This is a genomic window from Roseobacter sp. (assembly GCF_045106495.1).
In the GTDB taxonomy this organism is placed as follows: Bacteria; Pseudomonadota; Alphaproteobacteria; order Rhodobacterales; family Rhodobacteraceae; genus Roseobacter.
In genome coordinates this window covers 57,012-113,681 of sequence record NZ_JBGCEQ010000003.1, presented here as the reverse complement: position 1 = coordinate 113,681, position 56,670 = coordinate 57,012, and the positions used below count along the sequence as shown (strand labels likewise).

Genomic DNA, 56,670 nt, shown 5'->3' with positions numbered 1-56,670 from the left:
CCAGGACAACCGTATCCGTTCCGCCATCGGTCTCGACCCGAATGGCGTCTTTGAATTCAAGTGCGACTGCAGCGTCGATCCGTTCTTCCTGAACAGAAATGATGCGAAGCGCTTCTTCTGTTTTGGTTCTGATTTGCACTATTACTGCCTCTTGACTCGTTTGACGTCGTCGTAATGGGTAAGTCTTACGAAACCATTAGGCATCAAGGAGACCTTCGCGCATGCATCAGGTGATGATCGTAGGGGCGTCGCGCACGCCAATAGGAGGCTTTCAGGGTGATTTCAGTGCGTTGAGTGCTTCCGATCTCGGGGCAGCAGCCATCAAAGCAGCGGTTGCGACAATAAATCCAGCAGTGATCGAAGAAGTTCTGATGGGCTGCGTATTGCCCGCGGGTCAAGGGCAAGCCCCGGCTCGACAAGCCAGTTTCAAAGCCGGCTTGGGCGAGGCCGTTCCCGCCACCACGCTCAACAAAATGTGTGGATCGGGGATGAAAGCCATAATGATCGCAAACGATCAGATCGCACTGGGTCATACGGATTTGATGGTTGCTGGCGGCATGGAGAGCATGACCAATGCTCCCTACATGCTGCCAAAGATGCGGGATGGGGCGCGGTTAGGCCATGGACAGGTTGTCGACCACATGTTTCTCGATGGTTTGGAAGATGCCTATGACAAAGGGCGTTTGATGGGGACATTCGCGGAGGATTGCGCACAAGACTTCCAGTTCACGCGAGAGGTACAGGACGCCTATGCGCTGGCATCTTTATCCCGCGCATTGGAAGCAAAACAGTCGAACGCATTCGAGAACGAAATTACACCGGTGTCGGTTGTCGGCCGCAAGGCCACTCATCTTGTTGCAACCGATGAACAACCGGCCAATGCGCGGCCCGAAAAAATCCCCTTGTTGAAACCTGCGTTTCGCGCCGGCGGTACCGTGACGGCCGCGAATTCATCGTCAATTTCGGATGGGGCGGCTGCGCTTGTTTTGGCATCTCAAAAAGCCGTGACGGATCAAGATTTGGCCATTCGGGCGCGCGTTGTCGGCCATGCGAGCCATGCCCAGGCCCCCCATCTCTTCACCACTGCGCCTGTACCAGCTGCTCAAAAATTACTGGACCAGATCGGATGGACAAAAGACTGCGTGGACTTATGGGAGATCAATGAGGCCTTTGCCGTGGTGCCATTGGCGTTCATGCGCGAATTGGATCTGGATCCTGCCATTGTGAATGTGAACGGTGGAGCCTGCGCCTTGGGCCATCCAATTGGCGCGTCGGGCGCGCGCATCATTGTCACGCTGCTGAACGCGATGGAAAAACGAGACGTGAAACGCGGTGTTGCGGCGATTTGCATTGGAGGCGGCGAAGGCACTGCAATCGCGATTGAACGCCCATGAAGGTCGATTATGATGCGCTCGCGAAAGCGATCAAGTCTTTGACAAGCGGCGAAACCGATCAGGTAGCGCTCATGGCGACTGTCGCCTGCGAAGTGCATCACTCAGACGAGCGTTTCGACTGGACGGGATTCTACCGGGTCGTCGCGCCAGAGCTGTTAAAGATCGGCCCTTATCAGGGCGGACATGGATGCCTGACTATTCCCTTTTCACGCGGCGTCTGCGGAGCAGCTGCTCGAACGGGGCAGGTGCAGTTGGTGGCTGATGTCAGTGCTTTCGCAGGGCATATCGCCTGCGCTTCTTCGACTCAGTCGGAGCTTGTGCTACCTGTCCATGATGAAAAGGGCATCCTGATCGGAGTGTTTGACATCGACAGCGATAAGCCAAATGCGTTTTGCCAAGAAGATGCAGACGAGATCGGCAGAATTCTAAGATCAGTTTTTGGCCGCACTTGAAGTACTTGGATTGTATTGATTGTGCAGCGCTGAAAGGGGCGGCCTTTTCCACACAGATGACGGCATATGTGCTGAATCGATACGAAGCGGCTCGCCTTAGGCAAATAACGGCAGATGGCTCCAATCACATGAAATTTTGCTGGATTTTTTCACCGACTCACGGCAATATGAAAAAATCTGCAAAAATTTCATAAGCCATGCAACACTCCTTACCCATGACCCCCCATACACTTGGCGCTGATCTGCGTGCTCTGCGCAAGTCGCGCGGTCTAACCTTGATGGATTTGGCCGCCACTTTAGGGCGTTCCGTGGGTTGGCTCAGCCAGGTTGAACGAGACAAGTCCGAACCTTCAATTACAGATCTGCGCCATATTGCGGCGGCCTTGGATGTTTCGGTATCAATGCTCTTTCGGCATTCCGCGGCGCCCGCCGATGAAGCAGGCTATGTCGTACGAAAAACAGCACGTCGTTCTGTGGGGTCTTCTGTAGCGGGTCTGATCGAAGAATTGCTGTCACCTGATCTCACCGATGACTTTGAAATGGTACATTCCACTTTTGCACCCGGCAGTAAGATCACGGAGCCGGTAACACGACCCACTCAGGAAGTTGGATATCTTGTCCGGGGTGCGTTGGATCTGGTGATCGCGGGTAAAAGGCACACTATCAATCCCGGGGATAGCTTTCGCATTCGAGGAGAACCCTTCATTTGGTCAAACCCCTATGATTCGGCCGCTGTGGCCATCTGGGTCATTGCCCCTCCGGTGTATTGATGACTTTTGAATCCTGGACCATTTTTGCAGTTTTCTGGGTTGTGTTCGTCACGACGCCCGGTCCCAATGCCGTAAACTGCATTACCAATGGCATGACCATTGGTTTTCGGCGTGGGATGATCGGCGTGCTGGCCATTCTGACACAAGCCTCGCTTTTCTTGGTACTTTCCGCACTGGGAATAACCGCTTTGATTGCCGCATCACCAACAGGCTTTTTGATCGCCAAACTGATCGGTGCCGGGTTTTTGATCTACCTTGGCGTACGCGGTTGGCTGATGGCGAAGCATCCTGTAACGATTCAAGACAAACCCGCCAAGTCTGTCTACCTGCACGCGCTTGCCATCGCCACGATCAACCCCAAGAGCGTCGCGGGGTATCTCGCGGCCTTTTCGCAGTTTGTGCAACCGGATGTGCCGATCTGGAGCCAGATGGGGATGATCATGCCTACGGCTCTGGCGATCACGGCGATCAGTTACACCGGGTTCACTCTGTTAGGTGCAGGGCTCGGGCGGGCGGCGTTAAGCGCGGTGTTCAATGTCTGGGTGCGCCGGATCATGGCGGCCTGTTTCGTGATCTACGGCGTGCTTCTGGGTGCAAGCACAACACCGGGGAGGGCGTGACATGATCAAGGGCAGCTGTCTCTGCGGCGCAGTGACATATGAGGCGAAGGGTGAACCGGGCGCGCCCGCGGTTTGCCATTGCATTCAATGCCGCAAGCAATCGGGCCATGCCTGGGCGTCGTCTTACGTCGAAAACGGCACATTGAAGATTACCGGCGAGGTACGCTGGTTCCAATCTTCCGACAAGGCTAGGCGTGGCTTCTGCCCCAATTGCGGGTCAGCGCTCTTCTGGAAACATGATGACGACGCCTTCACCTGTTTTTCCACCGGTTCGATTGACGGACCGACGGGGCTGCGTCTGCGTAGCCACATCCATACCGCCACAAAGGGCGATTACTACACAATCTCGGCCGACGAGCCGCAAAGGGAGACTTGAACCATGGCAGATTTTCCAACCACGGCCCGCGTGGTCATCATTGGCGGCGGCGTCGTTGGCACCTCGACTTTATACCATCTGGCAAAGGCAGGCTGGACTGATTGCGTGCTGCTTGAGAAAAACGAGTTGACTGCCGGCTCCACTTGGCATGCGGCGGGAAATGTGCCGAATTTCGCGGGCTCTTGGGCGGTGATGAACATGCAGCGCTATTCGGCCAAAATGTACCGGACGCTGGCAGAGGACGTCGATTATCCGATGAACTATCACGTGACCGGCGCGCTGCGTCTGGCGCATTCCAAAGAACGGATGATGGAGTTTGAAAGAGTCGCTTCGATGGGTCGCTATCAAGGCCTTGAGATGAGTATTTGCACGCCGGAAGAACTGAAAGAATACAATCCTTTCATGGAAGTTCATGACCTTGAGGGGGGGCTTTGGGATCCATTGGACGGGGATATCGACCCCGCACAGTTGACGCAGGCGTTGGCCAAGGGTGCGCGGGAAGCAGGCGGTCGGATCGAGCGTTTCTGCCCGGTGACCAATGTGTCGCGGGACGGTGACGAATGGATCGTTCACACGGACAAGGGCGATATCCGCTGCGAATATGTTGCCAACTGTGCAGGCTACTATGCACAGCGCGTCGGTGAGATGTTCAAGCCTTTTGGCGGGCGCAGGGTGCCGATGGTTGTAATGAGCCATCAGTACTTTCTGACCGACGAGATCCCTGAGCTGGCGGAGTGGACCAAGGAAAAAGGCCGCAAGATGCCGATGATCCGCGACGTGGATATCTCATACTATCTTCGGCAGGATAAAAACGGGCTGAACCTCGGTCCTTACGAGCGTAACTGCAAAGCGCATTGGGTCACGCCTGAAGATCCGATGCCCGAGGACTTCTCGTTCCAGCTCTACCCGGATGATCTGGAACGGTTGGAGTTTTACATCGAGGATGCAATGGAACGTGTACCGGCTCTGGGCACGGCGGGTGTGGGTCGTAACATCAACGGACCCATTCCTTACGCGCCCGACGGTTTGCCGATGATCGGCCCGATGCCGGGGGTGAAGAATGCATTCGAGGGGCACAGCTTTACCTTTGGGATCGCGCAGGGCGGTGGCGCGGGCAAGTGCCTGTCCGAATGGATCATGCATGGGGAGACGGAATTGGATATGTGGGCTGTCGATCCGCGTCGCTATACCGATTACGCAGACCACGACTATTGCCTTGCCAAGGCGCTGGAAACCTATGGCCACGAATACGCAATGCATTTCCCGCATCACGAATGGCCCGCCGGGCGGGACAAGAAGCTGTCACCAAATCACGCGAGTCTGATCGCCGATGGGGCGCAGATGGGCGCCTATAGCGGTTGGGAACGCGCCAATTGGTTCGCGAAGGATGGCGATGACACCTCAGAGGAAGCGACCCACACCTGGGACCGCAACGGCCCCTGGGCGGTGCGGGTGAAAGAAGAGGTTGAAGCGGTGCGCGACAACGTGGGCGTGCTCGATCTTACCGGTTTCTCGCGCTATACTCTGTCGGGGTCAGGTGCTGCGGAATGGCTGCGCGGCCAAATCTCAGGCGCCTTGCCCAAAGCGGGCCGGATGAACCTGGGGTATTTCGCCGACAGCCGCGGCAGGATCGTGACCGAAGTGACCATAATTCGCTGGGCCGAGGATGATTTCTGGCTGATGACCGCAGCCGTGGCGCAATGGCATGACTTTGAGTTCTTGCAAAAAACGCTTCCTGCCGATGGATCGCTGACGCTGACAGACATCACCAAAAAGTGGAGCACCAGTTTGATCACGGGGCCAAAGTCGCGTGACATCCTGTCGGGCATTGCACCTGACGCGGACCTCTCCACAGGTTGGCTGACAATTCAGGAAGCGGTTGTTGCGGGCAAACCGGCGAAACTCTTCCGGATTTCGTTCGCTGGTGAGCTGGGTTGGGAAGTCCATACCTCTTTTGAGGACAGCCCGGCGGTCTATTCAGCCATCCGGGACGCGGGCGCCGCGCCGTTCGGCATGTTTGCTCTGAATTCCATGCGGATCGAAAAAGGCTACCGGTCTTGGAAAGGCGATCTATCGACAGACTACTCCTTGCTGGAGGGTGGCATGGAACGGTTTGTTCGCTTTGATAAACCGCAGGAATTTCCAGGCAAGGCGGCGTTGTTGAATGAAAAGCAACAAGGCTCCAAAAAGCAATTTGTCACTTTGACAGTGGAGGCGCCGGATCAGGACGCACCTTATATGTCGCCGCTATTTCATAATGGCGATGTGGTCGGCGAAACAACCTCTGGAGACTGGGGCTACCGGATCAACAAATCCGTTGCTCTAGGCATGTTGCGCAAAGATCTGACGTCACCTGGCACAGAAGTTGAGGTCGAGATCTATGGCAAGCGGTGCAAGGCGACCGTGCAGCCCGATCAACCGTTGTGGGATCCCGAAAACGAAAGAATCCGCGCGTGACACAGATCATCCTGTTGGATGGTGGAATGGGGCAGGAGCTGATTCACCGTGCAGGCGATCAGCCCACGCCGCTGTGGTCTACGCAGGTGATGATCGACCACCCGGGCATGGTTCAGAGCATTCACGCGGACTTCTTTGCTGCAGGGGCTACCGTCGCGACAACCAATACCTATGCGATTCACCACGATCGGTTGCAAGACGCCGGAATCGATGAGCAATTTGACATGTTACACGCGGCCGCCGTGACTGAGGCAAAAGCCGCAAGAGAAGTATTCGGCTACGGTAAGATTGCCGGGGCCATTGGTCCGCTGGGCGCGAGCTACCGCCCGGATTTGCATCCCGTTTCAGAGATTGCCGTGCCACTTTTTGCTGAAGTGGCGCAAGTACTTGCGAAAGATTGTGATCTTCTGATCATGGAAACCGTGGCTTCGGTGGCGCACGCGCGCGATGCCCTCAAGGGCGCGCGCGCCTCAGGCCTGCCAATTTGGCTGTCTCTGACCGTTTCTGACACCGATGGCGGGTATTTGCGGTCAGGTGAACCTTTGGAGGATGTTCTTCAGTTCGCCGAAGGGGCAGACGCGATTTTACTCAACTGCTCTGCACCCGAAGCGGTGACAAAGGGCCTGCCGATCATTGCACGGCTGCAGAAACCCTTCGGAGGCTATGCCAATGCTTTTGAGCTGATCACCGAAGACTTTCTGAAGGAAAGACCCACGGTGGACGCACTTAAAGCGCGCCGTGATATGGGGCCACGCGCCTACGCCGGCTACGTGATGGAATGGGTTGGCCTGGGTGCCAGCATCGTTGGCGGCTGCTGTGAGGTTGGCCCCGCACATATCTCTGAAATTGCACACCGGCTCGAAGCAGCCGGTCACACAATCGTTTAAAGGAATACTCCCATGCCTGTGTCTCCGTCTCATGCGCGCGTTGTCATTATTGGGGGCGGCGTTATTGGCTGCTCCGTCGCGTATCACCTGACCAAATTGGGTTGGAAAGATGTGGTTTTGCTGGAGCGTAAGCAGTTGACGTCGGGCACGACTTGGCATGCGGCGGGCCTGATCGCTCAGCTGCGGGCAACGGCGAATATGACAAAGCTGGCAAAATACAGCCAGGAACTTTACGGCAATCTCGAAGAAGAAACCGGTGTCGCGACGGGCTTCAAACGCTGTGGCTCGATAACGGTTTCGCTGACCGAAGAGCGCCGCGAAGAGATCCTGCGCCAGGCCGCGATGGCGCGGGCCTTTGGTGTAGAGGTTGAGGAAATTTCACCCTCCGAGGTCAAAGAGCGTTACGAGCATTTGAACATCAAAGGCGTAACTGGGGCGGTGTATTTGGACAAGGACGGGCAGGGCGACCCGGCCAATATCGCGCTTGCCCTCGCTAAAGGTGCACGTCAACGTGGCGCGCAGGTGCTCGAACGCACCCGTGTCACGCGGATAGCGCGCGAGGGGCGGCGCGTCACAGGAGTGGACTGGGAACAGGGCGGCGAGACCGGTCATATCACGGCCGATATGGTGGTGAACTGTAGCGGGATGTGGGCCCATGAAGTGGGCCGGATGGCTGGTGTCAACGTGCCGCTGCATGCCTGCGAGCACTTCTACATCGTCACCGAGGCGATTCAGGGCCTGAAACAGTTACCAGTGCTGCGGGTGCCTGATGAATGTGCGTACTACAAGGAAGATGCCGGCAAAATGCTTTTGGGGGCCTTTGAACCCAATGCCAAACCTTGGGGTATGGACGGCATATCACCGGACTTTGAATTTGATCAGCTGCCCGAGGATTTCGACCACTTCGAACCAATCCTGGAGGCAGCCGTTGAACGCCTGCCGATGTTGGCGGAGGCCGGCATTCATACGTTCTTCAACGGACCGGAATCTTTTACGCCCGATGATGCTTACCATCTGGGTCTGGCGCCGGAACTGGATAACTTTTGGGTCGCGGCCGGTTTCAACTCGATCGGTATTCAGTCTGCTGGCGGTGCCGGTATGGCCTTGGCGCAATGGATGGAAGATGGCGAGAAACCCTTTGATCTGGGTGATGTGGACATCAGCCGTATGCAACCCTTTCAAGGCAACAAGAAGTATTTGTTCGAACGCGCAACTGAATCCCTGGGCTTGCTCTACGCCGATCATTTCCCGTTTCGCCAGAAAGTTACAGCGCGTGGTATTCGACGCTCGCCGTTGCACCAACATTTCTTGGACAATGGCGCGGTTATGGGCGAATTCGCTGGCTGGGAGCGCGCAAACTGGATCGCCAAACCCACGCAAACCGCCGAATATGAATACTCGTGGAAGCGGCAAAACTTCTTTGACAATGTGGCCGAGGAAGTCACCGCAATCCGCAACAATGTTGGCATGTATGACATGTCATCTTTTGGCAAGATTAGGGTGGAAGGGCGCGATGCCGTAGCCTTTATGAACTATGTCGCTGGCGGGCAATACGACGTGCCGGTTGGAAAGATCGTTTATACCCAGTTTCTGAACCCGCGTGGCGGGATCGAAGCGGATGTGACCGTGACGCGGATCGCCGAAACCGTGTTTCTGGTGGTGACACCGGCGGCTACGCGCCTGGCGGATCAGACCTGGATGATGCGGCATATTGGCGACTTCAATGTGGTGATTACGGATGTGACGGCGGGCGAGGGTGTGCTGGCCGTCATGGGGCCAAGATCGCGCGAGTTGTTGAACTTGGTGTCGCCCAATGACTTTGGCAATGATGTGAACCCCTTCGGGACCGCCCAGGAGATTGAACTTGGGTTGGGTGTCGCGCGGGTGCACCGGGTTACCTACGTTGGCGAGCTTGGTTGGGAAATCTACATGAGTTCGGACATGGCGGGGCACGTGTTTGAGACGCTCATGGAGGCTGGGCAAGAGTTGGATTTGAAACTCTGTGGGATGCATATGATGGACTGCGCCCGCATGGAAAAAGGCTTCCGCCATTTTGGCCACGATATCACTTGCGAGGATCACGTGTTGGAGGCTGGGCTTGGATTTGCGGTCAAGACGGACAAACCCAACTTCATTGGGCGCGAAGCGGTCCTGCGCAAAAAGGAAGAAGGGCTCAAGAACCGCCTGTTGCAATTCAAGCTCACGGATGCCGAGCCGCTGCTATATCACAACGAACCAGTGATGCGGAATGGCGAGTTGGTCGGGTATCTTGCTTCGGGCGCTTATGGTCATACGTTCGGTGCATCTATGGGTCTCGGATATGTGCCTTGCGCGGGCGAAACGGCAGCGGAAGTGTTGGCCTCAGAGTACCACATTGATGTCGCTGGTACGTTGGTGAAGGCAGAGGCGTCGCTCAAGCCGATGTACGATCCAAAATCTGAGCGGGTGAAGGTTTAGGCAAGGAAGTCCTGAAACCTGCTCAACGAGCGATCGGTTAAGGTAGGTTTCAGGTCACTATCTCTTTCCGGATGCGTCAGGGTTGCACGCATGCCGTTCTTCTGCGAGCAGGTGGCATGACTTCAGATTACGCGCCTCCTCAGGAACCTCTTGTCGTTCTGCACGAAGATGCAGAAGTTCTGTTGGTTGATAAACCATCTGGGCTGCTTTCTGTGCCGGGCAAAGGACCACATCTGGCCGATTGCTTACTCACGCGGGTGCAAATCATTTTTCCGGATGCTCTGTTGGTGCACCGCTTGGATCGTGACACATCTGGCGTGATGATCTTCGCGCTCACCCCACACGCACAACGGCATTTGGGGCTGCAATTTGAAAAGCGCATGACCAAGAAAACCTATGTTGCGCGCGTCTGGGGCGTTCCGGTTGAGAAAACCGGAACCGTCGATCTGCCTCTGATCGTGGACTGGCCCAATCGCCCGCTGCAAATGGTATGTCACGAAACCGGCAAGCCTGCGCAGACAGATTGGCGGGTGCTCAAAGACGAGGACACAACAGCGCGCGTGAGATTGCAGCCGTTAACTGGGCGCAGTCATCAACTCCGCGTGCATATGTTGAGCCTTGGCCATCCTATTCTGGGAGACCCCTTTTACGCCACGGGTCCAGCACGCGAGTATGATCGTTTGATGCTGCACAGCCAGGAATTGCGGTTTAACCACCCGCAAGGTGGCCGTTCTACCAAAATTCGCGCGCCACTGCCGTTCTAAGTCGTCACCGAATTTGGTTGCGCGCAGATTGGCACTTGACATGATACCATTTGGTTTCATAAAAGAGGTACCGTTAGGTATCACTTTGGAGATCACATGGCTTTGGCACAATCCACTTTTCGCGCTTTGGCTGACCCGACCCGCCGCGACATATTGGTCATGCTGCGTGACCGCGATCTGACAATCGCAGAGGTTGCACAGAACTTCGACATGACCCGGGCCGCCGTCAAAAAACACCTCACCGTATTGTCGGACGGAGGTCTGATTTGCGTACGTGCGCAAGGACGGGAACGTATCAACACGCTTAATCCAAAAGGCATCAAGCCGGTGATCGATTGGCTCACATATTTCGATGCCTTCTGGGACGATCGCCTTTCAACTCTCAAGACAATCATTGAAAAGGACACGAAATGACCTCACCTATCTTGCGCAAAACGATTTATCTGAGAGCCTCCCGTTCTGAAGTCTGGGCTTTTTTGACTGAACCGGAAAAATTGGCCCAATGGTTCCACGCGCCAAAACAGATACTGGCAGAAGGTGCCAAACTGGAGATGTTTGGCACCACCAGTGGAGACCTGCTGATCTGGGGCGAAGTCAAAGTGGCACGTGAACCGGAATATCTGGAGCATACGTTCACGGTAAAACCCATGGGCGACGCGGTGAGTCTCGTGAAATGGACGCTTGCCGAGGTTCCGGGGGGAACGCAGTTGTCGTTGGAGCATTTGGGGCTGCCAGCCGCCGCCGAAGCCTTCGATCTGATACTGGCTTTGGACAACGGATGGGACAAGCATTTCATTCAAATGCGCGAAGCCCTACACGTATCTGTTCCGGCATGAATGGGGCCTTTGACGCGGCCGGTGCAGGGATTTTACCGGCTGCGTCAAGGCAGAGTTGGCCGTTTTCCAGAAAGCAGACCAAAAACGGCCCACGAAAGAGAGCGAACCAATTCTTGGCGCATCTAAAGCCTGCAACGCGTAGCGGTGCAGATCCGGTCCATTTTCTGAAAAGCCAGTGGCCTTTGCGCGCACATGGGCGTGAAATAGATTTCTGAGGCTATTTTGGCAAGCGGCTGTAAGTGCATCAGTAACCGCTCTGGATGCCATTCAAACCCTTGTTTGGTTCCTGGCCTTGATCTAATTGCTCCCGTCTTTAGCGAAAACGCTCCGTTCCCTCTTCAGAACACCATGCAATGCCGTGTCGTTGTGGGTGGTGGGACTGTTCTCCGGCGCCGTAAGTTGTGGGGTTCATGTTGGTGGGCCACTGATCAAAGGCAATCTTTTGCGTCAGTACCTGTACAAATCGTCTATTTGAGAACGAACACCCAATATTTCTATTCGTTGAATGGCGTGAAAGCGGCTGCGTATGGATCTGTGAAGATTGTTGGAAACGGCAGTCTCTAAGTCAGTCTCATCCATTCCCTATACCGTACTGTTGGTCGACACTTCGTCGCTGGTGTCTTTTCTGCGTAGCAGGCCATTCAGCAAGGCCACGCTGACAACACTGGCCTCGCGTCCGGTGAAGCAGCAGATCAGACAAGGAAGAAGTCGAACCTCCTGCAACAACTGCCCAAAAACCATCTCGGATTTGGGCCACCGCGCGCTATGCCGACACCAGAGCATTGATCAGCCGATCCGGAAGTTCCGCACGTGGTCGGGCATCTTTACACCATCAATCAAGCGCGCATCCGGGATAGGGGTGCCGACATGGGTTGTTACCGGTATGACTCCCGCCCAAATGGGCAAAGCATAGTCTTCTTCATCGTCACTCGGATCACCCGTCCGGACCTTTGCGCTGCCTTCTGCGATATCCATACCCAAAACCATTGTGGCCTTCAGGTCCTGTTCGTAATCCGGTCGCAACGTGTCGTAGCGTTCTGGGAAGAGCCCATCCAGAAAGGTCCTTAGCTTTTCAAGCTTTTCTGCCGGGTCTTCAACTTTGACGGCCGTTCCAAAGAGCATGGCAGAACGCGTATTCAAGGAATGATGCATGCCTGAGCGGGCCAAAACAAAACCGTCCAGAATTGCAACGGTGAGACATACTTTCGCGTCTTTGGAATTACGCAAGGCGCGGCTTGCTGACGAGCCATGCCAATACACTCGGTCGCCCTCGCGCCATTGAAAAGTGGGTGTGACATACGGCTGCCCATCGATGACATACCCTACACTGCACAAAGGTTGCGCATCCAGAATGCCATTGATTGTCGCGCGATCAAAATACCCCCTGCTATGCATGCGGCGCAGGCGGGATTTTTCAGTTACAACAAGGGGATCATTCATTGTTCAGATCTTTCGAGCGGTTTCTCTTGACGATGCTTAGAGAATTATTGGATATACAGAAATGTCCAATATCCAAAAAAAAGAACAGTCCAATTTGGACGTTGCCCTCTTTGCATTACTGCTGGACCATTCGCACTCGGCAAGCTTGCAGGCGCAGTTAACGGAGGCTCTGCGCAGCTTGTTGCTGTCAGGTTCCGATTACTCCGGAACGCGACTGCCGGCGAGTCGCGTACTGGCACAAGAACTTTCAGTGTCGCGCACTACGGTCGTCGGAGCGTATGATCAATTAATTAGCGAGGGATACTTTAAAACAATGGTTGGGAGCGGCACTTTTGTGGCCGAAAATTTGCCTCACCTCGTGCCGCCTGTTCAAAAGAGTGTGGCCCCTCCGGAGACGCCGCAAGCCTGGCTGCCGTTTCACTCAGGAGTGCCGGAGCAGACCTTGTTTCCACATCGCGTCTGGTCGAGGCATGTAGAGCGCGCGTGGGCTCGGCCATCTGATGGGCTGCTCGGGCGGGCGGACCCCTTTGGCTGGTACCCACTACGACAGGCTATCAGTGCGCATCTCAAAGCTTGGCGCAAGCTGGACTGCCAAGCGGAACAGATTGTGATCACGTCAGGCGCTTCGGAAGCTTTCGAGATTATATTCCGCGGCTTCCTCGGTCCCAAACAGACGGCAGTGGTGGAAGATCCTGGCTGGCCCTTGATGCGCGATGTGTTGGACGCGGTTGGCACAAAGGTTCACCTGGTCCGGATTGATCAGCATGGTTTGGATGCGGCGCGCATAAACCACCCTGGTTCCGCGGCCATTGTCACGCCCTCTCGACACTACCCGACCGGAATTTCGATGCCCTTGTCTCGGCGTATGGCGCTCCTTGCGTGGGCCGAACGGCATGATGCGTTGATTGTTGAAGACGACTATGACAGCGAGTTTCGATACCAAGGTCACCCCCTCCCTTCTCTCGCAGGATTGGATAGTCTGAAGCGGTCGATCTACCTGGGCAGCTTTTCAAAACTGCTCAGCCCGGCTTTGCGCATTGGTTATCTTGTGGTGCCCGACAGTCTTCTGCCATCGGCCCAAAGATATATGTCTCGTTTTGGGTCGCGCGCATCCTTGATCCCACAGCCCGCGCTTGCGAGTTTCATGGACAGCGGTGCTTTTGCTGTTCATCTTAGACGCATGCGTCGGACCTATGCAAAACGTCAATCCCACTTGATATCGGAGCTTGCAGGCTGCGCGGACCTTCTTGATTTATCACCGGATCCATCTGGCATGCACATCTGCGCGGCGCTACGGCTCAAACTCCAAAAAACCACAACCGACAAGGCGATAACCGATGCGGCGTTCAAGGAAGGCTTGCACCTTAAAGCACTATCATCGCATAGCGTCTTGCCTGATCCGCCGCAGGGCCTTGTTCTGGGCTATGCTGCTTTCAATGAAACCGAACTTTCACAGGGCGCGCAAAAGCTGTCTCGATTGCTCGGGCAGTTCTCCAACACGCTGAGATAGCCTTTCACGTGTTGGGAGCCGTCCAAAGACCAATGGTGCATAACCTTTGGGTCGATCGCTCAAGCGCGATCCTCCGGCCAACGGTCTGGTTTGGAAGGGACGGCAGCTCACTCTTGTTCAGTTGCCGCCCGAGCCATGTTTATTCCGCGGCCCAGCCGGATACGGCTTTGACTTCAAGGAACTCTTCGAGCCCAAATACCCCGCCTTCGCGTCCATTGCCTGACTGTTTGTATCCACCAAAGGGTGAGCCCTGAGCAAACCCCTGACCATTGGTCTCGACCATGCCCGACCGCAGACGGCGCGCCACACGGCGTCGTTTTTCATCGTCCTCTGTCTGGATGTAATTGGTCAAACCATAGGGCGTGTCATTGGCAATGGCGATGGCCTCTTCGTCGCTTTCAAACGGGATGATCGATAGCACCGGACCAAAGATTTCCTCTCGCGCAATGGTCATCTCATTCGTCACATCCGCAAATACCGTGGGTTTCACAAAATACCCCCGGTTCAGGCCGTCCGGCCGACCGAGCCCCCCTGCAACAAGCCTGGCCTCGCCCATACCAACTTCAATAAGCTTCTGGATCTTGTTGAATTGAGCTTCGGAAACCACAGGACCGATGTGCTTACCCTCTTCGGAGGCGGGTCCAACATGCGTATTCGTGGCAACATCCGCCGCCATTTCGACCGCTTCGTCATAGCGTGAACGATGCACAAGCATGCGTGTGGGGGCGTTGCAAGATTGCCCGGAATTTCGGAAACACCGAACCGCACCGGATTTGGCGGCCTTGGGATGAGCATCCTCAAAGATAATGTTGGCCCCTTTGCCGCCAAGCTCCAGACTGACGCGTTTCAACGTATCCGCTGCTGCTTTGGAAATGGCGATGCCCGCGCGTGTCGAACCCGTGAAGCTGACCATGTCAACCTCTGGATGGGCCGACAGCTGGCTGCCGACGCCTGCACCATCGCCGTTGACCAAATTGAAAACGCCTGCTGGAAAACCCGCCTCATGCACGAAATCCGCAAAAAGCAGCCCTGAGAGTGGCGCAATTTCCGAGGGTTTCAGGACCATTGTGCAGCCGGTGGCCATGGCAGGCACAGCCTTGAGAACAATCTGGTTCATCGGCCAGTTCCAAGGCGTGATGAGCGCACAGACGCCAATCGGTTCCAGAAGGGTTTTTTCGGTCGCCGTGAAATCACTCTCAAAGCTGAAATCTTCAAAGGCCTTGAGAAACCCTTCAAGGTGCCAACTGCCTGCGCCCACTTGCTGTGCCCGGCTCAGCGCCATGGGAGCACCCATTTCCATCGACATGGCCTGAGCCATTTCTTCGGAGCGGGCATTGTAAATCTCAAGAAGCCGGTGCAGCAGGGCTACACGTTCTTCCTTACTGGTCTGAGACCACCCATCGAATGCCGCGCGGGCTGCGCCGACGGCCGCGTCTGAATCCGCATGACCTCCAAGTGAGATCACCGCGCATTGTTCTTCTGTGGAGGGGTCAATGACGGCGAAATCATTTGGTACAGCGGGGGCGACCCACGCGCCGTTGATGTAGAAATCACGTTTTTCCAACATGGTGTCTCTCCTATTTTTTCGGCTCAGCCGGGGGCAGTGCCAGTGGTTTTGCGGCACCTTGTCATTGCGGGAACACCTCTGCAAGAGAGGGGATGAAAGATCTGTCCGAAGGCATTAGGTTAACAAAACGAGTCATTATCAGCATTGCACCGGAGGACACCATGGGCTTGCGCATCAACGACACCATTCCTGATTTAACGGTCGAAACAGACCACGGAACGATTCAACTACACGATTGGATTGGCGACAGTTGGGCTATCCTGTTTTCTCATCCAAAGGATTTCACACCAGTTTGCACAACCGAGTTTGGAGCTGTCGCACAGTTGGCCGATGAATGGGAACAGCGGGGCACAAAGGTCATTGGCGTTTCCGTTGACGGCGTTGAGGATCACAAAAAGTGGAAAGGGGACATTGAGAAGGTTGCCGGAGCTACCGCAGGTTTCCCGATCATTGCTGATGTAGGCCTGGAAGTGTCTAAAGCTTTCGATATGTTGCCCGCTGAAGCCTATCTCCCCGATGGGCGCACCCCAGCAGACAGCGCAACAGTCCGCTCGGTATTCATCATTGGGCCTGACAAACAGCTCAAATTGTCAATGACCTATCCGATGACAGTGGGTCGCAACTTTGCCGAAGTGCTGCGTGCATTGGATGGGTTGCAAATGTCGATTGGGCACGGAGTGGCTACGCCTGCGAATTGGGTGCCGGGCGATGACGTGATTATTCCTCCGACCGTGTCAAACGAAGACGCAACGGCGAAATTTGGCTCGTTTGAGACTATTCTGCCTTACCTGCGAAAAACCAAAGTACCAGGCTAAGAAACACATCGGGCGGTGCATGAGGCGCCGCCCGACGGTTTTAGACAGTTCGTACAGACTTGCGACGGGCGACCAGTCCAAAGAGGCCAAATCCGGCCAAAAGAAGCGGAGCGGAAGCGGGTAGCGGAACGGGAGTGATCGAATCTTCGAGCGCCGTAACAACCTGACTCGCGACAAGAGATTGAACAATCGCATTTGGATGGACGCTATCAGCAAAAAGCAATGTGTTGGGGTCGATCCCTAAATCCAGGCAGCTCCCGGGGTTTATTGGATTTGGATCCAAGGCGGCACTCATCCGGATGGTGCAGGGTGTCACCGGATCCGTGATGCCAAAGAGCGGTGACCCGTTCGCGATATCAACGGCAATCTGATCGAAGACACTGCTGGTATCAAAACGAATGATGTTGAGCCCTAAAGCGGGTAGTTCGTCCAGATTCTCCGACAGCTGGTTGTTGAAGATATTGGCAATCGCCGACTGCTCTGCGGATGTCCCGGTTAATAAAGCAGCCGGGGTTGTCCCGAGATCCGGTAGGTCAAAAACAAGGAAATCGTCAAAGGTTCGATCCAGCGTTGCGAGCTTCAAAATGCCATTGGTGACTGCATTGGCGGCCGTGACCGGGTCGACGCCAACTGCTAGGTCATTGGCTCCAAAGAAAACGGACAAGAGGGGGTTGTTGCCGGTCACAATTGGAGGACGAAATTGCACATCCGGTAGAAGTTTTGTCAAAAGCGGTGCCCCGCCAAGGGCAGAGGCTGCAAAGAGGTCAATCTGCTGGTTGAAAGTCTCCAAAGGGGTGTCAAAACCCGGGTTGAAGTCACCTGCTGTGGCACCGCCCAAAGCCAAATTGGCGGTGTCGCGCCCTGCGGCATTAAAGATGTCTGCGATCTGCTCCGAATACGCAGGGCCGTTGGAAAAGCGACCGTCAAGGCTCGGTGGAAAAAGCGCGCCGAATTTACCGTCATCGGTTAGGCTGTCGCCAAAGGCGATGTAGCTGGTAAACTGTTCGGTGATCGTGCTGGCGTTGGCACCGGATGCGAAGAAAATTGCGATGATGATCGTGCGAATAGCCGTGATCATGCGGACCTCCAAAACTACACTACAACCTCAGATTAGTGGATGGATCAAAGAAATACCACTTAGGATTGATTGCAAGCGATGAAAGGGTCGTTTAGCCCGCCGCGTTTTGACTTTTCGATCACACAAACAATCATAAGGGCCTGTATTAGGCAAAAAAAGCCCCGATGTTTCCACCGGGGCTTTTTGTTACAAATCTATCGAGAAGATCACTCGCCAGCGGGTGCTTCTTCTTTTTTGACTTCTTCGCCAGTTTCCTGATCGACGACTTTCATGGACAGGCGCACCTTGCCACGGTCATCGAAGCCCAGAAGTTTGACTTTTACTTCCTGACCTTCTTTCAACACGTCCGAAGGATGATTCAGACGACGGTTTTCGATCTGCGATACATGCACCAGACCATCGCGCTTGCCAAAGAAGTTCACAAACGCGCCGAAATCGACGATTTTCACCACTGTTCCGGTGTAGACCATTCCTTCTTCCGGCTCGGCCACGATTGAGTGGATCATGTCGTAGGCTTTCTTAATCGACTCGCCGTTAGGCGATGCGATCTTGATGGTGCCTTCGTCATTGATATCCACTTTAGCGCCGGAAACCTCCACGATCTCCCGGATGACTTTGCCGCCCGAACCGATCACTTCGCGGATTTTATCCGTAGGGATTTGCATAGTTTCAATCCGCGGAGCGTGTACGGAGAATTCCTGCGCACCGGTGATGGCTTTGGCCATTTCGCCGAGAATATGGATACGGCCCGCTTTTGCCTGCTCCAGTGCTTTCTCCATGATCTCTGGCGTAATGCCGGCGATCTTGATGTCCATCTGCAGGCTTGTGATCCCGGCTTCGGTCCCTGCGACTTTGAAATCCATATCGCCCAGGTGATCTTCGTCTCCAAGGATGTCCGACAAGATTGCATAAGAACCGTCGTCTTCGAGAATCAGCCCCATGGCCACACCGGCAACGGGTGCCTTGAGCGGCACGCCCGCATCCATCATGGACAATGACCCGCCGCAGACCGACGCCATGGAAGATGAACCGTTCGATTCGGTAATTTCCGAAACCACACGCACAGTGTAAGGGAAATCGGTCGCGGCGGGCAGAACCGCCTGAAGCGCGCGCCAAGCCAGTTTACCGTGACCAATTTCGCGTCGTCCGGGAGGGCCCACACGACCTGCTTCGCCCACAGAATAGGGTGGGAAATTGTAGTGCAGCAGGAAGTTGGATTTGAAGTTGCCGTGAAGCGCATCGATGAATTGTTCATCGTCGCCTGTGCCGAGTGTTGTGACAACAAGACCCTGAGTTTCACCACGGGTGAACAAGGCCGAGCCATGCGTTCGTGGCAGCAGGCCGGTTTCGGACACAATGTCACGGATTTCGTCCGTTTTGCGACCATCGATCCGCGTGCCGGTCTTCACGACGTCACCGCGCAGAATGGATCCCTCAAGACCTTTCAACGCAGATCCGAGGTTCGGATCTTCTTTCTGCTCATCGCTCAACGCATCCATGATGGTCTCGCGGGCGGCAGCAACGGCTGTTGTACGTTCCTGCTTGTCGGAAATGGCGAATGCTGCGCGCATTTCTTTCTCACCGGCTTTGGCTACGGCCTTTGAAAGGTCCGAATAATCCGCTGGTTGGAAATCAAACGGCTCTTTGGCTGCATCTTCCGCCAGCGAAATGATCAGGTCCAGCACGGGTTGGATCGCATCATGGGCGAACTTCACCGCGCCCAACATTTCAGCTTCCGATAACTCATAGGCTTCGGATTCGACCATCATCACCGCATCTTTGGTCCCGGCCACAACCAAATCAAGGCGTTGATCGGGGTTCAAGCGCAGGTCCTGCATGTCATCCACTGTGGGGTTCAGCACATATTCGCCGCCTTCATAGCCAATGCGGGCACCCGCAATCGGCCCCATGAAAGGCGCGCCTGAAATGGTCAAGGCAGCAGAGGCCGCTATCATCGCAACCATATCGGGGTCATTAACCAGATCGTGGGACAGAACGGTGCACATCACCAAAACTTCGTTCTTGAAGCCGGGGACGAAAAGCGGACGCAAAGGACGGTCGATCAAACGCGCCGTCAGCGTTTCTTTTTCGGTCGGGCGCGCTTCGCGCTTGAAAAAGCCGCCAGGCACCTTGCCCGCCGCATAATATTTTTCCTGATAGTGTACGGTCAGCGGGAAGAAATCTTGGCCGGGTTTTTGTTTTTTGGCAAAGGTGACATTTGCCATGACGCTGGTTTCGCCCAGCGTTGCAATCACCGACCCATCCGCCTGACGGGCCACTTTTCCTGTTTCCAGTGAGAGCGTTTCTTCGCCCCACTGCATGGATTTTTTCGTTTCGTTAAACATCTACGTTTCCTGTGTTGGCCCAGGGGCCATTGCATAGGGGGCGAATTCCCCCTGACCTCGGTATCTTCTTTGGGCGGCGCTGAGGTCCGGGCGCCTCGCTCAGATTGCGCGGTGGTACACGAGATTGCAGCCATTGGAAAGAGACGCTTTGCAGCGCCTTCGATCAACTTGTTAGAGCTTTTCAAGCTCTCAAATCGAATCGCCGGAAACCGCTTTGTGCATCAAACGCAGCATGCTTTTCGCGTGCAGGGATCAGTGCTTTTTGTTAACTTGGGACTGCTTCTCGTCCATATTTTTTTCATGAAGAATGCGCGAAAAAATCCCAACAAGAAACGCGGTTGTCATCCCAAACATTACAAGTCCTGTTACGGATATCATGGCGCCAAAAATGCGAAATGCGGGTGTCAGAACGACATCGCCATATCCAAGGGCTGTGTATGTGACCAGAGTGAAATATATGGGCTCTTCATATCCGGGCAATGCGCCGATTAACCAGAGCATAATGGCCCAAACATAGATCTGAAGCGTATGGGACCCTATAAGCACGGTAAAGAGAGCAGCCACCACGAAAATCTGATGTTTCGCCGACTGATCCGTTGAAAAATGGTTGGCCAGTTGTAGTTTCAAAATGATCCGCGAAATGATGAAGATGTGTATGAAAGCGCAAGCAATCAAAAGCGAGCTTCCTAGCACAATTTGGAAAAGAACGTTCATGTTGCAAGGGTGTCCGGCCGATTGTTGAAGTGGTTGCAATTTTAGACTTCGGCAACGTTGAAGTACATCCGAATTAAATCTGCGCGAACGCTGCAAGTGCCACGACAAGCATCATGGAAGCAGCCATAGCCACATTGATGGCGCGCTGTGTGCGGTGCGGTAAATTCATGCGTTGCACCGTGATGCCAAGAGCGAGCCAGCCTAGATGGATAGGGACCCAAATTGCATTCGCAATCACGAACTTCAAGATAATTTCCAGTACCAAGTTCTCAGGCAAGAAGCCAAAACCCGAGAACAGAGCTGTGTTTACCGCATATGCCTTAGGATTGATCATTTGAAGTGTGATTCCGCCCAGAATGCCAGGCGGTGCGCTGCGCTGAATGAAAGCGACTTTGCTGCCAGCGAAGGCGATGCGCAAAGCCAAATAGCTGAGATAGGCGATTGAGGCGGCAAAGAGGATGACGCGCAGTCGTTCATCGGCCAGTAGCGCAGCGGTAACGCCGCTGACTACGGCGATGAGGACCATGTTTGTCCCAATGAACAGTCCGACGACATATCGGATACCCGCACTCTTACCAAAAGCCGCGCCAACGCCAGCTGTCGACAAAACGCCGGGGCCGGGCGTGATGATCAGAAAAAAGACAGCGGCGGCAAAAGTCAGCATTGCAGGATCATATGCGCGCGCGAATTTAAGTAAATGGCTGTTTCAATTTCAAAAAACCACGCCTGGAATGGCGTGGTTTGATGCATTTCAGATGCATTTGGTAGGGCGGTTTGGAATTGCGCCCTTTCAAAATTGCGTTTTTGCGATCTAGCGGCGCAGACCAAGACGTTTGATCAGGCCTTGATAGCGAGCCTCGTCTTTGGCTTTGGTGTAGTCCAGAAGCTTACGCCGTGTCGCAACCATCTTGAGAAGCCCGCGTCGGCCATGATTGTCTTTCTTGTGCGTTTTGAAGTGCTCGGTGAGAGTTGCAATGCGCGAGGAGAGAATGGCAACTTGTACTTCAGGCGAGCCTGTATCGCCTTCTTTGGTTGCGAATTCTTTCATGACGCGTGCTTTTTCTTCAGCAGTAATCGACATCGGGGTCTCCTTATCAAAAGAGTTACAGGAATGGCTCTGGCCGGGATGTCGTCCAGCGCAGGCCCATGGAGAGTGCGTTCGAAGGTATCAGATTCCATCAAACGATGCGGGCGTATAAGCGCCCGCGATCGAAATAGCAAACGATGAATTGGCAGCCAGTTTGCGCTGCAATTACATTGCGTGGTTTTGTGGCCTGATTTGCGTGAATTTTGGCATCAATCCAATGACAATAGCGGAGCTTAGCGGGATCAGGGTCAAGTCTGAGGCATCCATCTCGGCATCGCCGTAGACTTCGGCCACGTTTTCACCATTCATCGAGACCTGCATGACTTCTGGATCGTCCGGATCTGGTGCCACATCGACGTCCGGTTCTGGCGCGTTGGCATCAGTGTCGTCCCATACCAGCATCAGACTTTCATCATCCGCCGAATAGTCGAGGATTTCAACGCCAGACCGCTCTGTGATCCAGTTCGTTAGGGAGTAATCGAACGTGGTACTTTCTTCTGCTTCCGTCACCATCGCATCTTCAAAGATCAGTGGCTGAATGTTTGTCTCGAAAGCGCCCATTTGCTCAGAATCGGCCGCGTCGGGATCCTGAAAATCCGCCATGATGTCATTCAGGATGTCATCGCCCCATCCATCGGTATCGCCTGGACCTGGTGCAGGGGGGACATTCAAAGCAGTCTGCGGCTCTTGCGAACTGCTGTCTTCCTCGCCTTGGATTTGAATTGCATCAAGCAGGTTGCCCGTGGTTTCTTGTTGAAATTCTTCTTCGTTAATGGGTTCTTCTTCTTCCACCTCAGTGGATTTTAATCCGACAAAAGATGCAGCGCCAACGCCTGCCAAACCGATCAAACCTGCTAACCAGAGCATCAGGCACCCCTTCTTTACGCCGCCAAAATCCGCGTGCTGAGCCGCGAACAGGCCAACCCTGAACTACAAACATTCCTTTTTTAAGCTGAATTCCTAACGAAGAAGTTAACGTTTTGACCTACAGGGCCAGTAGGTTGGCAGTTGGGCGTAGGGCAAATACAGGGGGTGCCGAGGAAGTCCTTCTTTGGATAGTCCGAGGTGGTAAAGCATGAGCCCCGCGTCACGGAGCAGGCCTTCAACTTGATCTCCGCGATTCTGATGCGCACCATGCACGCCCCAAGCAGCTATGATTTGATCGGCCTTCTGAGCGGATTGGACGAGAACATCGTCATTGTCACGCCCAATAGGTTGCGCGGCGCGGCGCATGGCGTGCGGATCAGTGTCGCGCCAGGCAAAAATATTGGTGACATGAAAGCTCCCAAAACCGAGCCGTTTTGCACGGGCCTCGCATCGGGCAACCGTGGGGTCGTTCTTGATTTCATCTGCTTTGGACGGGTTGAGCATGATGAAATTGACGCTAGCGGCCCTCTCATCCCAAATCCGCGTGAGATTGTAGCGGTAGGCTTCACAATCGGAATAGGTGACCTCAGACCAAGTGCTATCTGTGCGATGCGTTCGGGTTAACATGTTATCGTCCTGCCACTGCAAAGCATGACGAACAATCCCTTTTTGCCAAAAGGGGCCACCCTGTGGAGGGCAGCCCTTTTGTGTGATATTTGGAAAGTATCAGCTGATTGCAGCGACGCTTTTGCGGGGTATTTCAAAAATTTCGCCGCGCAATTCAAGGACAGCTGCAGCGACGAGCGCGTACAGGATGTGCCCCCAAAGCGCCACCCATGTGATTCCAGTGAAGCCAAGGAAAGGTTTCATGCCTGCCACCAAATGCGCCATGCCGTAAAGTGCAAAGATCCAAAGAGCGATACCGTATACAGTTGCAGTAATGCTCCAATGTAGCTGAGGCAGAACGGTGCGCTGGAGCGGGCGAGCAATGGCAAAATACCCAACAACGTAGAAGATGAGACCGGTCAGTGTGTGTAGCAGGTACGCTGCGCCGGACGGAGCCGCGCCAAAGACCGATTTGAGCGTGGCGCTCGCAAGACCGACGGGTACCAGTTTGGCGTGGCCAAAGAGCGGGCTGAGCGCTTGCCCGAATACGTCAAAAGCGATGGTGGCAAAGGCGCCTGCGGTCAGGATCGTGAAAACTGTACGTTGCATGAGTATGTCTCCATAAGGGTTCAGAAATTGCGTCTGACCCCGATATGGCACTGCGGTTGCCTGCTGTGCAGTCGCCTCACATTAGACTTACCGCATCGCGGTTTTTCGTAACAAATTGTGTAACAAACCTCTGAAAACGCTGACATAGGCGCGAGGTTTGCAACAAATTGAAATATTCGGAACCGGTTAGTCTTTAATGTTCAGGACACGGATCGGGTGCAGTGCGCCAGATTTGTACTGGCCTATGGCAACAACCCGTCCCTCGTAAGAGGCCCAGCAGTCATCGCCGTAGTCGATACCGGTCGCAATCACCATGCCGGGGTTGCCATTTTGCAAGCGCGTTGCTCCTTCCGACGTGGCCTTGACTTCAGGTAAGTCGATAAAGGCTTCCTCGACCGGACGCAGATAGGTATCGAGCGCCTCTGAGCGCGCCATTTCATCGATTTGCGCCAGCGAAAGGCCATCGCTCGCGTCAAACGGACCAGACCAGGTGCGGCGTAAATTGCTCACATGACCCAAGCATCCCAAGGCCGTGCCAAGATCACGCGCGATGGAACGGACATAGCCGCCTTTGCCACAAACCATTTCAAGCGTTACATGATCGGCGTCCGGCCGGTCGATCAAAAGCAGGCTGTCCACATAAAGAGGTCGTGCTGATATTTCCATGATCTCGCCATCACGGGCGCGTTTATAGGCCCGTTCCCCGTCGATCTTCACGGCAGAGAACTGCGGCGGGACCTGTTGAATGTCGCCGATGAAAGCGCTCAACGCCTCCTTGATCTCGGCGTCAGAGGGGCGCAATTCACTAGTCCCGATGGTTTCGCCTTCGCCGTCATCGGTGTTTGTTGCTTGCCCCAGGCGCACCGTAAACTCATAGGCCTTTAGTGCATCCGTCACATAGGGCACCGTTTTGGTCGCCTCGCCCAGTGCGACAGCCAGAACACCCGTGGCTTCGGGGTCAAGCGTGCCCGCATGCCCGGCCTTCTTGGCGTTAAGCGCCCAACGCACTTTATTGACCACGGCGGTCGATGTCAGCCCAGCAGGCTTGTCGATGACCATCCAACCGGAAATATCTCTGCCGTTGCGTTTGCGTCCCATGGTGTCCTCGTCTTTTGCTGCGACAGGCCCATATCGGGTCAAGTCGCGCACCGCCAGTAGTATTTGTCGCGCACCACCAGTAGCATTTAACGTCCTTTGGAAGTCTCGCGACTGGCATAATGCGCTGCGATCAATCGATCTCGGTCACGACACCGACAATGGGACCGAGCCGAAAACCAAAGTCATTTCTATTCAGATCCGGTGCATAAAGGCGCGATATGTTCCCATCAAAATAGAGCGCGTTTGGCGTCTTGAGCACATCGCGGAATAGCACCCCGAAATCATGAAAATTCACCGGGGCGTCCGAGATTGCAAAAAAGACCCGTCTCCCATCTGAAGAAGTACCCACCCCGTTACGTATGTATTTTGACGTGCCATCTGCCAAAAATCGCGGGTGCAATTCGCCCTCGATCACCAACATGGGACCTGATTGGGTCGCATCGTTACAACCGGGCGCGGTGCGCACGTAGGCAGATGTCTCGAAAACATCAGCACGGCCCGCGCGCAAACAGAACACACCATTGGGGAGCATCCCGAAGTTACCGGGGCCGGGATTTTCGATAACGCGCATCAATTCCTGCCCGTTTTGCACGAAATGACCAACGGGTGCGCGGTCTTCATGGTACATACCGGCGTTCATCGCGAAGCTCAGTTTCATGTCGTCTTTGGCCAAAACCTGGTCGATCGCGAAGAACTGCCCCAAAAGGTCGCCTGCATCATCATAGAGAAAGAGTTGCAAATCCTCTTTGGACGCATCGACCTCACAAACGGTAAAGGGTGTTTCCAGATGTTCGACCGTCTCACACTCCACGGCGGCGACATTTTGTGCCATCATGACAACTACACCCGCCAGGAATAGTGACCGTGTCATTCGTTGCCTCGTTCCTCGCCGGTTTCAGGTGCCGTATCACGTCGCACGCCATCGCGGCTGAGCATCTCGCGCGTTTCATCCATGCGGTCAAAGGTTCCATCGACCTGAAAACGCAGGTCTGGCGCAAATTTGAGCGAGAGTTTTTTGGACACTAAGCGACGCAGTTCGCCTTTATTGCGTGCGAGCAAGGCAATTGCCTCGTCCTGTCCTTGCCCGCCAAGTGGCAGCACATAGGCCGTAGCAATGCGTAAATCCGGAGATGTGCGCACCTCACCCACCGTTATGGACATCCTGTTGAGGTCCGGATCGTGTATGTCCCCGCGTGCGAGCACTTCAGAGAGTGCACGCCGGATGAGCTCTCCAACCCTGAGTTGTCTTTGTGAAGGGCCTGTGCCTTCGTGAAACTTGTTCTTACCCATGATCTCCATCTAAGCGGTCATCGGGGCTTTGCCAAGCAAGTGCTGTCACGATAAGCAGGCCAAATGTCAGCGAAGAGGGAAGCATGCCATGGGCAAGTCGACAGGAATTGTAGTCACAGGTGTCTCTGGCCGGATGGGTCAGATGCTGGTTGAAACGATTACGGCTTCCGAAAGGACGCAATTGGTAGGGGCTGTGGAGCGGTCGGGTCACGCATGGGTGGGCCGGGATCTGGGTGCGGCGATGGGCGGTGCCGCGACCGGCGTGATTGTGACAGATGACATCGAGGCGACGCTAGATCAGGCAGATGTGGTTATCGATTTCACGGCACCGACGGCCACGATCGCCTTTGCGCAGGCGGCGGCGCGCGCAGGCGTGGCGCATGTGATCGGGACAACTGGCATGACCGCAGGCGAGATTGGGCAATTGCCCAGTCCCGCGCAAGGCGCCTTGATTGTCCGAGCAGGTAACATGAGTCTGGGTGTCAACCTTCTGGTACAATTGACCAAAAAAGTTGCCGCGGCTTTGGACGAGGATTACGACATTGAAGTCATCGAAGCACATCACAACAAGAAAGTAGATGCGCCTTCCGGCACCGCTTTGATGTTGGGACAGGCTGCTGCCGAAGGGCGCGGCGTCACGTTGGACGATGTATCTGACCGTGGGCGCGATGGCATCACGGGTGCTCGCACGCGAGGACAAATTGGCTTCACGGCGATTCGTGGCGGTGACATCATCGGAGAACACGACGTCTTGTTTGCCGCTGCAGGCGAACGGATCACGTTACGGCACGTGGCCTCTGACAGGTCCGTTTTTGCGCGGGGCGCGGTCAAAGCGGCCCTTTGGACGGCAGGAAAAACGCCCGGGCACTACGACATGCTCGATGTTCTTGGATTGTCAGGACAATAATTTGCCGCCAACGCAACATGAAATTGAACCAAAGCGTCAATTACTACGTACTTAACGTTAAGAGTACCAAGGAGTTGGACCACATGCGCTTAATCTTTGCCGTCACCACCACTGCGGCGGTGCTTTTTGGCTCGTCGGTAGCAGCCGAATTTGAAACAGTCGACAGTCAGGAAGAATTCGTTTCCTTGATCTCGGGAAAAGAGCTGCGCCGTCCGTTCGTCAAATTGCAAGTGTCACCTGAGGGCGAGATTTCCGGCATGGGTGCAGCTTGGGTTGTGAGCGGCAACTGGACATGGCGCGAAGGGTATTTTTGCCGGGACTTGTTCTGGGGAGGTGACCCTTTGGGATACAATTGTCAGGAAGTTGAAACCAACGAGAAGCGCATCAGGTTCACATCCGACCGCGGTGACGGTGATACTGCTGAATTCCGCTTGAAATAGCATCAGGACGCGTTTTTCGAGCGTAGAGCGCGCTTGATCGCGAGCGAAAAGGCCACATTGTGTTATCTGGCCTTACGTTTTCTTAGAAATCTACGGCAAGGCCTTTCTTCTCCCAATCCCCATAGCGAACAGGTTCAGGGCCATCACGTCCACCCAGTTCGGGTGGCAAGTCGATCTCTTTAGCCGATTTGCGGCGCTCTTCCGCTTCTGCCAGAGCACGCCGTGCGGCGGGTGTAAGGTTGGCGTTTTCGTCACTGCTGCGGTCTGTTTCGGTCATATGATAGGGTCCAAGGTTATCTGCCCTTGATATACGTCACTCTTTGACGCAGACAACCCGCCAGCATGAATGGAGCCTCAAAGATGTCTCAAACCGGCGTTCCGGCACGCGCAAGTGCGGTTTACCTGCTTGATCAGATTTTGGGCGAAGGGAGCCTGATGTCCGAGCTGGTGGGTGCAGGCGCTTTGGACAAGCTGCCGGTCGATGATCGTGCCCGCGCGGCCCGATTGGCTTTGGACACGTTGCGCGGATTGGAACGCGCGGATCGGATTTTGCAAAAACACCTTAACAAATATCCGCCCCTGACTGTGCGAAACGCCTTGCGGGTGGGTACAGTTGAGCTTTGTAACGGGGCGGCAGCCCATGGTGTGGTGAACGCAATGGTTGAGCTGGTGGCGCGTCACCAGCGGTTGGGACACCTCAAGGGTTTGACCAACGCGGTCTTGCGCAAAGTCGCGGCAGATGGTCCTGAAACCTGGGCAACCCTGCGCGTGCCGCGTCTGCCGAAATGGCTGCGGGTGCCCTTGGTGCAAGCCTGGGGGCCAGAGGCTATGGCGGCAATGGAAGCGGCGCATTTTGCCGGCGCGCCACTAGACTTGACCGCGAAAGCCGATGCAGATGCTGTCGCCAAGGCGACGGGAGGCATGGTTCTGCGCAGCGGGTCGGTACGGGTCGCCAATGCAGGTCAGGTGTCGACAATGGCCGGTTTCGATGCAGGTGATTGGTGGGTTCAGGACGCTGCCGCCGCCCTGCCGGTGCGCATCCTCGCACCACAGCCCGGGGAAAACGTGCTGGACCTCTGCGCGGCTCCGGGTGGCAAAACCATGCAACTGGCCGCTATGGGCGCGAAGGTGACGGCTGTAGACGATTCCGCTGGGCGTATGGCGCGGGTCAAGGAAAACCTGTTACGCACAGGGCTCAAGGCACAGTTGATTGTTGAAGATGCACGCGCGACCACTGGACACTTCGATGCAATTTTGCTCGACGCTCCTTGTTCGGCCACCGGCACAATCCGGCGGCATCCTGACTTGCCGCACGCCAAAGACGGGTCAGAATTCGGCGCGTTGATCGAACAGCAGGAGCGGCTCATTGACCACGCGTGGTCACTGCTAAACCCGGGTGGTCGCATGGTCTTTTGTACTTGTTCATTGTTGCCAGACGAGGGTGAGGTTCAGACTGACGAGGCGCTGTTGCGGCATCCGGACATGCACGTGGACGAGAAAGCATTGGATTTGCCGGGTATCGATACGTCCTGGCGCACTGCGGAAGGTGGACTGCGATTGCGCCCTGACTATTGGCCGGAGCTCGGCGGAATGGATGGGTTTTACATGGTGTGTTTGCGCAAGGCGGCTTAACTGCAGCAGGTCAAGACGAATTTGGGTTAGGTGAATATATTCCGGTGACTTGAACCATCTGTCACGCTACCATAGCGCGAAACGCCGCTAGAGCGTCCCCAGGCCGAGTAATAGATGTCCAAAGCCACAAGTTTTACCGCACGCAAGGTGCACTTTCTAAATCGCTGGCACGCGTTACGTGCGGGGCGCATGCGCGCGCGGGCCGTTGGATTGGTTTCTTCGCCAGAACCACGCACCATTGGAAGCTTTGCGAAAGGGCGACAACTCCTGGCGGGCAACTTTCTTTTTGCGGGTCATTTGCTCGAACACAAGGAGTCCAATCCTTGGGATTTGCCAGCGCCAAATGCGGAGTACCAGCAGGAACTTCAGGGTTTTGCGTGGCTCGATGATTTGGCGGCGGTGGGTGGTCCGGCTGCAAGGGACGCGGCGCGGCGATGGCTGTGGCGCTGGATTGAGCTTTATGGCCGCGGCCGTGGCCCGGGTTGGACCCCTGATTTGACCGGACGGCGCCTGATCCGGTGGATCAATCACGCGCTCTTTATGTTGCAGGGTAATGATGCTCCTGACAGCGACGTATTTTACCGCAGCCTCCATCAACAAACGCATTTTCTAGCCCGGCGATGGCAGGGCGCCGTCAATGGCTTGCCGCGTTTCGAAGCGTTGACGGGGTTGATCTACGCCGGCCTGGCGCTTGAAGGGATGGAGGAAATGGCGTTGCCCGCCATCAAGGCACTGGCCAAGGAATGCGAGGGGCAGATCGATGATCAGGGCGGGCTGCCGACACGTAATCCCGAAGAGTTGCTCGAAGTTTTTACGCTGCTGACCTGGGCTGCTGCCGCGTTATCCGACGCGGGTCACGCGACGCCTGAGGAGCATCTCGATGCCATAGAGCGCATTGCGCCGACGCTGCGGACCTTACGGCATTCCGATGGCTCGCTCGCCCGGTTTCACGGAGGCGGGCGCGGCCCGGAAGGGTGGTTGGATCACGCATTGGCTCAAGCCAGAGTCAAGACCCGCCAGCCGGATGGATTGTCGATGGGGTTCGCGCGCATTTCGGCAGGGCGCACAAGCGTACTGATCGACGCCAGCAAGCCGCCGCAAGGCCGGGCGTCCTACAATGCCCATGCCTCGACACTCGCGCTTGAGTTGACTTCAGGTCGCAGACCTTTGGTGGTCAATTGTGGGTCTGGCCGGTCTTTCGGAGCAGACTGGCGCCGGGCGGGGCGTGCGACCCCATCACATTCAACCCTGTCCCTGGATGGGTATTCCAGTGCGCGGTTGGGCGAAAGTGATCGCGCAACAGGCCGCGAGCAATTGATCGAAGCACCGACACGCGTGCCTATTGAGATCGGGCATCTCAGCGACGGGCTGCGTTTTCAAGGAGGCCACGATGGTTTTGTCAAAACCCACGGTTTGACCCATGCCCGCACCCTTGAAATGACTTTCGACGGCCGTGCGATGGCGGGAGAGGACATGCTCCTTGCGCTCGACGATCAAGAGAAACGGCGATTTGATCTCGCGTTGGATGCGACGCAATTGCAGGGCATCGCATACGACATAAGATTCCACTTGCATCCTGAGGTCGATGCTACGCTGGATTTGGGCGGTGCCGCGGTTTCCATCGCACTCAAAAGCGGTGAGGTTTGGGTCTTTCGTCACGACGGCGCGCAAAACCTGACCCTTCAGCCTTCGGTCTACCTTGAAACCGGGCGATTGAAACCGCGCGGTGCAAATCAGATTGTCCTTTCGGGCAAGGCTATGTCATACGCCACGCGTGTCCGCTGGTCCTTGTCCAAGGCGCAGGAAACTGCGATTGGCGTGCGGGATCTGAGCCAGGATGCGCATGATCTGACCGAATAGCCTCAAAGGACCCTTGCCCATGACCGACCTCGCCCCGCTGCGCCGCGCACTTCTTTCCGTGTCCGACAAGACGGGACTGGTTGAGCTAGGGCAAACGCTGGCGGCACATGGGGTCGAATTACTCTCAACCGGGGGCACAGCCAAGGCGCTGCGCGATGCTGGTCTTGAGGTGCGAGATGTGTCGGATGCCACCGGGTTTCCAGAAATGATGGATGGCAGGGTCAAGACACTGCACCCGGCAGTGCATGGCGGACTTTTGGCGTTGCGCGACAACCAGGATCATGTTGCGGCCATGCAGGCGCATGACATTGACGCGATCGATCTGGTGGTCGTGAACCTCTACCCGTTCGAAGAAACCGTAGCCAAAGGCGCTCTTTACGCGGAGGTTATCGAGAACATCGATATTGGAGGTCCGGCGATGATCCGGTCCGCCGCGAAGAACCACGGTTTTGTCACCGTGGTGGTCGATGTGGAAGACTATGGTGTCGTTTTGGATGAATTGGCGGCAAACAACGGGCAGACTACCTATGCATTGCGACAGCGTCTGGCACAGACGGCCTATGCCCGAACCGCAGCCTATGACACCGCGGTCAGTACCTGGATGGCGGCAAAGGTGGGCGATACACCGCGCAGGCGCAGCTTTGGCGGGGCTTTGGCGCAGTCCTTGCGTTACGGCGAGAACCCGCATCAAGCAGCTGCTTTCTATACCGATGGATCGGGCCGTGCCGGTGTCGCCACGGCAAAACAGCACCAAGGCAAAGAACTGAGCTACAACAACATCAACGACACGGATGCAGCGTTCGAGCTGGTCAGTGAATTCGATCCTGCCCAGGGTCCTGCTTGTGCGATTATCAAACACGCGAATCCTTGCGGCGTGGCGCGAGGGGCCACGATGCTGGAAGCCTACAGCCGCGCCTTCGACTGTGACCGAACCTCGGCTTTTGGAGGGATCATTGCGTTAAACCAACCTTTGGATGCAGACACGGCACAGGAAATCTCTGGCATTTTCACCGAAGTGGTCATTGCACCGGGTGCCGATGACGCCGCGCGTGCGGTTTTCGCCGCAAAAAAGAACCTGCGTTTGCTGACCACGGATGGTTTGGCAGATTCCAAAGCCGCAGCCTTGGCCGTGCGTCAGGTGTCCGGCGGCTATCTGGTGCAAGACAAGGACGTAGGCCGTGTGTCGATGGACGATCTTAAAACGGTAACAAAACGCGCACCCACAGAACAGGAGACGGCAGATCTTCTGTTTGCCTGGACGGTTGCAAAGCACGTCAAATCCAACGCGATCATCTACGTCAAGGATGGGGCGACTGTGGGTGTGGGGGCAGGGCAAATGAGTCGGGTAGACAGCACACGGATCGCGGCCCGCAAAGCTCAGGACATGGCAGAAGCAATGGGATTGGCAGCGCCTTTGACCAAAGGCTCAGTCGTGGCATCAGATGCGTTCTTTCCCTTTGCAGACGGGTTGGTCACAGCCGCCGAAGCGGGCGCGACGGCGCTTATCCAACCGGGCGGCTCCATGCGTGATGACGAGGTGATCGCTGCCGCGGATGATGCCGGATTGGCGATGGTTTTTACCGGCATGCGTCACTTCCGCCACTGAGCAAAGAGGACCTGGTATGCGCGCGCTCGGACTGGCCGCTTTGTTGGCTTTCATGATTGATCAGATCAGCAAATATCTGGTGATCCACGTGATGGATTTGTCGCGCATTCGTTCGATTGACGTTTTGCCGCCCATTCTGAATTTGAGATATGGCGAGAACCGAGGGATCAATTTCGGTCTTTTTGGGGATGGATCCGAGGCCAGCCGATGGGTCTTGGTGGGACTGGCTTTGGTGATTTGCCTCGCAATTTTGATCTGGTCGCATCGCCAAGACCTCGGTCTTTGGGCACAGATCGGAGCCGGGCTCCTTGTGGGGGGCGCACTGGCCAACGTCCTGGACCGGTTACTTTATGGGTACGTGCTTGATTTCCTCAACATGTCATGCTGCTGGATCAACAACCCTTTTGTTTTCAACCTGGCGGATGTCTTTATTTTTGCCGGTGCCATTGCATTGGTATTTTTGGCGCCCGACCCGAAGAAACTGTCAAAAAAAGGCCAGTGACAATGTCGGTACGCTTGGCGTATCAACACGGTGTTCGCGAGGAGATCTGATATGAGCCGGATTCTGGCCCTCATTTTGATAATGGCAAGTCTAAGCGCCTGCACCAATAAAGGCTTACGTGACCTTCAGTCAAATTCGCGTGGGCCTGATGAGTTTATTGTCGAACCAAAAGCCGAACTGCAAACGCCGAGCGATCTTACAGCATTGCCAACACCAACGCCGGGCCAGGGCAATCTTTCGGATGTGAACCCGGTTGACGAGGCTGTTATTGCTTTGGGTGGAAAACCTTCAAGAGCCACGGCGGTGCCTGCATCCGATAGTGCATTGGTGACAGCTGCCAGCAGATTTGGCGTGACACCCGGCATTAGAGAAAACCTTGCAGAGGAAGATGCGGAATTCCGTCGTCGTCAATCACGCTTCACACAATACAGGTTGTTCCGGGAAGACCTGTACAATCGCGCATATCGCAATGAGCGGCTGGATGCCGAAACGACTGCTGAGTCCTGGCGCCGTGCGGGTGCGAAGACCCCAAGCTATCCGCCGCTGAACTGAACTGTTTTCCAGCGCGCGCGCCTCACATTCGTGACAGCAGACTTGAACCTGGAGGTTTGGGGCGTATGTGTTGCGCAGAGCTTCGATCTTTTTGGTACAAAGGATGGCCCATGATCCGTTTTCCCACCCTTGCTATTCTTTTCGCTTTTATTCCGGGCCTGCTGGCGGCCGATGAAGAGGCGGTAACGACTTTTGTCCTCGACAACGGCATGCAGGTGGTGGTGGTTGAAGACCACAGAGCTCCCGTTGTGCAGCATATGGTCTGGTACAAGGCAGGTTCTGCGGATGAGCCCGTTGGATCGTCTGGAGTCGCACATTTCCTGGAGCATTTGCTTTTCAAGGCAACGGATACGCTGGAAGCTGGTGAGTTGTCCGCCACGGTGGCGCGGAACGGTGGACGGGATAATGCTTTCACTTCATATGATTACACAGCCTATTTCCAACGGGTTGCTGCAGACCGACTGGAACTGATGATGCGCATGGAATCCGACCGGATGCGTAACATCCGGGTGACCGAAGAAAACATCGATACAGCGCGTGATGTGATCATCGAAGAGCGCAACCAACGGACCGAAAACAGCGCCAGCGCGTTGTTTGGCGAGCAGTTGAGCGCGGCACAGTACCTCAATCATCGCTACGGTGTGCCCATCATTGGTTGGATGCATGAGATGCAAACGCTGGACATGGAAGATGCGCTGGGGTTCTACGAAACATATTATGCGCCCAACAACGCGATCCTTGTGGTTTCTGGTGACGTAACGCCCGAAGAAGTACGCAGGCTCGCAGATGAATACTATGGCGTGATCCCAGCAAACCCGGATCTGCCGGAAAGATTGCGGACGCAAGAGCCACCGCAAACTGCGGAGCGTCGGTTGATTTTCCGCGATGCGCGGGTGGCGCAGCCCTATGTTCGGCGGTCTTATCTCGCGCAGGAACGGGATGCAGGTGATCAGGAAACGGCGGCTGCGCTGACTTTTCTTTCCGAAATTCTTGGGGGTGGAACAACGTCCTACTTGGCGGATGCGTTGCAATTCGACACGCAGGTGGCCACCTATACCGCTGCGTTTTACAGCGGTGTGCGTCTGGACGACACTACATTCAACCTGATCGTCGTGCCGAAACCGGGTGTCAGTCTGCAAGAGGCCGAAGACGCGATGGACGTTGCCTTGGAGCAATTCATGATCGATGGCGTGGACCCGGAACAATTGGAACGCATCAAATTACAGATTCGCGCCGATCAGATATATGGCCGTGATGACGTTGACAGGATCGCGAACCGTTACGGTCAGGCGCTGACGTCGGGTTTGACGATTGAAGACGTCAAGGCATGGCCCGATATCTTGCAGGCCGTGACAGCAGAGGACATCATGCAGGCCGCGCGCGATTTGTTTGACAAACCCGCTTCCGTGACAGGCTGGTTGATGCGTGAAGAGGTGACACAATGATCCGTTTTCTACTATCGGTTTGCTCTGTTTTTGCTCTCGCGATGCCATCGCATGCGGCAGTTGATATCAAGGAAGTCACGTCCGAGTCTGGGCTGACCGCCTGGTTGGTCGAAGACCATTCAATCCCATTTGTGGCGCTTGAAATCCGCTTTCGTGGAGGTGCGTCTCTGGACGCGCCGGGCAAACGTGGGGCGATCAACCTGATGACTGGTTTGCTGGAAGAGGGCGCCGGGGATATGGACGCGCGTGCATTTGCCCGCTCAACAGAGGCTTTGGCGACATCGCTGGGTTTTGACGTAAGCGACGATTCCCTATCTGTCTCGGCGCGTTTTTTGACCGAAAACCGTGCTGAGTCCATTGCTTTGTTAAAGGCCGCTTTGTTGGAACCGCTTTTTGAAGAAGAGGCGATTGAACGTGTGCGTGAGCAGGTTTTGTCTAACATTCGTTCCGAAGCAAAGGACCCCAACGACATTGCTGGGCGGGCCTTTGATGAAATTGTTTTTGGCGATCACCCCTATGCAACCTCGCTGAACGGAACAGAGGAAAGCGTTGCTGCGCTGACCCGTGATGATCTTCTTGCCGCGCATCGTGCTGTTTTGGCGCGAGACAGAATTTACATCGGAGCCGTGGGTGACATCACGCCTGAAGAGCTGGCCTCGGTGATGGATGAGCTTCTCAGTGCGCTGCCTGAAACCGGCGCGCCCATGCCGCCCATGGCAGAGGTCACCATCCCAGGGGGTGTCACGGTCGTGCCATTTCAGACGCCGCAAGCGGTTGCGCTATTCGGACAGAAAGGCATCACGCTGGAAGATCCTGACTACTTTACGGCGATATTGCTCAATCAGGTTTTGGGTGGTGGCTCGTTCGAGAGCCGCTTAATGGAAGAGGTGCGTGAAAAACGCGGATTGACCTATGGAGTGTATTCCTACCTCGTTCCGAAAGATCTGGCGGCGACATATCTGGGATCTGTGAGTTCAGCCAATGATCGGATTGCGGAAGCGATTGAAGTTATTCGCGCGGAGTGGGCGAAGGCAGCCTCAGAAGGCGTGACAAAAGCTGAACTGGACGATGCCAAGACTTACATGACAGGGGCTTATCCACTGCGGTTTGACGGCAATGGTCCAATCGCGCAGATCATGGTCGGTATGCAGATGTCTGGCTTGCCGATCGACTACATCCCCACGCGGAATGAACGCGTCGAAGCGGTCAGTCTGGAAGATGTAAAGCGGGTTGCCGCTGATTTGCTGGATCCCGAAGGGTTGCATTTTGTTGTCGTTGGTCAGCCCGTCGGGCTTGAAACAACACCCGGGAATTAGGTCCAAAGGGCTGCTAAATCGCGGCGCTGTCGCGCCAAGACACATCCTCGGCCCGATCGGGCCGAGTGTTGGTGCCAGCGGCATACGTCATTCGCCGTAAGGCACGCAGATGTTTTTGACCTCTGTTGCGGCCTCTAGGAATTCTTTGCCATGGCCTTCATTTCCTAACCAGTTTCGCACCATGCCGTTGTTGACCCACGTGCGTTTTAGGTTGCTGGCGCTGGCTTTCTCGATCTCTCCACTGAGGGCTTTGTTCCCAAATGACCAGACCGCATCAATGTCCATATGGGCGGCCATGTGGTGCGCAATTTCTGTGTGGGGTCCTGTCAGGATGTTTACGACGCCAGCGGGAACATCCGACGTCTCAAGCACTTGGATGAAATCCGTGGCGGCCAGGGGGAAGACTTCCGATGCACTCAGGATGACTCGATTGCCCATGGCGATCGCCGGTGCCATGCAGGATACCAGGCCGAGCAAAGGCGATTCATTTGGGCAGATGGCGGCGATCACCCCGACGGGTTCTTTCATGGCAAGGGCGACACCCCGAATAGGCACGCCGTGTACCTGTCCGTCGTATTTGTCGGCCCAAGCAGCGTAGGTGAACAGTCGTCGCACGGTTAAGTCGACTTCTTGTTTGCCCTCTTTGCCGCCCTGCATGTCATTCAAGCGTTTTGCAAATTCATCGGCTCGGGCAGAAAGGTTTTCTGCCAAATAATACAATATTTGAGCACGAAGATGACCTGTCGTTTTGGACCAGTTTCTGGCCGCATGAGCGGCCTCGACCGCATTGCGAAGGTCTTTGCGATTGGCGATGGAAGCATGACCAAGCAAAACGCCTGATTTGCTCCAGACCGGGGCGGAATAGCCCCCGTCAGGTCGGGTCTGTTTGCCACCTATGAAAAGCTTTGCAGTCCGATCAATGGGATCGCTTGCGCTTCCTTCGCCGGTAAATGCGCGCAGTTCTTTGAGAGGTTTTTGCACGCTTTTCAGCCGGGTGTAGCCTGCAAGGCCCTCCCAACCACCTTCGCGACCGAAACCACTTTCGCGCACGCCGCCGAAGCCCGCTGCGGCGTCCATCATGTTCGTCCCATTGATCCAGACAATGCCACTTGCGAGTTGTGGCGCAATGTCGAGAGCGAGATTGATGTTTTCGCTCCAGACCGTGGCGGCCAGACCATACCGCGTGTTGTTTGCCAGCGCGACGGCATCTGCCGGTGTTCGAAACGTGGTTGATACCAAGACCGGGCCAAAAATCTCTTCCTGCATCAGTATATCCGCAGGGTTGAGGCCCGTAATCAGTGTGGGTGGATAAAAGCTACCTTCGGCGGGTCGTTCTGTGGCGGCCACATGTATCTGTCCTGCGGTATTTGCCGCGATCAGATTGCTGATCCGCGTCAACTGAATGGGATCGACAATAGCGCCTACGTCTGTGTTTTTGTCCATCGGGTCGCCGATGCGCAATTTGTCCATCCTTGCGCGCAACTTGGTATAGAAGGTCTCGGCTACGGGTTCATGCACCAATAGACGAGATCCGGCGCAGCAGACCTGGCCTTGATTGAACCAGATGGCATCGACCAGCCCCTCAACTGCGCTATCGAGATCTGCGTCATCGAAAACGATGTAGGGCGATTTGCCACCCAGCTCGAGTGTAAGGGCCTTGCCACTGCCTGCGGTCATTTCTCGAATGCGGCGGCCGACGGCCGTGGAACCGGTGAAGGCAACCTTGTCCACGTTCGCCGTCACAATCATCTCCCCGACTGCACCATCTCCGGTGATGATGTTTACAACGCCCTTCGGAAGCCCGGCTTGACTGCAGATGTCAGCGAACAACAAGGCGGTGAGGGGTGTATATTCGGCAGGCTTCAAAACGACAGTGTTGCCCATGGCCAATGCGGGTGCGATTTTCCAGGCCAACATCAGCAGTGGAAAGTTCCAAGGGATCACCTGCCCGCAAACGCCCAACGGTTCGCGGTCTGGCAGTTCGTCCTCCATGAGCTGGGCCATGCCCGCGTGATAATAAAAGTGACGTTGCGCCAGGGGCACGTCGATGTCGCGACTCTCGCGGATGGGTTTGCCGTTATCGAGTGTTTCCATCACCGCAAAGAGACGGCTGTGTTTCTGCAAAAGCCGCGCTAGGGCATATAGGTGACGCGCGCGCCCGTGACCGCCAAGTGTTGCCCATTTCGGTTGCGCGCGCCGTGCGGCTTTGACGGCGGTATCGACATCTGTCTGTGTGCCTTGCGAAACCGTTGCAAGCACTGCGCCATTGGCGGGGTTTCGGCTATCAAAGACGTTGTCCGGGTCGGTGAATCTGCCATCAATGAAATGACCAAACTTTTCGCCCTTATTGGCAAGCCACGTCATGGCATCCGCGGCGCTTTCCGGAGCGACGCCATAGTCCATTGTTTCAAAAATTTCGGAGACGGTCATGATCAAGGACCCTTTCAAATCGGATCAACTAGTCGCGTGACGGTAGCTGGCGGAATAGTTGCCGGTAACATGGTGTTCCAACTGTCGTTCAATATCGTTCAACAGCGACGACGCGCCAAATCGGAAAAGATCCGGCTGCAGCCACCGGTCGCCCAGTTCCTCTTTCATCATCGCCATATAGGAGACAGCATCCTTGGCTTTGGATATGCCGCCTGCGGGTTTGTAACCCACCCGGAACCCGGTGCGTTCAAAAAAATCTCGTATGGCGCGGATCATTACAAGCGTTACCGGCAATGTTGCGTTGACGCTTTCCTTGCCAGTTGAGGTTTTAATGAAATCAGCACCCGCCATCATACATATCATCGAAGCGCGAGCCACATTGCGCAATGAACCCAGTTCACCTGTGGCAAGGATCGCTTTGACATGAGCCTCGCCGCAGGCCCGTCGAAATGCGGCCATTTCATCGTATAGGGCTTGCCAATTGCCAGACAGCACATGGCGGCGTGAAATGACGATATCGATCTCGGCAGCTCCGGCCTTTACGCTTTCCTCGATCTCGGCGATGCGCAGATGAAAGGGCGACAAACCTGCAGGGAAGCCGGTACTCACCGCTGCCACTGGGATACCGGAGCCCTCTAGAGCGCGTAAGGCCGCCGGGATCATTTCATGATAGACACAGACCGCTCCTGTGGTGATCGGAGCCATACCTAACGCGTCCAAAAGCGCTGGCGCTACCGGTTGGCGCGCCTTGGCGCAAAGCCGCGCGACACGGTCGTTTGTGTCATCGCCAGACAGCGTTGTCAGATCGATGCAGGTGACCGCGCGCAAAAGCCATGCGGCCTGATGTTGTTTCTTGACTGAGCGCCGCGCTGGCAATGTTGCGGCGCGGCGTTCTATCGCAGATGTGTTGGCCTGCACTCGCTGCACCCAATCCAAATCGAGCGCCATGCCAGGATTTCTAGGTTCCGTGACTTGCGGCAACTGGTGGTCGGTTGTCATGGAAAGGGTATGTTCGGTTTGGCTGAGCATGCGGCATCCTCGTCAAGCGTCCTCGCAAATTCGCATGCGCGGCTCAGCATGGCAAGCTACCTTAACCAGTGATATTGGCGCCGAATAGACGGCCCAAACTTAACGTCAAATGCCTCAATGGTGGGTCTGGATCCCGCAGTATCTGACATTAAAACGCAATTTTTAGGCAAAACCATCAAAACGGCACTTTGCTTTTGCGAATTATTCGCATTTTGATTGACCTTTTGCGAATGGTTCGCATATTCATACGTATGACACATGAAAAAACAGCAGAGTCCGTAACACGCCGCAGCCTTTTGGCCGGCATTGGGGCGCTCACACTTCTGTCGAGCAGCCCGGCTTTCGCGCAGGCCAATGATCCAATCAGCATCGTTGCAACCACCGGCATGATCGCGGATGCCGCGCGTCGGCTAGGGGAAGACTTGGTGTCGGTAAGAGCGCTGATGGGCGCCGGCGTTGACCCCCATGCCTACCGTCAAACTCGCAGTGACATTGTGGCGATGACACGTGCTGATCTGGTGTTATGGCACGGCCTCTATCTCGAAGCACAAATGGAACGTTTCTTTGAAGATCTCAGCGGAAAAGGGCGCGTGGTGCCCGTGGCCGAAGGTTTGCCAAGGGATGCTTTGCTGTCTCACGAGGATTACGCGGGGCGATATGATCCGCACGTCTGGATGGATCCTTTATTGTGGCGTGAGGTCGTCAGCGCGGTGGCAACAGAAATGAATGCATTGCGCCCGGACCATGCAGCGGTTTTTTTAGCCAATGCCGACGCCTATTTGACGGAGCTGGACGATTTGGCGGAATATGCAGCTTCGTCTCTTTCCAAAGTTCCTGAAAAGAAACGTGTTTTGCTGACCGCCCACGACGCCTTCAGCTATTTTGGGAAAGCCTACGGATTTGACGTGATTGGAATTCAAGGCATCTCCACCGAAAGTGAGGCAGGGTTGAACCGGATCTCGGAATTGGTGGATGTCCTTGTGGCGCGCGACATTGGTGCCGTTTTTGTGGAAACTTCGGTGTCTGATCGCAACATGCGCGCGCTGATTGAAGGTGCTGCAGCGCAAGGGCACAACGTCTTCATTGGCGGCGCGCTCTTTAGTGACGCCATGGGCCCCGAAGGTACCTATGAGGGCACTTACCTGGGAATGATCGATCACAATGTCACAACGATTGCGCGTGCTTTGGGGGCAGATGTTCCCGAAGGCGGACGGTTGGGTAAACTTTCGGCGGGGAGCTAAGATGACCATAGCAATGGCAGCATTGGACGGCGCAATACCGGTAGAATCCGACCGTTTGTCGAGCCCATTGGCTGTGCGCGGTCTCACGGTCTCCTATGGTCAGAAACCGGCTGTTTTTTCCGTGGACATGACGGTAAAACCAGGTGCAATGACAGCAATTATCGGCCCCAATGGCGCCGGTAAGTCGACACTGTTGAAGGCCGCGCTTGGGATCCTGAAGCCTCTCGCAGGCCACACCACTGTGTTTGGCCTACCCGTCGCACAGTGCCGCGACCGCATTGCATATGTGCCACAGCGTGCCAGCGTTGACTGGGACTTTCCCACGCGTGTCATTGATGTCGTTTTCATGGGGCTGTACCGGCACCTTGGTCTACTGGGTCGCCTGCGCCCCGTGCACCGTGATCAGGCGTTGGACTGCTTGGCCCGCGTCGGCATGCAGGACTTTGCGACGCGCCAGATTGGGCAGTTGTCGGGCGGTCAACAACAACGTGTCTTTTTGGCCCGTGCCCTGGCGCAGAACGCAGATCTTTATCTCTTGGATGAACCTTTTGCAGGTGTTGATGCTGCGACTGAGAAAGCGATCATTGCGGTGCTAAAATCTTTGCGCGACGCTGGTAAAACCGTTGTCGCAGTGCATCACGATCTGAGTACGGTCGCCGAGTACTTTGATCATGTTTTTCTGATCAACAAACGCCGCGTTGCCGAAGGTCTGGTGCAGGATGCCTTTACCGAGAAAAACCTGCAGGCCGCCTATGGAGGTCGTCTTGCGGGGACGCAGATGGATCAGTTGAGCGGCGCGCTGGGCTAAAATGGTCTACGATGCATTGTCATTGCAGCTTGGGTACAATGCGACCCTCGTGACTTTGGGCGCGATGCTTTTGGGTATGGCGGCTGGCGTTGGGGGCACCTTCTTATTTTTGCGCAAACGCGCGCTTGTCAGCGATGCCATTTCCCATGCGACGCTGCCAGGTGTGGCCGTCGCCTTTATGATAATGGTGGCTTTCGGAAGCGATGGGCGCAATCTGATTGGGCTTTTGGGTGGTGCCGCTGCCTCTGCAGCTATTGGTCTTTTATGCGTTAGTTGGCTGAGCACAAAAACCCGTCTTGCCGAAGACGCTGCCATTGGCGCTGTGCTTTCGGTGTTTTTCGGCATGGGTATCGTGGGATTGACCATAATCCAGACCATGGTGTCGGGTCAGCAGGCCGGTCTAGAAGGGTTTCTTCTTGGCTCAACGGCAGGCATGTTACGCGCGGATGCGGTGATTATTGCGGTGTCGGCTGGGTTGACGCTTGCACTTGTCATGCTTTTGCGTCGTCCTCTGACATTGGCTTCTTTTGATCCCGAATTTGCTACTGCGAGTGGATTGAATGTGGCGCGCGCCGATCTTGCCATGATGGGCATCGTTTTGGCGGTGACCGTCGTTGGGCTTAAGATCGTTGGCCTGATCTTGATTGTTGCCTTGCTGATCATTCCCCCCGTTACTGCACGTTTCTGGACCGAGCGCACAGACCACGTGGTTTTGATCTCTGGCATTTTGGGCGGCGTATCTGCCTATGTAGGTGCGTCGCTTTCCGCAGCCTTGCCGGATCTGCCCACGGGGCCGATCATTGTGCTGGTCGGGTTCGCATTCTTCTTGCTGTCGCTCTTTCTGGCGCCAAGGCGCGGGGTGCTTGCGGCAGTTTTGCGGCACCGTAACTTCCAAAAACGGGTGCATTTACGTCAAGGGTTGTTGGCGCTGGCCCAGGGCCAACCGATCTATGAAAAATTGACCCTGCGGCTTTTGTTGCGCGAAGGGTACGCTTTGCCCGACGGTGTTCCCACTGCCAAAGGCCGGGGGCGGGCCGGAAAGGCCTTGCTGGACGAAACCCGCTGGCAATTGATCCGGCGCGATCCCAGCTTTGAAGCGGCTGCTGTGCATTACGATGGGCTGACCCCGATCGAAAAGGTACTGACACCAGATCAGATCATTGAACTGGATAGCCGTATCCCGTCGCCTCGAGGAGTGCCGACGTGACCGGCTCTGAATTTGTCCCACTCTCCCTGACGCCGCTTTTAATCGGGATTTGTGTTGCGGTCGCCTGTGCTTTGCCGGGCAACTTTTTGGTGTTGCGCCGTCAGGCGCTCATCGGGGATGCCATCAGCCATGTGGTTTTGCCCGGAATCGTTGTGGCTTTTTTGGTGACCGGAACCATTACCGCAGGACCAATGCTATTGGGGGCCGCCGGTGCTGCGATCCTTGCTGTTGTCGCCATTGAGGTCATACAACGTTTGGGAAAAATTGAACCAGGTGCCGCTATGGGGGTTGTTTTCACCACGATGTTCGCGGGGGGTGTTTTGCTCTTGGAACAGTCCGATACGTCATCGGTGCACCTTGATGTGGAACACGCGCTTTTTGGTAACCTTGAGAGCCTGATTTGGCTTGATGCCACAGGCTGGGGGTCGCTTCTGGATCCCCAAGCGCTCCGAGGTTTGCCGGTTGAATTGCCGCGTATGGCGGCTGCATTGGTGGCCGTGGCGTCCTTTATTTTCCTGTTTTGGCGTCCTTTGACAATATCGACATTCGATGAGGGATTTGCTCAGACCATCGGAATGCTTACCCAACCACTGGGCCTCGCATTGGTCATAGTTTCTGCCATTGCCGCGGTGGCCGCTTTTGATGCGGTTGGCAGCATCATCGTAATCGCGATGTTTATCTGCCCGCCAGCTGCCGCGCGGCTTATGACCAACCGACTTGAACACCAAATCATATGGTCTGTTGTTTTTGCGACGCTGGCGGCTGTTATCGGCTATGTGACTGCGGGATATGGTCCGATCTGGTTGGGGTACACGTCATCTGTCTCTGCTGCGGGGATGATCGCAACCGTTTCCGGTGTCATTCTTGCGGTGACGGCCATGTGGGGGCCACACCGCAAGCGAGAAAGCGGCTTGATTGTCGATGTAAGTTAGCTTTCAACTCTAAAAATTTGATACGTTTGGAAAAGATCGCAACCATAGATTGTTGCTCTTCTTTGTGTCATGGCGACCTGGGCGTTGCTGTTGACCCTGCAGGCGTCTAAAACTATTCACGCCCGATGTGTTTTTGGTAGTGATCGCGCAAGACGCGGTTAAGGAGGTTTAAGGTGAACAGATATCCCCGTAATTTTGCTGGATACGGCGCGAACCCACCAGATGCACAATGGCCAGATAGTGCGCGAATTGCGGTACAATTTGTGCTGAATTACGAAGAAGGGGGTGAAAATTGTCTGCTACACGGAGACACTAAATCCGAAGCTTTCCTCTCTGAGATAGTTGGCGCTCAACCCCTGCCTGACCAACGGCATTGGAATATGGAATCAATTTATGAATACGGGGCGCGTGCTGGGTTTTGGCGTTTGCACAGGCTTTTTACCGGGGCCGGTATTCCCGTCACCATTTATGGTGTTGCATCTGCCCTGGCGCGCGCGCCGGAACAAGTCAAAGCGATGCAGTCTGCGGGCTGGGAGATCGCCAGCCACGGGTTGAAATGGATTGACTACAAGGATTTTTCCGAAGCGGAAGAAGCCGCTGATATGATGGAAGCCATCCGTCTGCATGGTGAGGTCACAGGCGAGAGCCCGCGCGGATGGTATACTGGACGTTGTTCGGTCAACACCGTGGCGCTGGCGGCCAAGACCGGGCAGTTTGAATACATCTCGGATACTTACGACGATGACCTGCCCTACTGGAGCAAGATCGGGAGACGAAATCAGCTCATCATCCCCTATACACTGGATTGCAATGACATGCGTTTTGCGACGCCGCAGGGTTTCAACTCCGGTGATCAGTTCTTTGCGTATCTGCGCGACTCTTTCGATGCGCTTTATGCCGAAGGTGTCGAGGGCTCGGCAAAAATGATGTCCGTTGGCTTGCATTGTCGTTTGATCGGACGACCCGGTCGGGTTCAAAGTTTGCGCCGGTTCATAGAATATATACAGGGCTTTGAAGGCGTATGGTGCCCGCGTCGTATCGATATTGCGGAACACTGGCGCAAGGTTCATCCGCCGCAGAATTCTCTGCGCCCATCGACACTCAAAAAAGCGGATTTCGTCGAGAAATTCGGCAACATATTTGAGCATTCCGAATGGTTGGCCGAACGCGCGTTTGATCTAGAACTCGGGCCTGCACACGACACGGCAACCGGCCTCCATTCTGCGTTGACGCGCATGTTTCGCAGCGCCACGTTAGAAGAACGTATGCAGGTTTTGCGGGCCCATCCGGATTTGGCGGGAAAATTGGCCGCTGCAAAGAAACTCACCGCGAAAAGCGCCGATGAACAAGCCGGTGCGGGTTTGGATGCGCTGACCACTAAGGAGCGCAAAACCTTTGAAAAGCTGAACGCGTCGTACGTGGAAAAGCACGGATTTCCTTTCATCATTGCGGTCGGGGACTACGACAAAGCGGGAATTCTCCGCGCGTTCCAAAAGCGCATTGATCATGAAACGGATGCAGAGTTTGACGAAGCCTGCCGTCAAGTTGAGCGTATTGCCGAATTGCGTCTAGAAACCATTTTGTAAGGTATCACCCGTCTGGTTTTGGCAAGATGATCTGGGACTTAACACCGTGCAAGGTCTACGGTCGATGAACGTGTCACATAGGGTTTCAGAATCGCCGGGCAACATGCTACAATTTGCGGTATGGCTTCTCTTGACCCCAATATAAGCGAAGATCGCCCTGTTATCCGTCAATTGGATGAGGGTGCAGTCAATCGGATTGCAGCCGGTGAAGTGGTCGAAAGGCCCGCATCTGCTGTCAAAGAACTCGTTGAAAATGCGCTCGATGCTGGCGCGCGGCGCGTCGCTATTGATTATGCCGACGGTGGCAAGACTTTGATCCGGGTACAGGACAATGGCTGCGGCATGACCGAAGAGGATCTGCCGATGGCATTGTCCCGTCATGCCACCTCAAAAATCGATGGTTCGGATCTTCTGGACATTCATACCTTTGGCTTTCGGGGAGAGGCATTGCCTTCGCTTGGAGCGGTCGGAAAACTGACCATCGCCAGCCGGGTGGAAGGTTTCGAAGGTGTCGAAGTATCCGTACATGGCGGCGTCGCAACTTCTGCGAAACCGGTCGCTTTGAACGCAGGCACGACGGTGACACTGCGTGACCTTTTCTATGCCACGCCCGCCAGATTGAAATTTTTGCGGACAGATCGGGCAGAGGCGCAAACCATCCACGATGTGGTCAAAAGGCTCGCCATGGCCGAGCCTTTCGTCGAGTTCACCCTGCGTGATGTATCCGGCGATGACGAAGGGCGTACTGTTTTCCATGCAGAGGCGCAGCAAGGCGATTTATTCGGCGCATTGCACGGCCGTTTGGCACGGGTGCTGGGTCGGGAATTTGCGGAGAATGCGCTGGCGATTGATGCGCGGCGCGACGGGTTGCACCTGACCGGATACGCAGCTTTGCCAACCTATTCCCGTGGATCAGCCGTTGCCCAGTACCTTTTTGTAAATGGCCGCCCGGTACGGGACAAACTGTTGATAGGTGCTCTGCGCGGCGCCTACTTCGATTTCCTGAGTCGTGATCGCCATCCTGCAGCAGCCCTTTTTCTTGATTGCGACCCGACCTTGGTCGATGTCAACGTTCATCCGGCAAAGTCCGAAGTGCGTTTCCGCGATCCCGGTTTGGCACGCGGATTGATGGTCTCGGCGCTGCGCCATGCCTTGGCAGAGGCGGGGCACCGCGCTTCGAGTACGGTGGCCGGTGCCACATTGGGGGCCATGCGACCGGAACCGGTTGGAGCCCGTGTCTATCAAATGGATCAACGCGCTGCTCCCGCTGTAGCGCCAAGTTTTCAGGAAACCGCACCGATCTGGGGTCGGATCGAAACAACCGAGCCGCAACGCGAGGCCGAGGCGGCAGAAACGCCTGACTATCCGCTGGGGACCGCACGTGGGCAATTTCACGAGAACTACATCGTGTCACAAACAGCGACAGGGGTGGTGATTGTTGATCAGCATGCGGCGCATGAACGTCTCGTGTATGAAAAGCTCAAACGCCAGATGGCGGACAATGGCGTTGCGCGTCAGGTGCTGCTCATCCCCGAAATTGTCGAACTATCGACGGGAGATTGCGCGCGCCTTCTGGAGGTCAGCGAGGCGCTAGAAAAATTTGGTTTAATCATTGAACCATTTGGCAGCGGCGCCATTGCAGTGCGAGAAACCCCGGCGATTTTAGGCCATGTGGATGCCAAGCCCATGGTGTTCGATATTCTGGATGAACTTTCCGATCGGAACTCCAGCGACATGCTGCAAGCGCGTGTTGAGGCAATCCTCAGCCGGGTGGCCTGCCATGGATCCATAAGGTCCGGCCGAAGGATGCGTGCGGAAGAAATGAACGCTTTGTTGCGTGAAATGGAAACGACGCCACATTCCGGGCAATGCAACCACGGGCGACCAACCTATGTTGAGCTGAAACTGAGCGACATTGAAAAACTATTTGGTCGCTCATGATTGAGATTGATGGACAAATTTACGCGTTGGACGACCCATTGGTCATCGCGGTATTGGCTGGCGTAGGGGTGGTCTTTTTGATCCTCGTGCTGTTGATCATGGCCGTGCGCGCGGCGGGTCAAAGCGCGAAACTGTCGGCACCGCTGGCACAGCAACTCGGTATCCTGGGTCAGCATGTTCAACAGCTTGGCGCGGGACAAGAACAGCTGCGCGGTGGGCTGCAGACCGTCTCTGATACACAAGCAATGGCCCAGACGCAGGTCATTCAAACGATGGAAACACGTTTGGCCACGGTGCAGCAGCAAATGCAAGACCGCCTCGCTGACAACGCGCTGCGTTCAGCGCGCTCTCTGTCTGACATGCAAGAGCGCGTGAAAGAGGCCCTGCATGGCTCGTCCAAGCAAACGACAACTTCGTTGACACAATTGCAGGAACGTTTAGCTGCAATTGACAAGGCTCAGGATAACATCACCAAGCTATCGGGCGATGTTTTGTCTTTGCAGGATATCCTGAGTAACAAACAGACCCGTGGTGCATTTGGTGAGATTCAGTTGCACGACATTGTGTCCAAAGCATTGCCGAAGGACAGCTTTTCTTTTCAGCACACCCTGAGCAATGGCAAACGTGCCGATTGTCTGGTGCATTTGCCCAACCCACCCGGACCGATTGTAATCGACAGCAAATTCCCGCTCGAGGCTTATGAAGCTCTGCGGAATGCAGAGACGGATTGGGATCTCAAGGAAGCTGTGGCCAAAATGAAAGTGGCGGTGACCAAGCACATTTCGGACATCTCGAGCAAGTACATCCTAGATGGAGAAACTGCCGATGGTGCCTTGATGTTTTTGCCATCTGAGGCGGTTTACGCTGAATTACACGCGAATTTCCCAGAGCTTGTGCGCAAAGGGTTTGATGTGCGGGTCTGGATTGTATCGCCCACCACTTGTATGGCGACACTCAACACCATGCGGGCAATATTGAAAGACGCTCGGATGCGCGAGCATGCCGGTGCAATTCGGTCGGAACTGGCAAAGCTGGTGGCTGATGTGGATCGATTGGGAACACGTGTCGGCAATTTGGACCGTCACTTTTCGCAAGCTTCCAAGGATATTGAAGAGATCAAGATCAGTTCTGACAAAGCCGGAAAACGTGCACATCGGCTGGATAACTTTGATTTTGAAGATCTCTCACCTGACGAGAACGCAAATGTCGTCCCTCTCGCAAAACCAGATCACTAGCCTCAGGCAGCCATGATGCCCCGCCATTAACGCCTGAATTGTCGCGATCATGTCGGTATCGCCTTCAAGATGGGCCGCTTAAAAAAACCGGGCGTTTTGCATAGCCGTTTTCGACACGCGTTGTGTTGCGCAGATGCACAAAATGGATGTGGGCTCCAAGCTGTGCAACGAATTCGGGCGCGTTGAAATCTGCGTTGACGCCCAGCGATCCGGTGCACAGGGTGGCGCCATTGGCTCGCATATCCACCGCCTGCAGAACCTTTGCATAATCGCAGTTGCGCGACATGACGCGCGGTAGCCCCAAAAGCCCAAAGGGCGGATCATCGGGATGACAACACAGCCTGACCCCCTGGTTTTGGGCAAATGGCGCGACTTCTGACAGTAAATCCACCAGATGAGATCGCAATTTCTCGGCATAAATTGGAGCACAGGGTCGAAATGCCGCGTTGTGACAAGCCTTCAAGGCTCGCTTAGAAGGCCGCGACATGGTTTTTCATGTCAGGCCCTTGGGTCTTTATTTCTTCCGAAACGGTCAGGCTTTCCACCACATCCCAGCCAAAACCGGCATCACTTAGCATACTCTGACGCATCAAGATCTCTGCGCCTGACCAGGTCTTGCCGGGCGGGATATGGTGCAGTGTGGTCACGATCCCTTCGACGCCCACCTGATGCAATTGGGTCAGGTCGATTTTGTCTTGTGGTCCAAACCAACGCCAGCATTGCTTCATGGTTGCCATCCTTTGAAAAGCGGGTGGGTTTCGTACAGCGGCAGGCTGACGCGCTGACCGCTGCGTGCGGCATCATAAATAGCAGTGACCAATTCGACTGATGCCGCACCTTCGTCAAGCGTCACGGCCTTGTTTTCTCGACCCGCCAACATATCGGCACAGGCGCAGAGAAACCCTTCGAAGCCGACTGGCTCTACAGGGAGGCTCGTTAGAAAAGCATCGATCTTCGCCTGTTTGTCGGGATCACGGGCGAGGAAAACCCAAGGGGCTGCACCGGGCGCATAGGGCTCCGAGGCGGAAGTGGCCGTCAGCTCTTCAAAAACCAACCTGATGCGGGTTTCGTCTTTGGCGGCACCGAGTGTAATGCTGCTTGTACAAAGCGCGCCGTTGTTCATTTGGAAACAAATGGCGGCGCAGTCTTCCGTCTCAATGGGGTTCACACGGGTTGATGTCATTGCTGAAACGGATTGGACGGGTCCCATGAAATGCGTCATGAGATCATGATTATGGATGGCGTGACCCAAAACCGCACCGCCTTGTTCCCCGGACCAAGTCCCGCGCCAGGGAACAGCATAGTAGTCGGCGCTGCGCGACCAATGTGTTTCAAGAGCCGCAACCTGGGGTCTGCCGGTCAATCCTGCTTCGATGAGGCTGCGAAGCTGGGCAAGCGAGGGACCCCAGCGGTATTGGAAAACCGGGAATACATGTTTGCCGCAAGCGTCGGACGCCTCTTTGATTAGAGCGACATCCGACAGCGATGTCGCAAGTGGCTTTTCGCAGATGACATGCTTTCCGGAGGCAAGCGCCTGCAACGTGACAGGCACATGAAGATGCGGGGGCAGGCAGATATCGATCAGGTCAATGGCACGGTTTTTGAAGGCAGCATCCAGATCGGTCTCAACTGCGTAGGTATCAAACTTGCGCAGATCTTCCGCACGGCCAGCATCCTGATCGACAATCATTGTCACATCAAACAGGTCGGATAGATTTCGGTAAGCGGCCAGATGTTCGCTTCCAATCCCCGCACCGAGAAGGGCGACCCGGATCATGAGGCAGTCTTCTGTGCGAGTTCTTGCGCTTTGAGAGCCAATTCCATTACCGTGAAACAGTGCCGCTGCGTCATTGCTGTCTCGGTTCTGTGTTCGATGTCAAAGGCAAGGCGTTCAAAATAGGGCAAGCCTGCGTCGCTCGCATCTATCTTCTCACACGTGGTTTCATTGACCAAAACCAGATGATCGGTACCTGCTGAGCCGCCAACGTCCACATATTTGCGTAGTTCGATATAGCCGTCCGTGCCTAGGATTGTGAGCCGCCCGTCACCCCATGTGGGCAGGGCATCGGGCGTGTACCAATCGACGCGGACGTATCCCGAGGCCTTGGCGCTTCGCAGAGAGAATTCGCCAAAGTCTTGCAACCCGGGATCACTGGGGTTGGCATAATTGGCGATAAAGGCATGTGTGACCGTCGCCGTATCAGAAGAGGTAAAATGCAGAAACTGGTCAATTTGGTGCGAGGCAATATCGGTTAGAATGCCACCGTATTTGTTCCTTTCAAAAAACCATTTGGGCCGTGTCGACCGATTAAGCCTGTGCGGACCCAGTCCAACAGTATGGATTACTTGGCCAATTGCGCCTGACGCCACCAGTTCTGTGGCCCGGGTCACCGCTGGAACTTCAAAACGCTCGGAAAAATTGATGGACCAGATCTGCCCTGTTTCTTCCACGCAAGTTTTGATCTCGGTCAATTGCGCTTGTGTGGTGCATCCCGGTTTGTCTGTCATCACATCCATACCCTGGCGCATGGCTTGCACCGCCAGAGCCGCCCGATCCGACGGGATAGCCGAAATCAAAGCGAGATCACATTGTGTCGCCAGTGCATCTTCAAGAGCAGTAAATCTCTTGAGATGGGGGAACCGTTTCGTGAAACCCGCAAGTGTTTCCGGCGAACCGTCTGTCCAATAGCCAAGACAATCAGCGCCAATTTCCAGCATATTTTTCGTCATGCCATAGATGTGCCGATGATCAAGGCCAAGAGCGACAAACGAAAGGGTCATGGGGAAGATCTCTTTGCGAATGTGTCAGCGAAGCAGTCTCTGTGCATTGTGACAGTTGGTGTATGGGTCAAAGAGGCAAGATTAACAGACACCTGGCGGAGTATTTTGCCGGTGAATCCCCGAGCATAGCGTGCCGGAGTTTCACCGGCAAATCTGCCAGCGGTGACCACAGAGTTCTTCATATTCACCCCCGATTGAAGCGACACTTACAGGAAAAAGGAAGGAGGCCAAGCAAAAGATGCATGTCCGGAAATTCCTGCTATCGTGACGCAAAACACTACAGTAGGGGCTGGAAGTCTGTGCATAAATTAACCGGAACTGCAGCATCGCTTTATGAAGAAGTTCGCGATCTGCCAATCGTGTCGCCGCATGGGCATTGCGATCCGGAATGGTTTGCAACGAATGCGCCATTTCCAGACCCCGCGGCTCTTTTGGTTGTCCCGGATCACTATGTTTTCCGGATGCTCTATTCGCAAGGGGTGCCTCTCCGCTATCTGGGAATTGGGGAGGCGGGCAAAGATGTGGATCCGCGTTCGGTTTTTCGACTGTTTGCAAAGAACTGGTTCCTGTTTCTGGGTACACCCTCACATTTTTGGATGACCTATGTCCTGACACAAACACTGGGTGTTAGCGCCGCCTTGTCGGAAGAAACCGCCGACCAAATTTATGACCAGATCGCCGAAAAACTGGAACAGCCTGCGTTTAGACCGCGTGCGCTTTATGATCGATTTGGCATTGAAGTACTGGCAACAACGGATGGCGCATTGGATGATTTGAACCATCATCAAACCATCGCAGATAGCGGCTGGAACGGTCGCGTTGTTCCAACGTTCCGGCCCGATGGTGTGTTGGATCCCAGTAATCCGGATTTCCGCGCCAATATTGTGCAACTGGCTCTCTTGACGGGCGAGGACACGGAAAGTTATTCGGGGTATCTTGCGGCTTTGCGGCAACGGCGCGCGATGTTCAAAGCGCTGGGCGCAACAGCAACGGATCACGCGATCGAACAAATACACACCGAATGGTTGGGTGATCCGGATGTTTTGTTCCAAAAATTGCGGAGGGGCGCAGGATCGACACAGGATGCGCAGGCATTTTACGGCCATATGTTGGTGGAAATGGCGCAAATGTCGGTCGAAGACGGGTTGGTCATGCAGATCCACGGCGGCAGCCGCCGCAACACCAACCACTTGATATTGGATCGTTTTGGGCGCGACAAAGGGGCAGATATTCCCATTGCCGTTGATTGGGTGCGTGGGTTGGAAGCCCTGCTGAACCGGGTTGGTAACACGCCCGGTTTTTCCCTTCTGCTATTTACGCTGGACGAGACAACATATGCGCGAGAACTGGCCCCGATGGCAGGGCATTGGCCATGTTTGCGCATTGGGCCGCCGTGGTGGTTTCACGACAGTGCGGCAGGCATTGCGCGCTATTTCGATCAGGTGGTAGAAACCGCTGGATACCATAATTTGGCAGGGTTCAACGATGATACACGGGCGTTCTTGTCCATTCCGGCGCGGCATGATCTTTGGCGGCGCGGTGTGGCGCTGCATCTGGAGCAACAGGTGACGCGCGGCGTTTTTGATCTGGCGGATGCACGGCAACTTGCACCTCTATTGGCGAACGACCTTGCGCGTAATGCCTACAGGCTCGCCTCATGAATCGGATTTTGCACATTGGCGTAGGAAATTTCTGCCGCGCGCATCTGGCGGATTACACCCAGGACGCAGGAGGATGGTCGATCACAGGGGTCAGCCTGAGATCTCCGGGCGTGCGCGACGGGCTGCAAGCGCAAAACTACGATTACACTCTCGCAGTTCAGGGCCAGGGCGCGAAAAAAGTAACCGTGTTTGACAAAATGCTCGTGGCACCAGAGGACCCAGCGGCAATACTGAAACAGATCTCAATGCTGGATGTGCACCTCATTTCAATCACCGTTACGGAAAAAGGCTATCACCTGTTGCCGGACAACACGCTGGATTGTTCCGACCCTTTGATCACCTTGGACCTGGAAAACAACTTGCCGCGCACCGTTATTGGTTTTCTGGCGCGGGGTCTGGCAGCACGCAGGACACCAGTCACGGTTCTGAGTTGTGACAATCGAGCGGCGAACGGGGATGTTCTGCATCGTGCCGTGGTGGATTTCGCCGAGCGTGCCGGACTGCCACTTGATCTGTCTCAGATCAGTTTTCCCAACAGTATGGTGGATCGGATTACACCCGCTACCTCGCAAGCGATACGCGACAGCACAGGCGATTTTATGGCTGTACCCACGGAACCTTTCCGAGAATGGGTGATTGAGGATAAGTTTGCCGGTCCGCGACCTGATTGGCCAGATGTTCAGTTCACCGATGATGTTGCGCCGCATGAAATACGCAAACTTCGCATGTTGAATGGGGCGCATTCTATGCTGGCTTATGCTGGTGTCATGGCGGGGCACACCTATGTGCATGAGGCGATCGCAGATCCTGACTTACGCAAGAAGGCGCGCGCTTTGATGATGGAAGCTGCACGGACCCTCACCCCGGAAATGCAAGAGATCGCGCCGGATTATGCGGATGCATTGATCGCTCGCTTCGACAATCCGCACATCCATCACAGTCTGCGGCAGATCGCGATGGATGGTACGCAAAAGCTGCCTTATCGGATGTTGGACAGCTTGCGCGCGTTGCAAAAGATGAACCTGCCAGCGCCAACTTTGCGGTTTGGTGTCAACTCATGGATCGCTTTTTGTCGTGCTGAAGTGATCGCAGACCGCGCATTGCAAGACCCGCTTGCAGAGGGCATCGCCGAGGTTATCTCGTCGGGTGGTTCCGACGCGCAACTGTTGTCGTTGATTGGCGCCGAGGATCTGACTGCTGTCATTCTGGAATGATTGCGCCGCGATGCTGAACGACTCTGGAGGCGCAGTCGTGGCCCGATTTCAATGCGGCCCGTTGCGATTGGCCGGACAGTAATGCGCCGAGATAACCACCGTTGAAGCTATCGCCTGCGGCGGTGGTATCCACCACCTTTTGTGCTGGTGCATAAGTTTGATCGATAGTTTCACCCAGCGACAGGGGCCCTTGATCACCGCGTTTGAGCGCGCCACATTTTGCAGTCGTCAGAAAACGTCTGGCCACGGCGGGTTCTGTTTCTTCAAAGAGTGCCATCTCATCGTCAACCGAAGGCAGGGCGACATCAGCGATAGACCAAAACGCTTGGGTGACACTCTGCGCGGTCGCAGCATCCTCCCAAAGCTTAGGGCGGTAGTTGCTGTCGTAAACCACACGTGCCTCGGAGGCTTTCAACCATTCGATCAGAGCAAAACGGACAGCGTTTGGCAAAATTGCCGCTGTGATACCCGAGAGATACACCACGTCGTAACTGTCCAGTAGCGAGAAGTCATACGCGTTCTCATATTGAAACATCTGACGCGCCGCTGAGGCGTTTCGCCAATAGGTAAAGGCGCGCTCGCCCACCTCATTTGTCGTGATCGCGTAGAGCCCCGGCGATTTGCCCTCGAGGTTTCGGATATCACCAGTCCCGATATTTTGCGCGGTAATAAAATCCGTGATTTGCGCAGAAAACGGATCATCGCCGAGGCAAGTGATGTAATCGACTGTCAATTCGGGCGCGGTGCGTTTGAGGTAAATGGCAGTATTCAGTGTATCGCCAGCCACGCCGACCTGCGCGTCTGAACCTCTCATGGACAGCTCAATCATAGCCTCGCCAACACAAGCAACACGCATTATCTTTGTTCCCTCTTCCAGATGATCAAACCTGAGATCACGATGATCACAGCGCCCAAGACTGTCCAATGATCCGGTATGTGGTCAAAGACCAAATAGCTGAGGATCGACAAGTAAATCATGAATGAATAGGTGTAGGGCATGAGTGTGTTGGCCGAGCCAAATCGATGGGCATTGGTCAAAAGCTGATGACCCGCCCATCCGAAAACGCCCAAGCTGATCAAGATAACCCAGTCTAAAAGGCTGGCCGGCCATTGCCAGACCCATATTGCCATCGGAAGCATCACTGCGGTTCCAAGCGCGCCCATGTAAAACTGCATCGTTTCGGTTGCCACCACACCTGCAAGCTTCCGTGTCATGATTGAATAAAGTGCCAGGCTCAGCGAATTGAACAGCGGTAGCAGCATCGCAATATGAAATGCCTCGCCAAAGGGCCGGATCACGACCAGTACACCCACAAATCCCAAAAGGATCGCGAACCACCGCCATGGCCCAACGCGCTCCCCCAGCAAAGGCCCTGACAGTGCACAGACAATGACCGGGCTGGAAAACATGATGGCTGATGTGACCGTCAGTGGCAGGAAATTCAGAGCATAGAAATTCGACAGAGTGGCCATCACCAGCAACATTGCCCGACTGAGAACCTGCCACATGTGGCTGGTTTGGAACCGGTCGCGAGTGATCCCGCCTTTTGCGATTACAGCTACCGAGATCAGGAAGTGCCCCGCGTAGCGCATGAACGCCAATTGGAAGGCGGAAAGCCCGACAATCACCAGCCACTTCGCCCCGGTATCCACAAGCGAAAACAAAAACCACGCACCAAGCATGAGCATGATGCCGTAGTGGGGGCGGTCCTCTAAGAGGCCCGCGGAAACGGCCATATTACTTGCTCATTTTCTGGACGTAGAAATCGATCATCTGGCTGACCATTTTGTCACCATGGCCTGCGTCCGTTGCTTCCCGCAGGGCCGAAAGTGCACATTTCGACATTATGCTGTCAACGCCAGCCTCCTGCGCCATTCGGGCATAGTAGCCTACGTCCTTGGCCGCATTCTTGATTGCAAATGCCAGTTGGTTGGGATCGCCATCCACACCGTAGCCTTTTACAAAATCCATCATACCGGAATGCAGCGGGCCTGCCGCCATCACATCGTACATTTCTTTGCGATCTATGCCCGCCACATCTGCCATCGCGAAGGCTTCGGCCATTGCATTTGCAACGGTAATGCCAAAAAAATTGTTGATCAGTTTGATTGTGTGTCCGGATCCCGAAGCGCCAAGGTGGAACACGTTTTCGCCCAGATCCTTGAGCACGGGTTCGATCTTTTCAAACGCGTCCCTGTCTCCAGCCGCCATGATGTTGAGCAACCCGTCTTTGGCGTGTGCGGGCGTGCGTCCCAAAGGTGCGTCCAGATAGTTGCCCCCGGCGGCTGCGACCTCTTCGCTGAGA

The 56,670-nt window shown here is 55.2% G+C and carries 55 protein-coding genes (2 of these 55 running past the window's edge); 31 read left to right on the top strand and 24 right to left on the bottom strand.

Going from position 1 to position 56,670, the window contains the following annotated elements; genetic code table 11:
* Positions 1-139: the 5' portion of an STAS domain-containing protein gene (locus AB8B75_RS02500; protein WP_405359577.1), read on the bottom strand. It extends 203 nt beyond the left edge of the window; the window shows 139 of its 342 coding nt (coding positions 1-139); the start codon lies at positions 137-139; its stop codon lies off the left edge, out of view.
* An 82-nt stretch (positions 140-221) separates the two neighbouring features.
* Here AB8B75_RS02500 and AB8B75_RS02495 point away from each other — a divergent pair, with 82 nt between their 5' ends.
* From AB8B75_RS02495 to AB8B75_RS02445, 11 genes are all read left to right on the top strand, one after another.
* Entirely contained in the window at positions 222-1,394 is a 1,173-nt protein-coding gene (locus AB8B75_RS02495; RefSeq protein ID WP_405359576.1) for a thiolase family protein, read from the top strand.
* Positions 1,391-1,846 (top strand): GAF domain-containing protein, encoded by a 456-nt coding sequence (locus tag AB8B75_RS02490; RefSeq protein ID WP_405359575.1) that lies wholly within the window; start codon positions 1,391-1,393, stop codon positions 1,844-1,846. The genes AB8B75_RS02495 and AB8B75_RS02490 overlap by 4 nt, the downstream gene beginning before the upstream one ends.
* A gap of 197 nt (positions 1,847-2,043) precedes the next feature.
* Positions 2,044-2,616, top strand: coding sequence for a helix-turn-helix domain-containing protein (locus AB8B75_RS02485; protein WP_405359574.1), 573 nt, complete (start codon positions 2,044-2,046; stop codon positions 2,614-2,616).
* Positions 2,616-3,236, top strand: coding sequence for a LysE family translocator (locus AB8B75_RS02480; protein ID WP_405359573.1), 621 nt, complete (start codon positions 2,616-2,618; stop codon positions 3,234-3,236). Before AB8B75_RS02485 ends, AB8B75_RS02480 begins: the two co-directional genes overlap by 1 nt.
* Position 3,237: 1 nt before the next feature.
* Positions 3,238-3,612 (top strand): GFA family protein, encoded by a 375-nt coding sequence (locus tag AB8B75_RS02475; RefSeq protein WP_405359572.1) that lies wholly within the window; start codon positions 3,238-3,240, stop codon positions 3,610-3,612.
* Positions 3,613-3,615: 3 nt separating this feature from the next.
* On the top strand, positions 3,616-6,069 hold the full coding sequence (locus AB8B75_RS02470; protein ID WP_405359571.1) for an FAD-dependent oxidoreductase: 2,454 nt from the start codon (positions 3,616-3,618) through the stop codon (positions 6,067-6,069).
* On the top strand, positions 6,066-6,956 hold the full coding sequence (locus AB8B75_RS02465) for a homocysteine S-methyltransferase family protein (protein WP_405359570.1): 891 nt from the start codon (positions 6,066-6,068) through the stop codon (positions 6,954-6,956). The genes AB8B75_RS02470 and AB8B75_RS02465 overlap by 4 nt, the downstream gene beginning before the upstream one ends.
* Positions 6,957-6,968: 12 nt before the next feature.
* Complete coding sequence (locus AB8B75_RS02460) at positions 6,969-9,413, top strand: FAD-dependent oxidoreductase (RefSeq protein WP_405359568.1); 2,445 nt, start codon at positions 6,969-6,971, stop codon at positions 9,411-9,413.
* Positions 9,414-9,529: 116 nt separating this feature from the next.
* A complete protein-coding gene (locus AB8B75_RS02455; protein ID WP_405359566.1) occupies positions 9,530-10,177 on the top strand; it encodes an RluA family pseudouridine synthase in 648 nt (215 codons plus the stop codon).
* A gap of 96 nt (positions 10,178-10,273) precedes the next feature.
* The gene (locus AB8B75_RS02450) at positions 10,274-10,591 is read left to right on the top strand and encodes an ArsR/SmtB family transcription factor (RefSeq protein ID WP_405359565.1); all 318 of its coding nucleotides are present in this window, start codon (positions 10,274-10,276) and stop codon (positions 10,589-10,591) included.
* On the top strand, positions 10,588-11,013 hold the full coding sequence (locus AB8B75_RS02445; protein WP_405359564.1) for an SRPBCC domain-containing protein: 426 nt from the start codon (positions 10,588-10,590) through the stop codon (positions 11,011-11,013). Before AB8B75_RS02450 ends, AB8B75_RS02445 begins: the two co-directional genes overlap by 4 nt.
* A 786-nt stretch (positions 11,014-11,799) precedes the next feature.
* Here AB8B75_RS02445 and AB8B75_RS02440 read toward each other — a convergent pair.
* Positions 11,800-12,453, bottom strand: coding sequence for a pyridoxamine 5'-phosphate oxidase family protein (locus AB8B75_RS02440; RefSeq protein ID WP_405359563.1), 654 nt, complete (start codon positions 12,451-12,453; stop codon positions 11,800-11,802).
* 61 nt (positions 12,454-12,514) lie between these two features.
* Here AB8B75_RS02440 and AB8B75_RS02435 point away from each other — a divergent pair, with 61 nt between their 5' ends.
* Positions 12,515-13,963 (top strand): PLP-dependent aminotransferase family protein, encoded by a 1,449-nt coding sequence (locus tag AB8B75_RS02435; protein ID WP_405359562.1) that lies wholly within the window; start codon positions 12,515-12,517, stop codon positions 13,961-13,963.
* Between the two features lie 139 nt (positions 13,964-14,102).
* Here AB8B75_RS02435 and AB8B75_RS02430 read toward each other — a convergent pair whose 3' ends face one another.
* The gene (locus AB8B75_RS02430) at positions 14,103-15,530 is read right to left on the bottom strand and encodes an aldehyde dehydrogenase family protein (RefSeq protein WP_405359560.1); all 1,428 of its coding nucleotides are present in this window, start codon (positions 15,528-15,530) and stop codon (positions 14,103-14,105) included.
* Between the two features lie 161 nt (positions 15,531-15,691).
* On the opposite strand from AB8B75_RS02430, the gene AB8B75_RS02425 reads away from it, so the two are divergent.
* The gene (locus AB8B75_RS02425) at positions 15,692-16,345 is read left to right on the top strand and encodes a peroxiredoxin (RefSeq protein ID WP_405360169.1); all 654 of its coding nucleotides are present in this window, start codon (positions 15,692-15,694) and stop codon (positions 16,343-16,345) included.
* Positions 16,346-16,385: 40 nt separating this feature from the next.
* Here AB8B75_RS02425 and AB8B75_RS02420 read toward each other — a convergent pair whose 3' ends face one another.
* From AB8B75_RS02420 to rbfA, 11 genes are all read right to left on the bottom strand, one after another.
* Entirely contained in the window at positions 16,386-17,423 is a 1,038-nt protein-coding gene (locus AB8B75_RS02420; protein WP_405359559.1) for an SGNH/GDSL hydrolase family protein, read from the bottom strand.
* Positions 17,424-17,629: 206 nt separating this feature from the next.
* Positions 17,630-19,768: a polyribonucleotide nucleotidyltransferase gene (gene pnp, locus AB8B75_RS02415; protein ID WP_405359558.1), complete on the bottom strand. Its 2,139-nt coding sequence runs from the start codon at positions 19,766-19,768 to the stop codon at positions 17,630-17,632.
* A gap of 252 nt (positions 19,769-20,020) precedes the next feature.
* Positions 20,021-20,482, bottom strand: a complete 462-nt coding sequence (locus tag AB8B75_RS02410) for an ion channel (protein ID WP_405359557.1) — start codon at positions 20,480-20,482, stop codon at positions 20,021-20,023.
* 73 nt (positions 20,483-20,555) lie between these two features.
* Entirely contained in the window at positions 20,556-21,146 is a 591-nt protein-coding gene (locus AB8B75_RS02405) for a LysE family translocator (protein WP_405359556.1), read from the bottom strand.
* Between the two features lie 147 nt (positions 21,147-21,293).
* Positions 21,294-21,563: a 30S ribosomal protein S15 gene (rpsO, locus tag AB8B75_RS02400; RefSeq protein WP_405359554.1), complete on the bottom strand. Its 270-nt coding sequence runs from the start codon at positions 21,561-21,563 to the stop codon at positions 21,294-21,296.
* 171 nt (positions 21,564-21,734) lie between these two features.
* Positions 21,735-22,436 carry a hypothetical protein gene (locus AB8B75_RS02395; protein WP_405359553.1) on the bottom strand — a complete coding sequence of 234 codons (702 nt, stop codon included), beginning with the start codon at positions 22,434-22,436 and terminating at the stop codon, positions 21,735-21,737.
* A gap of 105 nt (positions 22,437-22,541) precedes the next feature.
* Complete coding sequence (locus AB8B75_RS02390; RefSeq protein WP_405359552.1) at positions 22,542-23,063, bottom strand: DUF1643 domain-containing protein; 522 nt, start codon at positions 23,061-23,063, stop codon at positions 22,542-22,544.
* 99 nt (positions 23,064-23,162) lie between these two features.
* Positions 23,163-23,651, bottom strand: coding sequence for a hypothetical protein (locus tag AB8B75_RS02385; RefSeq protein ID WP_405359551.1), 489 nt, complete (start codon positions 23,649-23,651; stop codon positions 23,163-23,165).
* 186 nt (positions 23,652-23,837) lie between these two features.
* The gene (gene truB / locus AB8B75_RS02380) at positions 23,838-24,749 is read right to left on the bottom strand and encodes a tRNA pseudouridine(55) synthase TruB (protein WP_405360167.1); all 912 of its coding nucleotides are present in this window, start codon (positions 24,747-24,749) and stop codon (positions 23,838-23,840) included.
* Positions 24,750-24,879: 130 nt separating this feature from the next.
* Positions 24,880-25,620, bottom strand: coding sequence for a phosphodiester glycosidase family protein (locus tag AB8B75_RS02375; RefSeq protein WP_405359549.1), 741 nt, complete (start codon positions 25,618-25,620; stop codon positions 24,880-24,882).
* On the bottom strand, positions 25,617-26,039 hold the full coding sequence (rbfA, locus tag AB8B75_RS02370) for a 30S ribosome-binding factor RbfA (RefSeq protein ID WP_405359548.1): 423 nt from the start codon (positions 26,037-26,039) through the stop codon (positions 25,617-25,619). The genes AB8B75_RS02375 and rbfA overlap by 4 nt, the downstream gene beginning before the upstream one ends.
* An 88-nt stretch (positions 26,040-26,127) precedes the next feature.
* Between rbfA and dapB the strand changes: the two genes are divergently transcribed.
* Together dapB and AB8B75_RS02360 are read left to right on the top strand one after the other, a co-directional pair.
* Positions 26,128-26,946 (top strand): 4-hydroxy-tetrahydrodipicolinate reductase, encoded by an 819-nt coding sequence (dapB, locus tag AB8B75_RS02365; protein ID WP_405359547.1) that lies wholly within the window; start codon positions 26,128-26,130, stop codon positions 26,944-26,946.
* An 83-nt stretch (positions 26,947-27,029) separates the two neighbouring features.
* Positions 27,030-27,386 (top strand): dihydrodipicolinate reductase, encoded by a 357-nt coding sequence (locus AB8B75_RS02360; RefSeq protein WP_405359546.1) that lies wholly within the window; start codon positions 27,030-27,032, stop codon positions 27,384-27,386.
* Positions 27,387-27,468: 82 nt separating this feature from the next.
* Here AB8B75_RS02360 and AB8B75_RS02355 read toward each other — a convergent pair whose 3' ends face one another.
* Entirely contained in the window at positions 27,469-27,663 is a 195-nt protein-coding gene (locus AB8B75_RS02355; RefSeq protein WP_405359545.1) for a DUF1674 domain-containing protein, read from the bottom strand.
* 83 nt (positions 27,664-27,746) lie between these two features.
* Between AB8B75_RS02355 and AB8B75_RS02350 the strand changes: the two genes are divergently transcribed.
* The 7 genes from AB8B75_RS02350 (at position 27,747) to AB8B75_RS02320 (ending at position 36,299) form a co-directional block, all read left to right on the top strand.
* Complete coding sequence (locus tag AB8B75_RS02350) at positions 27,747-29,018, top strand: RsmB/NOP family class I SAM-dependent RNA methyltransferase (RefSeq protein WP_405359543.1); 1,272 nt, start codon at positions 27,747-27,749, stop codon at positions 29,016-29,018.
* 114 nt (positions 29,019-29,132) lie between these two features.
* Entirely contained in the window at positions 29,133-30,878 is a 1,746-nt protein-coding gene (locus tag AB8B75_RS02345) for a heparinase II/III family protein (RefSeq protein ID WP_405359541.1), read from the top strand.
* Positions 30,879-30,897: 19 nt separating this feature from the next.
* The gene (gene purH / locus AB8B75_RS02340) at positions 30,898-32,484 is read left to right on the top strand and encodes a bifunctional phosphoribosylaminoimidazolecarboxamide formyltransferase/IMP cyclohydrolase (RefSeq protein WP_405359539.1); all 1,587 of its coding nucleotides are present in this window, start codon (positions 30,898-30,900) and stop codon (positions 32,482-32,484) included.
* Between the two features lie 16 nt (positions 32,485-32,500).
* Entirely contained in the window at positions 32,501-32,986 is a 486-nt protein-coding gene (gene lspA / locus AB8B75_RS02335) for a signal peptidase II (protein ID WP_405359537.1), read from the top strand.
* A gap of 51 nt (positions 32,987-33,037) precedes the next feature.
* A complete protein-coding gene (locus AB8B75_RS02330) occupies positions 33,038-33,538 on the top strand; it encodes a DUF3035 domain-containing protein (protein ID WP_405359535.1) in 501 nt (166 codons plus the stop codon).
* 110 nt (positions 33,539-33,648) lie between these two features.
* Positions 33,649-34,983 carry a M16 family metallopeptidase gene (locus AB8B75_RS02325; RefSeq protein ID WP_405359534.1) on the top strand — a complete coding sequence of 445 codons (1,335 nt, stop codon included), beginning with the start codon at positions 33,649-33,651 and terminating at the stop codon, positions 34,981-34,983.
* Positions 34,980-36,299: a M16 family metallopeptidase gene (locus tag AB8B75_RS02320; RefSeq protein ID WP_405359533.1), complete on the top strand. Its 1,320-nt coding sequence runs from the start codon at positions 34,980-34,982 to the stop codon at positions 36,297-36,299. The genes AB8B75_RS02325 and AB8B75_RS02320 overlap by 4 nt, the downstream gene beginning before the upstream one ends.
* Before the next feature lie 87 nt (positions 36,300-36,386).
* Here AB8B75_RS02320 and AB8B75_RS02315 read toward each other — a convergent pair whose 3' ends face one another.
* Together AB8B75_RS02315 and deoC are read right to left on the bottom strand one after the other, a co-directional pair.
* On the bottom strand, positions 36,387-38,729 hold the full coding sequence (locus AB8B75_RS02315) for an aldehyde dehydrogenase family protein (RefSeq protein WP_405359531.1): 2,343 nt from the start codon (positions 38,727-38,729) through the stop codon (positions 36,387-36,389).
* A gap of 24 nt (positions 38,730-38,753) precedes the next feature.
* Entirely contained in the window at positions 38,754-39,758 is a 1,005-nt protein-coding gene (gene deoC, locus AB8B75_RS02310; RefSeq protein WP_405359529.1) for a deoxyribose-phosphate aldolase, read from the bottom strand.
* A gap of 251 nt (positions 39,759-40,009) precedes the next feature.
* Here deoC and AB8B75_RS02305 point away from each other — a divergent pair, with 251 nt between their 5' ends.
* From AB8B75_RS02305 to AB8B75_RS02275, 7 genes are all read left to right on the top strand, one after another.
* The gene (locus AB8B75_RS02305; protein ID WP_405359527.1) at positions 40,010-40,999 is read left to right on the top strand and encodes a metal ABC transporter solute-binding protein, Zn/Mn family; all 990 of its coding nucleotides are present in this window, start codon (positions 40,010-40,012) and stop codon (positions 40,997-40,999) included.
* A 1-nt stretch (position 41,000) separates the two neighbouring features.
* Positions 41,001-41,807, top strand: coding sequence for a metal ABC transporter ATP-binding protein (locus AB8B75_RS02300; RefSeq protein ID WP_405359525.1), 807 nt, complete (start codon positions 41,001-41,003; stop codon positions 41,805-41,807).
* A 1-nt stretch (position 41,808) separates the two neighbouring features.
* A complete protein-coding gene (locus AB8B75_RS02295) occupies positions 41,809-43,014 on the top strand; it encodes a metal ABC transporter permease (RefSeq protein WP_405359523.1) in 1,206 nt (401 codons plus the stop codon).
* Positions 43,011-43,946, top strand: coding sequence for a metal ABC transporter permease (locus AB8B75_RS02290; RefSeq protein ID WP_405359521.1), 936 nt, complete (start codon positions 43,011-43,013; stop codon positions 43,944-43,946). Before AB8B75_RS02295 ends, AB8B75_RS02290 begins: the two co-directional genes overlap by 4 nt.
* A gap of 173 nt (positions 43,947-44,119) precedes the next feature.
* On the top strand, positions 44,120-45,532 hold the full coding sequence (gene puuE / locus AB8B75_RS02285) for an allantoinase PuuE (protein WP_405359520.1): 1,413 nt from the start codon (positions 44,120-44,122) through the stop codon (positions 45,530-45,532).
* Between the two features lie 120 nt (positions 45,533-45,652).
* Positions 45,653-47,473 carry a DNA mismatch repair endonuclease MutL gene (mutL, locus tag AB8B75_RS02280; RefSeq protein WP_405359518.1) on the top strand — a complete coding sequence of 607 codons (1,821 nt, stop codon included), beginning with the start codon at positions 45,653-45,655 and terminating at the stop codon, positions 47,471-47,473.
* Positions 47,470-48,708, top strand: a complete 1,239-nt coding sequence (locus AB8B75_RS02275) for a DNA recombination protein RmuC (RefSeq protein WP_405359517.1) — start codon at positions 47,470-47,472, stop codon at positions 48,706-48,708. The genes mutL and AB8B75_RS02275 overlap by 4 nt, the downstream gene beginning before the upstream one ends.
* Before the next feature lie 64 nt (positions 48,709-48,772).
* Here AB8B75_RS02275 and AB8B75_RS02270 read toward each other — a convergent pair whose 3' ends face one another.
* The 4 genes from AB8B75_RS02270 to AB8B75_RS02255 are packed head-to-tail and all read right to left on the bottom strand — an operon-like array spanning position 48,773 to position 51,489.
* Positions 48,773-49,195, bottom strand: coding sequence for a mannonate dehydratase (locus tag AB8B75_RS02270; protein ID WP_405359516.1), 423 nt, complete (start codon positions 49,193-49,195; stop codon positions 48,773-48,775).
* Positions 49,179-49,436 carry a mannonate dehydratase gene (locus AB8B75_RS02265; RefSeq protein WP_405359515.1) on the bottom strand — a complete coding sequence of 86 codons (258 nt, stop codon included), beginning with the start codon at positions 49,434-49,436 and terminating at the stop codon, positions 49,179-49,181. The genes AB8B75_RS02270 and AB8B75_RS02265 overlap by 17 nt, the downstream gene beginning before the upstream one ends.
* Positions 49,433-50,485 (bottom strand): Gfo/Idh/MocA family protein, encoded by a 1,053-nt coding sequence (locus AB8B75_RS02260; RefSeq protein WP_405359513.1) that lies wholly within the window; start codon positions 50,483-50,485, stop codon positions 49,433-49,435. The genes AB8B75_RS02265 and AB8B75_RS02260 overlap by 4 nt, the downstream gene beginning before the upstream one ends.
* Positions 50,482-51,489 carry a Gfo/Idh/MocA family protein gene (locus tag AB8B75_RS02255; protein ID WP_405359512.1) on the bottom strand — a complete coding sequence of 336 codons (1,008 nt, stop codon included), beginning with the start codon at positions 51,487-51,489 and terminating at the stop codon, positions 50,482-50,484. Before AB8B75_RS02255 ends, AB8B75_RS02260 begins: the two co-directional genes overlap by 4 nt.
* Positions 51,490-51,788: 299 nt before the next feature.
* Between AB8B75_RS02255 and uxaC the strand changes: the two genes are divergently transcribed.
* Together uxaC and AB8B75_RS02245 are read left to right on the top strand one after the other, a co-directional pair.
* Positions 51,789-53,150 carry a glucuronate isomerase gene (uxaC, locus tag AB8B75_RS02250; protein ID WP_405359510.1) on the top strand — a complete coding sequence of 454 codons (1,362 nt, stop codon included), beginning with the start codon at positions 51,789-51,791 and terminating at the stop codon, positions 53,148-53,150.
* Complete coding sequence (locus tag AB8B75_RS02245; protein ID WP_405359509.1) at positions 53,147-54,364, top strand: mannitol dehydrogenase family protein; 1,218 nt, start codon at positions 53,147-53,149, stop codon at positions 54,362-54,364. The genes uxaC and AB8B75_RS02245 overlap by 4 nt, the downstream gene beginning before the upstream one ends.
* Here the strand turns inward: AB8B75_RS02245 and AB8B75_RS02240 are convergent.
* The 3 genes in view from AB8B75_RS02240 to AB8B75_RS02230 are tightly spaced (at most 41 nt apart) and all read right to left on the bottom strand, a layout consistent with a single transcriptional unit that may run on beyond the window.
* Positions 54,351-55,178 (bottom strand): sugar kinase, encoded by an 828-nt coding sequence (locus AB8B75_RS02240; RefSeq protein WP_405359507.1) that lies wholly within the window; start codon positions 55,176-55,178, stop codon positions 54,351-54,353. The two genes, AB8B75_RS02245 and AB8B75_RS02240, sit on opposite strands and share 14 nt — an antisense overlap.
* 41 nt (positions 55,179-55,219) lie before the next feature.
* Complete coding sequence (locus AB8B75_RS02235; RefSeq protein WP_405359506.1) at positions 55,220-56,101, bottom strand: DMT family transporter; 882 nt, start codon at positions 56,099-56,101, stop codon at positions 55,220-55,222.
* 1 nt (position 56,102) lies between these two features.
* Positions 56,103-56,670 carry the 3' portion of an NAD(P)-dependent oxidoreductase gene (locus AB8B75_RS02230; protein WP_405359505.1) on the bottom strand. 320 nt of this gene lie beyond the right edge of the window, so 568 of the gene's 888 nt are visible here — the last part of the coding sequence; its start codon lies off the right edge, out of view — the gene reads right to left on this strand; its stop codon occupies positions 56,103-56,105.

Bases quoted from the DNA above. Each gene is read 5' to 3' on its own strand.
- AB8B75_RS02495 (WP_405359576.1), top strand. From the start codon at position 222: ATGCATCAGGTGATGATCGTAGGGGCGTCGCGCACGCCAATAGGAGGC.
- AB8B75_RS02490 (WP_405359575.1), top strand. From the start codon at position 1,391: ATGAAGGTCGATTATGATGCGCTCGCGAAAGCGATCAAGTCTTTGACA.
- AB8B75_RS02485 (WP_405359574.1), top strand. From the start codon at position 2,044: ATGCAACACTCCTTACCCATGACCCCCCATACACTTGGCGCTGATCTG.
- AB8B75_RS02480 (WP_405359573.1), top strand. From the start codon at position 2,616: ATGACTTTTGAATCCTGGACCATTTTTGCAGTTTTCTGGGTTGTGTTC.
- AB8B75_RS02475 (WP_405359572.1), top strand. From the start codon at position 3,238: ATGATCAAGGGCAGCTGTCTCTGCGGCGCAGTGACATATGAGGCGAAG.
- AB8B75_RS02470 (WP_405359571.1), top strand. From the start codon at position 3,616: ATGGCAGATTTTCCAACCACGGCCCGCGTGGTCATCATTGGCGGCGGC.
- AB8B75_RS02460 (WP_405359568.1), top strand. From the start codon at position 6,969: ATGCCTGTGTCTCCGTCTCATGCGCGCGTTGTCATTATTGGGGGCGGC.
- AB8B75_RS02455 (WP_405359566.1), top strand. From the start codon at position 9,530: ATGACTTCAGATTACGCGCCTCCTCAGGAACCTCTTGTCGTTCTGCAC.
- AB8B75_RS02450 (WP_405359565.1), top strand. From the start codon at position 10,274: ATGGCTTTGGCACAATCCACTTTTCGCGCTTTGGCTGACCCGACCCGC.
- AB8B75_RS02445 (WP_405359564.1), top strand. From the start codon at position 10,588: ATGACCTCACCTATCTTGCGCAAAACGATTTATCTGAGAGCCTCCCGT.
- AB8B75_RS02440 (WP_405359563.1), bottom strand. From the start codon at position 12,453: ATGAATGATCCCCTTGTTGTAACTGAAAAATCCCGCCTGCGCCGCATG.
- AB8B75_RS02435 (WP_405359562.1), top strand. From the start codon at position 12,515: ATGTCCAATATCCAAAAAAAAGAACAGTCCAATTTGGACGTTGCCCTC.
- AB8B75_RS02430 (WP_405359560.1), bottom strand. From the start codon at position 15,530: ATGTTGGAAAAACGTGATTTCTACATCAACGGCGCGTGGGTCGCCCCC.
- AB8B75_RS02425 (WP_405360169.1), top strand. From the start codon at position 15,692: ATGGGCTTGCGCATCAACGACACCATTCCTGATTTAACGGTCGAAACA.
- AB8B75_RS02420 (WP_405359559.1), bottom strand. From the start codon at position 17,423: ATGATCACGGCTATTCGCACGATCATCATCGCAATTTTCTTCGCATCC.
- pnp (WP_405359558.1), bottom strand. From the start codon at position 19,768: ATGTTTAACGAAACGAAAAAATCCATGCAGTGGGGCGAAGAAACGCTC.
- AB8B75_RS02410 (WP_405359557.1), bottom strand. From the start codon at position 20,482: ATGAACGTTCTTTTCCAAATTGTGCTAGGAAGCTCGCTTTTGATTGCT.
- AB8B75_RS02405 (WP_405359556.1), bottom strand. From the start codon at position 21,146: ATGCTGACTTTTGCCGCCGCTGTCTTTTTTCTGATCATCACGCCCGGC.
- rpsO (WP_405359554.1), bottom strand. From the start codon at position 21,563: ATGTCGATTACTGCTGAAGAAAAAGCACGCGTCATGAAAGAATTCGCA.
- AB8B75_RS02395 (WP_405359553.1), bottom strand. From the start codon at position 22,436: ATGCTCTGGTTAGCAGGTTTGATCGGTTTGGCAGGCGTTGGCGCTGCA.
- AB8B75_RS02390 (WP_405359552.1), bottom strand. From the start codon at position 23,063: ATGTTAACCCGAACGCATCGCACAGATAGCACTTGGTCTGAGGTCACC.
- AB8B75_RS02385 (WP_405359551.1), bottom strand. From the start codon at position 23,651: ATGCAACGTACAGTTTTCACGATCCTGACCGCAGGCGCCTTTGCCACC.
- truB (WP_405360167.1), bottom strand. From the start codon at position 24,749: ATGGGACGCAAACGCAACGGCAGAGATATTTCCGGTTGGATGGTCATC.
- AB8B75_RS02375 (WP_405359549.1), bottom strand. From the start codon at position 25,620: ATGACACGGTCACTATTCCTGGCGGGTGTAGTTGTCATGATGGCACAA.
- rbfA (WP_405359548.1), bottom strand. From the start codon at position 26,039: ATGGGTAAGAACAAGTTTCACGAAGGCACAGGCCCTTCACAAAGACAA.
- dapB (WP_405359547.1), top strand. From the start codon at position 26,128: ATGGGCAAGTCGACAGGAATTGTAGTCACAGGTGTCTCTGGCCGGATG.
- AB8B75_RS02360 (WP_405359546.1), top strand. From the start codon at position 27,030: ATGCGCTTAATCTTTGCCGTCACCACCACTGCGGCGGTGCTTTTTGGC.
- AB8B75_RS02355 (WP_405359545.1), bottom strand. From the start codon at position 27,663: ATGACCGAAACAGACCGCAGCAGTGACGAAAACGCCAACCTTACACCC.
- AB8B75_RS02350 (WP_405359543.1), top strand. From the start codon at position 27,747: ATGTCTCAAACCGGCGTTCCGGCACGCGCAAGTGCGGTTTACCTGCTT.
- AB8B75_RS02345 (WP_405359541.1), top strand. From the start codon at position 29,133: ATGTCCAAAGCCACAAGTTTTACCGCACGCAAGGTGCACTTTCTAAAT.
- purH (WP_405359539.1), top strand. From the start codon at position 30,898: ATGACCGACCTCGCCCCGCTGCGCCGCGCACTTCTTTCCGTGTCCGAC.
- lspA (WP_405359537.1), top strand. From the start codon at position 32,501: ATGCGCGCGCTCGGACTGGCCGCTTTGTTGGCTTTCATGATTGATCAG.
- AB8B75_RS02330 (WP_405359535.1), top strand. From the start codon at position 33,038: ATGAGCCGGATTCTGGCCCTCATTTTGATAATGGCAAGTCTAAGCGCC.
- AB8B75_RS02325 (WP_405359534.1), top strand. From the start codon at position 33,649: ATGATCCGTTTTCCCACCCTTGCTATTCTTTTCGCTTTTATTCCGGGC.
- AB8B75_RS02320 (WP_405359533.1), top strand. From the start codon at position 34,980: ATGATCCGTTTTCTACTATCGGTTTGCTCTGTTTTTGCTCTCGCGATG.
- AB8B75_RS02315 (WP_405359531.1), bottom strand. From the start codon at position 38,729: ATGACCGTCTCCGAAATTTTTGAAACAATGGACTATGGCGTCGCTCCG.
- deoC (WP_405359529.1), bottom strand. From the start codon at position 39,758: ATGCTCAGCCAAACCGAACATACCCTTTCCATGACAACCGACCACCAG.
- AB8B75_RS02305 (WP_405359527.1), top strand. From the start codon at position 40,010: ATGACACATGAAAAAACAGCAGAGTCCGTAACACGCCGCAGCCTTTTG.
- AB8B75_RS02300 (WP_405359525.1), top strand. From the start codon at position 41,001: ATGACCATAGCAATGGCAGCATTGGACGGCGCAATACCGGTAGAATCC.
- AB8B75_RS02295 (WP_405359523.1), top strand. From the start codon at position 41,809: ATGGTCTACGATGCATTGTCATTGCAGCTTGGGTACAATGCGACCCTC.
- mutL (WP_405359518.1), top strand. From the start codon at position 45,653: ATGGCTTCTCTTGACCCCAATATAAGCGAAGATCGCCCTGTTATCCGT.
- AB8B75_RS02275 (WP_405359517.1), top strand. From the start codon at position 47,470: ATGATTGAGATTGATGGACAAATTTACGCGTTGGACGACCCATTGGTC.
- AB8B75_RS02270 (WP_405359516.1), bottom strand. From the start codon at position 49,195: ATGTCGCGGCCTTCTAAGCGAGCCTTGAAGGCTTGTCACAACGCGGCA.
- AB8B75_RS02265 (WP_405359515.1), bottom strand. From the start codon at position 49,436: ATGAAGCAATGCTGGCGTTGGTTTGGACCACAAGACAAAATCGACCTG.
- AB8B75_RS02260 (WP_405359513.1), bottom strand. From the start codon at position 50,485: ATGATCCGGGTCGCCCTTCTCGGTGCGGGGATTGGAAGCGAACATCTG.
- AB8B75_RS02255 (WP_405359512.1), bottom strand. From the start codon at position 51,489: ATGACCCTTTCGTTTGTCGCTCTTGGCCTTGATCATCGGCACATCTAT.
- AB8B75_RS02245 (WP_405359509.1), top strand. From the start codon at position 53,147: ATGAATCGGATTTTGCACATTGGCGTAGGAAATTTCTGCCGCGCGCAT.
- AB8B75_RS02240 (WP_405359507.1), bottom strand. From the start codon at position 55,178: ATGAGAGGTTCAGACGCGCAGGTCGGCGTGGCTGGCGATACACTGAAT.
- AB8B75_RS02235 (WP_405359506.1), bottom strand. From the start codon at position 56,101: ATGGCCGTTTCCGCGGGCCTCTTAGAGGACCGCCCCCACTACGGCATC.